The organism is Aeromonas sp. PI_26, assembly GCF_027854445.1.
Taxonomy (GTDB): domain Bacteria; phylum Pseudomonadota; class Gammaproteobacteria; order Enterobacterales; family Aeromonadaceae; genus Aeromonas; species Aeromonas veronii.
Genome location: NZ_JAJNOE010000021.1, coordinates 1 through 57,671, shown reverse-complemented (window position 1 = coordinate 57,671; position 57,671 = coordinate 1). Strand labels below are relative to the sequence as shown.

Annotated in this window: 41 protein-coding genes (1 of these 41 running past the window's edge); 28 read left to right on the top strand and 13 right to left on the bottom strand. The window is 58.6% G+C overall.

Translation table 11 applies throughout. The features are described from left to right. The 3 genes in view from glpA to glpC are tightly spaced (at most 51 nt apart) and all read left to right on the top strand, a layout consistent with a single transcriptional unit that may run on beyond the window. On the top strand, window positions 1–417 hold the 3' portion of the coding sequence (gene glpA, locus LRL22_RS18425; RefSeq protein WP_270906064.1) for an anaerobic glycerol-3-phosphate dehydrogenase subunit A. Its footprint begins 1,257 nt before the window's first position; the window shows 417 of its 1,674 coding nt (coding positions 1,258–1,674); its start codon lies off the left edge, out of view; its stop codon occupies window positions 415–417. Beyond that, window positions 407–1,672 (top strand): glycerol-3-phosphate dehydrogenase subunit GlpB, encoded by a 1,266-nt coding sequence (gene glpB / locus LRL22_RS18420; protein ID WP_270906063.1) that lies wholly within the window; start codon window positions 407–409, stop codon window positions 1,670–1,672. The genes glpA and glpB overlap by 11 nt, the downstream gene beginning before the upstream one ends. A 51-nt stretch (window positions 1,673–1,723) precedes the next feature. After that, complete coding sequence (glpC, locus tag LRL22_RS18415; RefSeq protein ID WP_270906062.1) at window positions 1,724–2,926, top strand: anaerobic glycerol-3-phosphate dehydrogenase subunit GlpC; 1,203 nt, start codon at window positions 1,724–1,726, stop codon at window positions 2,924–2,926. 99 nt (window positions 2,927–3,025) lie between these two features. Here glpC and LRL22_RS18410 read toward each other — a convergent pair whose 3' ends face one another. After that, window positions 3,026–13,735, bottom strand: coding sequence for a retention module-containing protein (locus LRL22_RS18410; RefSeq protein WP_270906061.1), 10,710 nt, complete (start codon window positions 13,733–13,735; stop codon window positions 3,026–3,028). A gap of 726 nt (window positions 13,736–14,461) precedes the next feature. On the opposite strand from LRL22_RS18410, the gene nrfA reads away from it, so the two are divergent. The 10 genes from nrfA (at window position 14,462) to LRL22_RS18360 (ending at window position 23,897) form a co-directional block, all read left to right on the top strand. After that, on the top strand, window positions 14,462–15,898 hold the full coding sequence (nrfA, locus tag LRL22_RS18405; RefSeq protein ID WP_425292798.1) for an ammonia-forming nitrite reductase cytochrome c552 subunit: 1,437 nt from the start codon (window positions 14,462–14,464) through the stop codon (window positions 15,896–15,898). 51 nt (window positions 15,899–15,949) lie between these two features. Continuing rightward, window positions 15,950–16,549 (top strand): cytochrome c nitrite reductase pentaheme subunit, encoded by a 600-nt coding sequence (gene nrfB / locus LRL22_RS18400; protein WP_270906060.1) that lies wholly within the window; start codon window positions 15,950–15,952, stop codon window positions 16,547–16,549. After that, window positions 16,546–17,238: a cytochrome c nitrite reductase Fe-S protein gene (gene nrfC / locus LRL22_RS18395; RefSeq protein WP_270906059.1), complete on the top strand. Its 693-nt coding sequence runs from the start codon at window positions 16,546–16,548 to the stop codon at window positions 17,236–17,238. The genes nrfB and nrfC overlap by 4 nt, the downstream gene beginning before the upstream one ends. 87 nt (window positions 17,239–17,325) lie before the next feature. After that, on the top strand, window positions 17,326–18,279 hold the full coding sequence (nrfD, locus tag LRL22_RS18390; RefSeq protein WP_270906058.1) for a cytochrome c nitrite reductase subunit NrfD: 954 nt from the start codon (window positions 17,326–17,328) through the stop codon (window positions 18,277–18,279). 119 nt (window positions 18,280–18,398) lie between these two features. Continuing rightward, window positions 18,399–18,842 carry a hypothetical protein gene (locus LRL22_RS18385; RefSeq protein WP_270906057.1) on the top strand — a complete coding sequence of 148 codons (444 nt, stop codon included), beginning with the start codon at window positions 18,399–18,401 and terminating at the stop codon, window positions 18,840–18,842. Window positions 18,843–18,888: 46 nt separating this feature from the next. After that, window positions 18,889–20,856, top strand: coding sequence for a heme lyase NrfEFG subunit NrfE (gene nrfE / locus LRL22_RS18380; RefSeq protein ID WP_270906056.1), 1,968 nt, complete (start codon window positions 18,889–18,891; stop codon window positions 20,854–20,856). Further along, window positions 20,853–21,467 carry a DsbE family thiol:disulfide interchange protein gene (locus tag LRL22_RS18375; RefSeq protein ID WP_270906055.1) on the top strand — a complete coding sequence of 205 codons (615 nt, stop codon included), beginning with the start codon at window positions 20,853–20,855 and terminating at the stop codon, window positions 21,465–21,467. Before nrfE ends, LRL22_RS18375 begins: the two co-directional genes overlap by 4 nt. Further along, complete coding sequence (nrfF, locus tag LRL22_RS18370) at window positions 21,464–22,669, top strand: heme lyase NrfEFG subunit NrfF (protein WP_270906054.1); 1,206 nt, start codon at window positions 21,464–21,466, stop codon at window positions 22,667–22,669. Before LRL22_RS18375 ends, nrfF begins: the two co-directional genes overlap by 4 nt. A 178-nt stretch (window positions 22,670–22,847) precedes the next feature. Next, window positions 22,848–23,390 (top strand): DUF2268 domain-containing putative Zn-dependent protease, encoded by a 543-nt coding sequence (locus LRL22_RS18365; protein ID WP_254127551.1) that lies wholly within the window; start codon window positions 22,848–22,850, stop codon window positions 23,388–23,390. Between the two features lie 54 nt (window positions 23,391–23,444). Continuing rightward, a complete protein-coding gene (locus LRL22_RS18360) occupies window positions 23,445–23,897 on the top strand; it encodes an NUDIX hydrolase (RefSeq protein WP_216950898.1) in 453 nt (150 codons plus the stop codon). A 98-nt stretch (window positions 23,898–23,995) separates the two neighbouring features. On the opposite strand, the gene phnX is transcribed toward LRL22_RS18360, so the two are convergent. Genes phnX through phnW form a run of 3 tightly spaced genes read right to left on the bottom strand, consistent with a single transcriptional unit; the run spans window position 23,996 to window position 27,406 of the window. Then, window positions 23,996–24,835, bottom strand: coding sequence for a phosphonoacetaldehyde hydrolase (gene phnX, locus LRL22_RS18355; RefSeq protein WP_270906053.1), 840 nt, complete (start codon window positions 24,833–24,835; stop codon window positions 23,996–23,998). Continuing rightward, window positions 24,828–26,267, bottom strand: coding sequence for an aspartate aminotransferase family protein (locus LRL22_RS18350; RefSeq protein WP_216950901.1), 1,440 nt, complete (start codon window positions 26,265–26,267; stop codon window positions 24,828–24,830). Before LRL22_RS18350 ends, phnX begins: the two co-directional genes overlap by 8 nt. Further along, a complete protein-coding gene (gene phnW, locus LRL22_RS18345; RefSeq protein WP_270906052.1) occupies window positions 26,264–27,406 on the bottom strand; it encodes a 2-aminoethylphosphonate--pyruvate transaminase in 1,143 nt (380 codons plus the stop codon). Before phnW ends, LRL22_RS18350 begins: the two co-directional genes overlap by 4 nt. A gap of 265 nt (window positions 27,407–27,671) precedes the next feature. Here phnW and phnR point away from each other — a divergent pair, with 265 nt between their 5' ends. From phnR to LRL22_RS18305, 8 genes are all read left to right on the top strand, one after another. Continuing rightward, window positions 27,672–28,379 carry a phosphonate utilization transcriptional regulator PhnR gene (gene phnR, locus LRL22_RS18340; RefSeq protein WP_005352498.1) on the top strand — a complete coding sequence of 236 codons (708 nt, stop codon included), beginning with the start codon at window positions 27,672–27,674 and terminating at the stop codon, window positions 28,377–28,379. A gap of 120 nt (window positions 28,380–28,499) precedes the next feature. Continuing rightward, the gene (locus LRL22_RS18335; RefSeq protein WP_043824248.1) at window positions 28,500–29,519 is read left to right on the top strand and encodes a putative 2-aminoethylphosphonate ABC transporter substrate-binding protein; all 1,020 of its coding nucleotides are present in this window, start codon (window positions 28,500–28,502) and stop codon (window positions 29,517–29,519) included. Window positions 29,520–29,791: 272 nt separating this feature from the next. Beyond that, a complete protein-coding gene (locus LRL22_RS18330) occupies window positions 29,792–30,886 on the top strand; it encodes a putative 2-aminoethylphosphonate ABC transporter ATP-binding protein (RefSeq protein WP_216950904.1) in 1,095 nt (364 codons plus the stop codon). After that, window positions 30,883–32,619 carry a putative 2-aminoethylphosphonate ABC transporter permease subunit gene (locus LRL22_RS18325; protein WP_270906051.1) on the top strand — a complete coding sequence of 579 codons (1,737 nt, stop codon included), beginning with the start codon at window positions 30,883–30,885 and terminating at the stop codon, window positions 32,617–32,619. Before LRL22_RS18330 ends, LRL22_RS18325 begins: the two co-directional genes overlap by 4 nt. An 18-nt stretch (window positions 32,620–32,637) precedes the next feature. After that, window positions 32,638–34,044: an FAD-dependent oxidoreductase gene (locus LRL22_RS18320; RefSeq protein WP_270906050.1), complete on the top strand. Its 1,407-nt coding sequence runs from the start codon at window positions 32,638–32,640 to the stop codon at window positions 34,042–34,044. A 266-nt stretch (window positions 34,045–34,310) separates the two neighbouring features. Next, window positions 34,311–34,589, top strand: coding sequence for an acetate uptake transporter (locus LRL22_RS18315; RefSeq protein WP_265784103.1), 279 nt, complete (start codon window positions 34,311–34,313; stop codon window positions 34,587–34,589). A 598-nt stretch (window positions 34,590–35,187) separates the two neighbouring features. Next, window positions 35,188–36,264, top strand: a complete 1,077-nt coding sequence (locus tag LRL22_RS18310; protein WP_270906049.1) for an AAA family ATPase — start codon at window positions 35,188–35,190, stop codon at window positions 36,262–36,264. An 11-nt stretch (window positions 36,265–36,275) separates the two neighbouring features. Next, window positions 36,276–37,265, top strand: coding sequence for a DUF4435 domain-containing protein (locus LRL22_RS18305; protein WP_270906048.1), 990 nt, complete (start codon window positions 36,276–36,278; stop codon window positions 37,263–37,265). 330 nt (window positions 37,266–37,595) lie between these two features. Here LRL22_RS18305 and LRL22_RS18300 read toward each other — a convergent pair whose 3' ends face one another. After that, window positions 37,596–38,381 (bottom strand): zinc-dependent peptidase, encoded by a 786-nt coding sequence (locus tag LRL22_RS18300; protein ID WP_270906068.1) that lies wholly within the window; start codon window positions 38,379–38,381, stop codon window positions 37,596–37,598. Between the two features lie 76 nt (window positions 38,382–38,457). Then, window positions 38,458–38,895 (bottom strand): GNAT family N-acetyltransferase, encoded by a 438-nt coding sequence (locus LRL22_RS18295; protein WP_270906047.1) that lies wholly within the window; start codon window positions 38,893–38,895, stop codon window positions 38,458–38,460. Window positions 38,896–39,244: 349 nt separating this feature from the next. Here LRL22_RS18295 and LRL22_RS18290 point away from each other — a divergent pair, with 349 nt between their 5' ends. Continuing rightward, the gene (locus tag LRL22_RS18290) at window positions 39,245–40,744 is read left to right on the top strand and encodes an alanine/glycine:cation symporter family protein (protein WP_005360093.1); all 1,500 of its coding nucleotides are present in this window, start codon (window positions 39,245–39,247) and stop codon (window positions 40,742–40,744) included. A gap of 71 nt (window positions 40,745–40,815) precedes the next feature. On the opposite strand, the gene LRL22_RS18285 is transcribed toward LRL22_RS18290, so the two are convergent. Next, window positions 40,816–41,622 carry a crotonase/enoyl-CoA hydratase family protein gene (locus tag LRL22_RS18285; RefSeq protein WP_181497357.1) on the bottom strand — a complete coding sequence of 269 codons (807 nt, stop codon included), beginning with the start codon at window positions 41,620–41,622 and terminating at the stop codon, window positions 40,816–40,818. 168 nt (window positions 41,623–41,790) lie between these two features. On the opposite strand from LRL22_RS18285, the gene LRL22_RS18280 reads away from it, so the two are divergent. From LRL22_RS18280 to LRL22_RS18260, 5 genes are all read left to right on the top strand, one after another. Continuing rightward, complete coding sequence (locus LRL22_RS18280; protein ID WP_270906046.1) at window positions 41,791–43,578, top strand: putative nucleotidyltransferase substrate binding domain-containing protein; 1,788 nt, start codon at window positions 41,791–41,793, stop codon at window positions 43,576–43,578. Between the two features lie 2 nt (window positions 43,579–43,580). After that, window positions 43,581–44,207: a 3'-5' exonuclease gene (locus LRL22_RS18275; RefSeq protein ID WP_268011762.1), complete on the top strand. Its 627-nt coding sequence runs from the start codon at window positions 43,581–43,583 to the stop codon at window positions 44,205–44,207. Between the two features lie 105 nt (window positions 44,208–44,312). After that, window positions 44,313–44,624 (top strand): DUF485 domain-containing protein, encoded by a 312-nt coding sequence (locus LRL22_RS18270; RefSeq protein ID WP_040068110.1) that lies wholly within the window; start codon window positions 44,313–44,315, stop codon window positions 44,622–44,624. Further along, window positions 44,621–46,273, top strand: a complete 1,653-nt coding sequence (locus tag LRL22_RS18265) for a cation acetate symporter (RefSeq protein WP_270906045.1) — start codon at window positions 44,621–44,623, stop codon at window positions 46,271–46,273. Before LRL22_RS18270 ends, LRL22_RS18265 begins: the two co-directional genes overlap by 4 nt. Window positions 46,274–46,440: 167 nt before the next feature. After that, window positions 46,441–48,033 (top strand): ABC-F family ATPase, encoded by a 1,593-nt coding sequence (locus LRL22_RS18260; protein WP_040068106.1) that lies wholly within the window; start codon window positions 46,441–46,443, stop codon window positions 48,031–48,033. Window positions 48,034–48,279: 246 nt separating this feature from the next. Here LRL22_RS18260 and ppiD read toward each other — a convergent pair whose 3' ends face one another. The 6 genes from ppiD to tig form a co-directional block, all read right to left on the bottom strand. Continuing rightward, window positions 48,280–50,193 (bottom strand): peptidylprolyl isomerase, encoded by a 1,914-nt coding sequence (ppiD, locus tag LRL22_RS18255; protein WP_058057477.1) that lies wholly within the window; start codon window positions 50,191–50,193, stop codon window positions 48,280–48,282. A gap of 150 nt (window positions 50,194–50,343) precedes the next feature. Further along, window positions 50,344–50,616 (bottom strand): nucleoid-associated protein HU-beta, encoded by a 273-nt coding sequence (hupB, locus tag LRL22_RS18250; RefSeq protein WP_005315375.1) that lies wholly within the window; start codon window positions 50,614–50,616, stop codon window positions 50,344–50,346. Between the two features lie 240 nt (window positions 50,617–50,856). After that, the gene (lon, locus tag LRL22_RS18245; RefSeq protein ID WP_100653595.1) at window positions 50,857–53,211 is read right to left on the bottom strand and encodes an endopeptidase La; all 2,355 of its coding nucleotides are present in this window, start codon (window positions 53,209–53,211) and stop codon (window positions 50,857–50,859) included. 141 nt (window positions 53,212–53,352) lie between these two features. Next, window positions 53,353–54,627, bottom strand: coding sequence for an ATP-dependent protease ATP-binding subunit ClpX (clpX, locus tag LRL22_RS18240; protein ID WP_005336977.1), 1,275 nt, complete (start codon window positions 54,625–54,627; stop codon window positions 53,353–53,355). 70 nt (window positions 54,628–54,697) lie between these two features. Further along, window positions 54,698–55,321 (bottom strand): ATP-dependent Clp endopeptidase proteolytic subunit ClpP, encoded by a 624-nt coding sequence (clpP, locus tag LRL22_RS18235; protein WP_005336979.1) that lies wholly within the window; start codon window positions 55,319–55,321, stop codon window positions 54,698–54,700. Window positions 55,322–55,407: 86 nt separating this feature from the next. Beyond that, entirely contained in the window at window positions 55,408–56,718 is a 1,311-nt protein-coding gene (gene tig / locus LRL22_RS18230) for a trigger factor (protein WP_005345092.1), read from the bottom strand. 441 nt (window positions 56,719–57,159) lie between these two features. On the opposite strand from tig, the gene LRL22_RS18225 reads away from it, so the two are divergent. After that, complete coding sequence (locus LRL22_RS18225; protein ID WP_005336982.1) at window positions 57,160–57,594, top strand: YccF domain-containing protein; 435 nt, start codon at window positions 57,160–57,162, stop codon at window positions 57,592–57,594. Window positions 57,595–57,671: the final 77 nt, after the last annotated feature.

Below are 57,671 nucleotides of genomic sequence, written 5' to 3'. Positions count from 1 at the left end.
AACCCCAAGGCCAACGCCCTCATCTGCGAGTGCGAAATGGTCACCGCAGGCGAAATCGAATACGCCCTGCGCGAGCTGGATGTGGACAACCTCATCGACCTGCGCCGCCGCACCCGTCTGGGGATGGGGCCCTGTCAGGGCGAGCTGTGTGCCTACCGCGCCGCCGGTCTGATGCAGGAGTATGGCAAGGCTGACGGTCGTCAGGCCTGCGTCATGCTGCGCCAGTTCCTGGAAGAGCGTTACAAGGGAACCCGCCCCGTCCTCTGGGGCGATGCCTTGCGCGAGGCCGAGTTTACCTACTGGATCTACGAAGGGCTGTTTGGCCTGGGGGAATGGACGGCGCCACAGCTGGTTGCCGATACCCCACGCGGCTCAACCAGCGAGACCACTCACAGGGAGAGCCGTCATGAAGTTTGACAATATCGTTATCGGCGGTGGCATGGCGGGACTCTCTGCAGCCCTGCGGCTGGTAGAGGCGGGCCAGAAAACCCTGCTGATGGCCTCAGGCCAGAGTGCCCTGCACTTCTCCTCCGGCTCGGTCGATCTGCTCGAAAGCGAGGGAGATCCCCGCGCCGCCCTGCCCGCCTTTATGGCTGCCCATCCGGATCACCCCTACAGCAAAGTAGGAATGCAGAATATCGAAGCGAGCCTCGCCGATCTGCAGCGCCACTGCGCCGAGCAGGGATTGCCGCTGGTTCGCCACGACACCAATCACCAGCGCCTGACTCCCATCGGTACCCTCAAGCGCACCTGGCTCTCCCCCGATACCTGTGCCTGCGTCACCGATGCGCCGCTCCCGGACGTGCTGCTGCTGGCCACCCTCGAGGGCTTTCGTGACTTTCATCCGGCACTGGCGGCAGCCAATCTGGCGACCCATCCGCGCTTTGCCCACTGCCGCATTCTGACCGGCGAAATCCGCCTGCCCCAGCTGGCGGAATTCAGCCGCAATCCCCACGAGTTTCGCTCAGCCGACATCGCGCGCCTGTGTGACAAGCACCATCTGGTGGCCGATCTGGCCCGCGAGATCAGCCGCATGGTGCAGGAGAGCGGTGTACCCGGCTGCCGCCATATCGTGCTGCCCGCCTGCCTGTCACTCGGGCTGGTTGGCCCGCGTCTGGCGGAGCTGGAGCAGCGCACCGGCTGCACCATCAAGGAAGTGGCCACCATGCCGCCGTCTCTGATAGGTATGCGGATGCAGGAGGCGCTCAAGCGCCGCTTTATGGCCCTTGGCGGCACCTTCCTCACCAGCGAGCGGGTGCTGGGCGCTCGTTACGAAGGTGACCGGGTGGTCGGCGTACATACCCAGAATGGCGATGATCAGCTGTTCGAGGCAGACAACTTCGTGCTTGCCTCCGGCAGCTTCTTCAGCCGTGGGCTGGAGTCCCGTCTGCGCGGCATTCGCGAGCCCATCTTCGATGCCGATGTGCTGAGTCTGGAAGAGCGTGATGCCTGGGCCGGTCGTCGCCTGTTCGACCACCACCCCTTCATGGGCTTCGGGGTCAAGACCGACGACAAGCTCAGAGTGCTGCGTGGCGGCAAGCCGCTCACCAACCTCTATGGCGCGGGCAGTGTCTTGGCCCATTACGACCCAATTCGTGAAGGTTCCGGCTCCGGCGTTGCCGTTGCCACCGGCTGGCAGGCTGCCAGCCATATTCTGGGCGCGGCCCAATGATTACTACGTCCCATATCCCGTGTCTTCACACCCTACGGGAGGAGAACTGACATGCTACTGGATCACGCCAACCAAACTTTCGATCAGTGCATCAAATGCACCGTCTGTACCGCCTACTGTCCGGTGGCCAAGGCCAACCCCGCCTACCCCGGCCCGAAACAGGCGGGCCCGGATGGCGAGCGGCTGCGGATCAAGAGCCCCGAGCTCTTTGACAGCGCCCTCAAGCACTGCACCAACTGCAAACGCTGTGAAGTGGCCTGCCCGAGCGGGGTGCGCATCGGCGACATCATCGCCAAGGCCAAACACCAGTACAGCGGCTTCAAGCCGGGGATCCGCGAGTTCGTGCTCTCCCACACCGATCTGATGGGCAGCATGTCTACCCTGATGGCGCCGGTGGTCAACTTCACCACCGGTCTCAAGCCGATGAAGCTGGTGCTGGACAAGGCGCTGGGGGTCTCATCCCACCGCGATCTGCCCAAATACTCCCAGGGCACCTTCCGCGGCTGGTACAAAAAGCAAAAAGAATCTCAGGCCCGCTTTGCGCGGCAGATCGCCTACTTCCACGGCTGCTACGTCAACTACAACCACCCGCAGCTTGGTAAGGAGCTGGTACAGGTGCTCAACGCCATGAACATCGGTGTGCAGTTGCTGGAGCGGGAGAAGTGCTGCGGCGTGCCGCTGATTGCCAACGGCTTCATGGACAAGGCCAAGCAACAGGCGGCCTTCAATATCAAGCAGATGGAGAACTCCCTGCTGGGCAACGAGATGCCGCTGCTGGCCACCTCCTCCACCTGTGGCTTTACCCTGCGCGATGAATATCCCCACCTGCTGGAGCAGGACAACCACAAGGTGCGGGATCGCATCTCGCTGGTGACCCGCTTCCTGTGGAACGAGTTCTACAAGGGCAACAAACCGGCGATGAAGCCGCTCAATCTGCACATCGCCTACCACACCCCCTGCCACATGGAAAAAATGGGGGGCGTCATTTATACCCTCGAATTGCTGCGCGCCATTCCCGGGGTCAAGGTGACGGTACTTGAGTCCCAGTGCTGCGGCATCGCCGGTACCTACGGCTTCAAGTCGGAGAACTATCAGACCAGCCAGACCATCGGTGAGGGGCTGTTTGATCAAATCAACCGCCTCTCCCCCGATCTGGTGATCACCGATTGCGAAACCTGCAAATGGCAGATCGAGATGAGCACCAGCTTCCACTGTGAACATCCGATCCACCTGCTGGCCCAGGCGTTGGCCTGAATCCCCTCGGCCCTTGCGGCCGCATAAAAACAATCCACGCAGAGATAAACAAAGAGCCGGCAATTGCCGGCTCTTCTTTTTTACGCTTCACGCACGCTATCAGGGGTGCTGGATGATCAGGCTATGCTGATCTTCCAGCATGCTCTGCAGGATATCGTGGGACGAGGTGCTGGTGAGATTCCAGCTGGTCAGGTCCACATCCTTCAGGGTGATCTGTTGGGTTATCTGGCCATCACCCGCGGGTGAAACCGAGAGATTAACATCGCTCAGGCCATTGCTCCCCGTGGTCACCGAGGCTGAGAGATGCTTGAGCAGATCATCGACACCATTGCCAGTTACCCCTTGCAGCATATCAGCCAGATCGATCTTGTCCCCTTGCTCCGGATGGAAGTCGGTGATGGTATCGATGGCGGGCTGCCCCTGACTCCCCTCATCCCCGTGCTGCCAAACGAAGAGATCGCTGCCAGCCCCGCCGGTGAGAATGTCGTTGCCATGCCCCCCCAGCAGACGGTCATCGCCAGAGGAGCCAAACAGCCAATCCCCCTGATCGGAACCGACCAACTCATGACCACTCTGGCCGTGCACCGTAATGGTCTCAAGGGGCGTGCTGACGGTTGAGCCGCCGACACTCGACTCGGCACTGATCCCCAGCACATGGTCACCGTCGCCAAAACCGCTGAAGTAGAGCGGAACCGAGTGATCGGCCGGGATCAGCCAGTCGCCATTGCCATCGGCATGACCGACGCTCTGACCATGCTCGTCCTGCACCTGCGCCCCATTCAGGCCGCTGATGCGGATGGAAAGCTCACCGGTTGCCGGATTGACCACGCTGGCGTTAATGCCAAGGGGGATAACGGCCCCCTGCAAGGCATGGAACGCATGCTGATCCACCGTCAGACCCGGCATATCCGGCTCGGGAGTGACAGTGATGGTCACCTGATCGGTGTCGCTCAGCGGACCACCCACACCAGTGTTGCCCTGATCGGAGGTAGTGACGGTAAGGGTATCCTCTCCCCAGAAATCTTTGGCCGGTTCATAGTGCAGGTGACTTGCCAGCAACTGGTTGAGATCAGCCAGCGACCCCACCAGGGTGATCTCGCTGGTACCCGCCCCCTGCACCATCACGGCACCGGTTGCACCCAGCAAGGTCAGTACTCCATGTTCGACCCGCAGCACCATGGAGACAGGCGCACTGCCTGCATCCACATCCTTCACGCTGACGCCAGAGAGCGACAGGGAGCCATCCTCTTTGACCGTCATGCTGCCAGGCAGCTGATTGACCGGCGCATCGTTGACCGGCTGCACCTCGATGGGCAGCACATCGGTATCGCTGAGTGCCCCGCCACTACCCGTGTTCCCCTGATCGTTGGTGACCATGGTCAGGGCGTCATTGCCGTAGAAATCACTGTTGCCCTGATAGGTGACCCCACCAGAGAGCAAGGCATTGAGATCGGTCAGCGTGCCGGTCAGCACCAGCGAACCGGTGCCGTTTCCGACCACCGTCACGCCACTGCCAGCAGGCAACGTCAGGGTGCCATGCTCCACCGACAGAGTGATCTTGATGGGGCTGTTGCCCGCATCCACATCTTTCACCTGCAAACCGTGGATGACAAAAGGCTGATCTTCCTGCGCGACCTGAGGGGTCGTTGGCAATACGTTGATTGGCGCATCGTTGACCGGGCTTACATCCACATGGATGGTACCATTGACCTCGGGGCCAAGGGCGCCGTTATCGAGGCTCTGGGCGGTGATCTTGAGATCCAGTGCACCGTTGGCATCATTGGTCACCAGCTCGACAGCCCCCAGCTTGCCGCCCTCGGTGGTGACCTGCCAGCGACCGCCACCCAGATCAACAACAGTCCCCGCCACGCCATTTGGCAAGCGGATCTCGGCGCCATCAGGAACCCCTTCGATGGTGACCCGCACCTGCTCGGGCTTGTTCTCATGCACATTACCCGCACTGCCGCCGGTTGACTGGGTATCCCGGGTCTCCAGCCCCAGCTCCAGAGTAATCACATCCCCTTCGGTACCGCTCGCCTGACCCTGAATGTCGGCGATAAGGGCATCCCCCACCGGATTGACGGTGACGGTAAAGCTGCCACTGGTTTCGAGCGGAATGGTGAGCCCCTTGTCGAGGGTAAAGGCGCTCAGCGACAGATCCACGGTGCCGCTGAAATCAGCTGGCGGGATCAGGGTCAGCTTGGAGAAATCGGTCCCCACCGGGATCTGCCAGACGCCGCCACCATTGTTGACCGCCGGAGCCGACAGGGTGAAGCCATCCGGTACCCCCTTTATCTGCAGCGCGACGATCTGCTCCGAGCCATCGTTATCGATAAGGGTTGCGCCAAATCCGGCAAGGTTGACCGTGCCATCTTCGCTCCCCGTGACGCTGTGCACCGAGAGCTGAGCCGGATCGTTGACCGGTCTCACCTCAAAGCCGACCTGGCCGCTCCAGCTGCCGCTGTCAGTCACTAGCTGGCCGCCGACCAGCGCGGTATCGACGATATCGACCTTGATGTCGAGCGGTACCTGACCGCTGAAGTGCTCTTTGGGCACAAACACCAAATCCTTGAGGGCAGCCACGTCGTTGACCACCAGGGTGTTGACCGGCTTGCCGCTGCCATCGAGGAAGTAACCATATTTCGCATCCACCGTGATGGTGACCTGTTCCACGGTTTCGAGGCCGCCGCCCGCGATGGAGGGGCTGATATCGGCCAGTTTCACCGAGAGATCGAGGTGGATCTCGCTATCTTCCAGATTGTCCGGCTGTCCGTCATGGTTGGTGTCCAGCACAGTCAGTGTCAGTTCCGGATGCTCGCCACGACCACCATTCACATCGACCACGGGGGCCACATCGACCCTAACCGTGCTGCTGTCAACCTTGATGTCACCACTGGCGGTATCGGTATTCACCACCTTCACCTCGATATTGAGCGAGCCGGCAAAGTCCTGTGGCAAGCCAAGGGTCAACCCTTCCAGGCCCGCCAGTGACGGCGGCACCTTGATGACGTATTCACCGGTCGAGATGTTGTACTCGGCCCCGCTGATGGTGACGCCCACCGGCAACCCCTTGAGGACAATGGTCACCTCGTCGCTGGCCTGATCGGCGGCGCCGATATGGATCACGCCTTTGAGCTGCTGACCAAAATCAACCCGGATATCCTCCTTACCCACCAGCACGGCGTTGTCGTCGATATCGACAGTCGCCGCCGGCGTCTTGGGCGTCACTGGCTTGTTTTCAAATTCGGCACTGGTTTCCAGGCTCACTTTGACATGGGCGCTGGCATCGCCATCATCGCCCCGGTCGATAACCATGGCATCGATGCGGATCGGTTCGACCTTGCCGACAAACCCGTCCGGCGCATGCAGCTTGAAGCTGCCGAGGTTGCCCGCCGGCACGATCCAGCTGCCGTTACCGTTGTTGATACCGCCAACCACCACGAACTGATCGCCTGCACCACCGTTCAACACCGGCAGGTTGATCACCAGATAGTCGACCTCCTCCACGCTCGAGGGATCGAGGTCGGTAAAGACGAAGCGTCCAGTCAGGTCTATATCTGCACCGCTCTGCCCCACGAGAGCTCCACCGTTCTGGGTCAGCACGCCATCGGGCTCCACCACGGCCTGGATATCGACATGCAGATTGCCATCGATCACCTTCTCGGCCACCGCGCCCGAATCCACATCATGCTGGGTCACGGTGACATGGCTCTGGATAGTGGTATCCCGATCGCTATCCTCCGGCGCCTTCACCAGCAGTTGCCCCCCGTTGAGCAGGCTGTCGAGCTGGGCGGCAGTCAGGGTGACCTTGCCACTGACCACGGTCAGCTGGCTCTCGACACTGCCGACTCGCAGCCAGATCTGGTAGCCATCCTCCACCCCGGAGAGACTCAGCGCCGTGACTTTCTCGGCGCCGTCAGTAAGGGTCGGATGCCAGTCCAGCACGGTGAACTGATCTTCCAGGCCATGACTGGTCTTGCTGTAGTCGGTGGCGTCAATCTCCGGTTCCACCTTGATATGCAGCGGCACATCGAAGCTCTTGTGGTCGCCATCGTTCTCGGTCACCACCACCTTGGCGATCAGGTTCAAATCCGCCGTGCTGTTATGGGGCGGCTGAATAAGCAGGTTGCCAAAATCGGAGACATCGACCTGATAGGTCGGCTTGCCATGGGCGTCAAGTCCGGCAAAGGTAAGAGTCAGCTCTTTGCCATTGGCATCAAAGACCCGAGCACCTTCCGGCAGCCCTTGCAGCACCACGTTGAGGCTCTCGGAAGTGTCATGCGGGGTATCGACCCACTCGCCCGAGGTGAGGGTAAAGTTGAGCGGTGCCCGCCCATCCTCGCCCACAGTGATGGCATAGCCTGTCCCCTCGGCCTCCCAGCCAGTATTGCCAAGCTCGAAGTGAGGCTGATCCACCACCCCCACCAGATCCACATGAAGGGTCTGGGAGCCCGTCTCCTTTTCGTTCACCACGGCATGGGTCTGGCCGTTGGCATCGGTCAAGGTCGCCGTGTCTTTCACCACCCCCTTGATGGTCAGATCGAAATCGACGTTGCTATTTTTCGGCGGTTGCAGCTTGAGTTCGCCAATCCGATCAAAAGGAACCTCATAGTAACCGGCTATGTTCTGTGCAACGGCGGAACCACCCAGCAACAAGGTTGCGCCGTCAGGCAGGCCACTGATGCGGACAAACATCTGTTCGGAGCCATCGAGTTTGTCACCCAGATGAGCAAGGGCGATCTTGCTGCCCAGATCGAGCAGGGTGTCTTCCTTGCCCTGAATGTCCCGCACGGTGAGCTTGGCGTCATCGGCCACCGGATTGACGTTGATCACCAGATCAATCTTGTCTCCCTGCGCCGTACCCTGACCCTGAGCGATCGGGTTCTTCTCGGTGCTGATCGGCGTCACCGACAGCTTGATGTCACCACTGAAATCCTTGCCCGGAACAACAGTCACCTTGTTGATGTCGCCAGCAGCCACCGTATAGAGGCCGTTTGCCCCCGGGGTAAGCACCTTGCCGTTCAGGGTAAGCGTCCCCTGACCCGACTCCCACTTGATCTGGTAGCTCAGTGTTTCGGAGCCATCGATGTCGGTGAGAGTGGCCTTCACATTGAGAGCGATGCCAGTGCTGTCTTCATTGGTGGTGTAGTGCTGATTTGTGCTCGCTCCATCCCAGAGTGGCTTGTCGGCAATACCTTGCACCGTGATGTCCAGATTGCCGGTGAGCACCGGGGGCTTGCTCCCCTCGGTGACGCCCACCTGCAACTGCACCGGGAAGCGCAGCGGATTGCCACCGAGGTCGTAGTTCGAGTAGTCGTGGTTAGGCACGAAGGTGACACCGGTGAGCTGGAACTTGTCGTTGGTGTTGGCCACCGCCACCATGGCCTCAGGCGGCACCTGATACCAGGTCTTGCCACCCAGGGTAATGGTGGTCAGCGCGACACCGTTGAAATAGAAGGTTCCCTGGGCATTGGCAGGTGCCTGGATAAGCAGCTGCTCCACATGCTCGCCCCGATCGAAATCCCCCACATCCAGATTCATGGTAATGGGGATCCCCTGGCCAGGATCGGTTGCTCCGGCATCCTCCTGGCCGGTGACGGCGCTCACGCTGAGCGTGCCAGCCTCGTCCCGGATGGTCAGGGTCAGGACCCCATCATCGATATCCCCGTCACCGTCCATCAGGTGGAACTCAATCTGCTGCACCAGAGTGCTGTTGCTGTGATCAATGCCCGACCTGGCAGTGAAGCTGTAGTTACCCTCGGCATTGATCACCAGAGTGCCGATGACTTGTCCTGTGCCATCTGTTACCGAGATGGTGGTATTGCCCGTTGCGGCGATGGGGTGCTCGGTGCCATTGATGGTGACCGATTTCACTACTGCATCGTCCGCCCCCTCACTGGCGGTGGCCAGCAGATCGCCGGTCACTTTCGCTCCTTCATTCAGGGTCTTGTTCGCATCCACGGCGACGGGCACATCATCCTGCACGCTCACATGACCAATCACTTCTGCGCTGAGGTCTCCATCACTGTCCCGCGCCTGTAACGGCAGCTGGATATCCAGCAGATCCTTGCCCTGAGCCCTGTGATCCAGATTGCCGATGAGCTCGAAGGTGTAGCGGCCGGAGACATCCAACGTCAGCTTGAAGATGAGCTTGCCTGCGCTGTCCTTGCCAAGATAGACACCCGGCTGGCTATCGGCGCCAATGGTGACAACCTTGCCCCCCGACGTGAGGGTGTTGAGGGCGTTGAAACGGGCCACATCCAATTGCAGAGAAGCCACCCGGTCGCTCCCGGCGGCAATCGCCACCTGACCGATGGCAACTTCTCCCCTGCCTGAGTGACTTGTGCCACTATGCTGGCCACTGCCCCCATTGAGATCCGACTCCTTGACTGTGACCCCCTCGATAGATGTGATCACGGGATTGTCAGCATCGGTGATCACCGCAGTGGTACTGCCAGTGATCACGCTGCCATCGCTGTCGGTGACTTCGACCGGCAGATTCAGCTCCAGCTTGTTGTCTGCACCATGATCCAGGTTGGTATGCACCGTCACCTGATAACCTATCTCTGCGCTGGTGTGAGCGGCGATGGTGGCAGGGACAGTGGGGATGGAGACCGTCATCACTACCAGACCGCCACTGGTCACCGCCTGGAAGGTGTGACCATCGGTGCCAACCGCTTTCCAGGTCAGGGTTTCGCCGTTATGGGTGATGGGCTTGCCGCTGGCATCCATGACCTGACCGGAGAGGGTCAGTCGCACATCAGTCACCGGATCCGAGTCGGCCTTGATGGTGATCTTGCCGCTCGCCTGCTGGTCATCAACGGCCGAGTTGGTGCCATCGAAGCGCCCTTCATTGAGGGTTACATCGGTCAGGGTCAGGGTTGGTTTCTCCCCTTCCCCAATCTGGATATTGAGGGTGCCGCTGGTGCTATCGTTGTTACCGCCCGCTTTGTCGTAGTCGTTGACGATCACCTTGATGGGCAGCTCGGTCACGGCGTTGCCGCCCTGATGAAGCCCCTGATAGAGGGTGACCTGATAGTCAAACCCGTTTTTGCCCGCCTGATCGAGGCTGCCAATCAGCTTGACCTCAAACACCTCGACCCGCTGGCCATCCACCATCACATAACCCTTGAGCAGCTGGCTACCGGGGATGGCGGAGTCCCCATCAACCAGCTCGTATTTGACGGGCTGGCCAAGTGCAGTGAGCGCAGGTTGCTGGCTGCCATCGGCAAACGCCACCTCGATCACCCGATCCGACCCAGCTTGCACATCGAAGTGACCGGTTTGACTCAAGCTGTTGCTGCCGGTGAGGTCCCCCTCATCCAGGGACACGCCTTTGCCCGGGATAAAGCTCGGCGCCTTGCCGTCCGCAATGGTGAGCGGCAGCGTGGTACCGATGCGATCGCCATCCTTGTCAGCCAGGGTGACGGCAAGCGGCAGGTTGAGGGATTCACTCCCTTTGTGATCCAGCTCGCCGCTCAGGGTGACCTTGGCGGTGACACTCCAGTTACCGTTGTTATCGACCAAGCTCAGCTCGGCGCGCAGCACCACCTGGCCACCGGCGGTTCCGACCAGCTGGCCGGTTGCGGGATCGACGGTGAAAGTGACCGGGTTACCGTGGCTGGTCAGTCCGGTCAGGGTGCTCTGGATAGCGGCGATATCAAAACCGAGGGATGCTGGATCGAGGGCATCGCTGCCGTGCGCGACCGAGAAACTCATGGTGCTGACGGCAGCCGTCTCCCCTTGCGCCATCTCGGTGATGGTGGTGCCGGTCACGGCGGAGATGGTCGGGTTGGCGCCATCACCCACCGCCACGGTAATGGTGGAGGAGACCTTGTCACCATCGCTGTCGAGCAGGGTAAAGCCTGCCTTGAGCAGGCTGTCGGCACTGCCCTGATCCAGCGGTTGATGGAGGGTAAAGCTGTATTTGCCATCGTTACCGAGGGTCAGCTCAAACACCAGCTTGCCATCTGGGGTACGTCCCTCGATACGATGATCGGCCACCGCGATGGTCACGGCCTGCTTGCCCGAGGTGAACCCTTGCAGCCCCGGCTGATTGGCATCGAAAGTGATGCTGGCCAGCGGATCGCTGCCAGCGGTGATGGTCAAATCACCGTTAAGAGTCTGCTCCTGCTGCCAGTTGCTATCTTCGGTGAGCGTGAGGGAGACAGGGTCTACCTGCGGCAAGGCACCATCGGTAATGGTGATATTGAGGGTGCCGAGGTTGCTCTTGTCGCCGTCAAAATCTGAACCCTGTACCTTCAGGCCAAGGTTGAGGCTGTTGGTCGCTTCCGGCTCGTCAAACACGCCGGTCAGGGAGACGTTGTATTTGCCATCCAGTCCGATGGTAACGATGAGGATTGCCTTGCCCTGCCAATCCTTGACGATCAGTTGGTTGTCTTTAACCTCGTAAGTCGTCGCCTTGCCCTGGCTGGTGAGCCCCGCCAACGCTGGCTGGCTCGCCTCAAAGTTGAGGGAGACCAGACGATCGCTGCCCACCGTCACTGGCAGCTGACCATCGATGCTCTGGTTGCCCCCCTCTTGCAGGGCGACCCCCTTGTCGATGCCCAATGCGGGATCACTGCCATCATTGACAGTCAACGTCAGGTTGGCACTGGTGCTGTCGCCATCGATCTCGTTGGCGCTCACCAGCAAATCGAGGGAAAGCATGTCGCTACCCTGATGATCGAGCGGGCCGGTGAGGGTGACCACCACCCGCCCAGCCAGATCGCTGCCCTGCTGCTGCGCATTCAATTCGGCACGCAGCACCTCCACCCGTTGGCCACTGCCATCCAGGTAGTAACCCACCAAGGTGCGATCATCGGCAAATTCAAAGGTCAGCGGATGACCATCGCTAGCAAGACCCGAGCCGTTGAGGGTAGTCAGGGTACTGTTCTGATTACTGAACACCAGCGAATCCACCAGCAGAGGATCGACACCGTGTTTGACTACAAAGCGGCTCTCACCCACTACGACAGCACCGTTGATAAAGGCATCTTCGGTCAGGGTAATGGGCGGGAGATCAACGTCAAAGTTGGGCGGATTGCTGTCCACCAGATTGATCACCAGCGGCGCCTTCACCAGATCGCCGTCGCTGTCGCGATATTCGAGGTTGAACGGCAGGCGCAACACGTCCTGACCGTGATCCAGGCTTTGACTCCAGACGATGCGGTAACTTCCGTCATTGTTGAGGGTCAGGGTGAAGACAGTCGCCCCACCAGCACTGGCGGTCAGGGTCTGACCGTTGATGATGTAGCCAAGAGGCGCGCCATGGCTGACGAGCCCCAGCCCTTCCAAGGCTCTCTGATCAGCGGCGAACTGGACTTGCAGATTGCCATCCTGGCCAGCACCGGTATTTAGACTGCCGGTCGCGGTGATCGGGCCACCGGCCAATCCGGCTTCGGAGAGCGTCAGGGTTTCGCTCTGACCGATCAGCGGCGCCCCATCGCTGGCGCTGTTGCCCGCCAGATCGGTGACACTGGCACGCACTTCAAAGGATTGATTGATACCGGAGAGATCAAGACCTGATACCTGCCAGCGGCCATCGGCCCCCACCTGTGCCGAGGTGGTCAACAGCGGCTGGCCATTGCTGTCGACCAGGGTGATGGTGACACTCTGACCAGCCTCCACATTGCTGGTGGAACCGCTCAGGGTGGCGCTGCTGTTGCCAAACAGGGCAGTGGTATCGAGATCATCGATGTCGATAAAGGCCTGGGTATCGACATTGATAACGAGGGTATCGCTGGCGCGGTTGCCGGCAATATCCACGGAATTGACCTGAAACTGGTACTGGCCATCGGCCAGGGTCTGCGGCAGCTGATATTGCCAGTTACCGGCGGCATCCACCGTCAGGACGGTGAGCACGCTACCGCCAAGGCTCAGGGTTACGGTGGCGCCGGGCTCCCCTTTGCCCTGCAGCAGCGGGGTATTGTCGCGGGTCAGATCATCGGTCTGGCTGGCGCCGGTGTCGCTCTCATCGGCGAGATCGAGGGTAATGGTGGTGATGGTATCAAGCAGAGTCTGTCCGGTATCGCTGGCGTTGTTGCCCGCCTGATCCTGGGTATTGGCCACAATCTGCAACGGGCCATCCACCAACTTGCCGGTCACATCGCCAAAATTGGCTTCCCACACCAGGCCGGGCAGCACCACGGTCGTCACCGTCAGTGAATTGCCCGCCTGATCGATAAGGGTCACAGTGACTGGCTGGCCTACCTCCACATCATCCACCACACCACGAATGATGACGCCAGCCGCTTCATCGGCGTTGATAATGTTGTCGCTGGTTTGGGGCTCGGTGATGGTGATGGCGGCAAAGAAATCGCGCTCTTCAGAAAACAGCAGCTCATCGCCAACAGGTTGCACCGCATGGTCGGTATCAAAACCGGCCTCGGCCAGGGTGGCATCGTTGGTACGATCGACCACCACAAAACCACCCGAGCTGGAACCTGCTACACCACCGATATTGCCCGCAGCGGCTGCGTTACCGGCGGCCGCCGCTTGAAACTGCTCTGTCGGGTCAATACCCTGACGGATCGCCTCCTGCAACGAGGCCAGTTCCGGATCGGCCGGTTGCCCATCAGCAGCAGGTGTGGCGTGCTCAGGTTGGGCGGCCATATCTTGCTCACCAGCAGGCTCACTGCCCGGCTCGGCTAGTTGAAAGTGGCCCCCTTGGGCAGTTTGCAGGCGGTCCCCCGGCTGCAATGCCATCCCCACCTTTGCTCGTATGACGGATCCATCTGCACTGATGACAAACACGGAACCCTCGAGTTGGGAGATCACCGTGGACTTTTCAATTTGCAACTCAGCCATACAACCTCCAGCAAAACCTTAACCACCAACATCAGTACCTACAGGGTACTTGTCTGTTCAATAATCATACCGCACCAGACTAAGTGGGTCTTTTCGCTATTTTCGACAATGATTGCCATAAAATGGCCATAACTTACAAGATTGTGCATCTAACAGGCCCTTTTTAATAAAAAGAGATTTGGATGAACCCAATTCCATCACCTTTATTAATAGGTCTATCAGACTTCACGTGACCATTTCTGTCGTTTGATGATAAATCCACTGCAGCCTCAATAAATGGATCATAATCCGAAGGTCAAAAGCTCACACCACAACACCGCAAATTTGCATATTCAGTCAATTATTAGCATAAGATATTGCCAGAATATGTGAACAATACGGCAGCAATCAGGATCAGCAGCAAAAAGTGCCTGTACGTAGCTGTATCGATCAAACGCCTGCCATCGAATGCTCGGCAGTTAACAAGAAGTTGAGTTTCCATAAAATTTAATCCAGATCTCATTTCAGCGATCAATCCTGTGCACCAATTGATCTGGCACAACTCTCCCTCCGATAAATCATCATTAAATTTACCTATTTGTTAGGGTAACCCTCGAGCAATCATATATTGCGCGGTTTTATTCACCCGCAAGCGAATGTCTGCCCACCCCGCCGGACGGGGGGAAGATCCACACCAAGATGGAACGGGTCAGACGAGACCAAAACATTTATCTGGGAGTGATAAACGTGGGTTCACAACACAGGCATATCAAACTGGGCCTCGCCACCCTGCTGCTGACTACCAGCCTTGGCACCAGCGGCTGGGCACTGGCTGATGACGCAACCACCAAGGGCAAGATAGAGGCGCGCAGCGAGCTGTTCGCCAAGGATCACGCCGATCAGTTCACCAGCTGGCAAGCCACCAGCGAAAGCAAGGAGCGTACCGACGCGCTGGCGGAAGATCCCAATATGGTGGTGCTGTGGGGCGGTTACCCCTTCGCCAAGGATTACAACAAGCCGCGCGGCCACTTCTATGCGCTGACCGACGTGCGGGAAACCCTGCGTACTGGCGCCCCGAAAACAGCCGAAGATGGTCCGCTGCCCATGGCCTGCTGGAGCTGCAAAGGCCCGGACGTGGCCCGCGTTATCGACGAGAAGGGTGAGGATGGCTACTTCAAAGGGATGTGGGCCAAGGGCGGGCCGGAAGTAGTCAACACCATCGGCTGCGCCGACTGCCACGACACAGCCTCGAAGGAGTTCAAGGAGGGTAAACCTGCCCTGCACCTCTCCCGTCCCTATGCCGATCGGGCCATGACCGCCATCGGCAAGCCGTTCAAGGAGCAGGGGCGCTTTGATCAGCAGTCCCAGGTGTGCGGCCAGTGCCACGTGGAGTATTACTTCAGCGGCCCCACCAAGGCAGTCAAATTCCCCTGGGACAAGGGCACCACTGTGGAGCAGATGGAGGCCTATTACGATGAAATCGGCTTTGCCGACTGGACTCATGCCCTCTCCAAAACCCCCATGCTGAAAGCCCAGCACCCCGAGTACGAAACCTGGCGCGCCGGCATTCACGGCCAGAACAACATCGCCTGTGTCGATTGTCACATGCCCAAGGTGCAGAACGAGCAGGGCAAGGTCTACACCGATCACAAGGTGGGTAACCCCTTCGATCGCTTCGAGCAGACCTGCCGCAACTGCCACACCCAGAGCAAGGAGATGCTGCAAGGGCTCGTCAAGCAGCGCAAAGAGGCGGTGATCGAGACCAAGCTGAAGGTCGAGAAGCAGCTGGTACACGCCCACTTTGAAGCCAAGGCGGCCTGGGATGCCGGCGCCACCGAGGCAGAGATGAAGGATATTCTGCAGGACATCCGTCACGCCCAGTGGCGCTGGGACTACGCCATCGCCTCCCACGGGGTGCAGATGCACGCCCCCGAAGTGGCCCTCAAGGTACTTGGCAGCGCGCTGGATAAAGCCGCTGACGCCCGCACCAAGCTGGCGCGCCTGTTGGCCAGCAAGGGGATCAGCCACGAGATCGCCATCCCCGACATCTCCACCAAGGAGAAAGCGCAAGCCGCCCTTGGCATGGATATGAAGCAGTTCAACAGCGACAAGGCCCAGTTCCTCAAGACCACGGTCCCCGCCTGGGATGCCGAGGCCAAAGCGGCCGGACGGCTGGCACAGTAACGGCGCCTGCGGGCCCGGCCAGACCAGGCCCGCAGCGGATGGAGGCTTCCTATGGGTGATTTAACGATGGATTTTTTACGACTGATGCTGATGGCAGCCATGCTGCTCACCAGCCTGCAGTGTCAGGCGGCTGAGCCGGCAGCAGCCCCTGTTCCAGCTACACATGAGGTGGAATTTTTACGCAATCCCGACAAGGCCTGCACCGACTGTCACAAGGAGCAGAGCGAAGGGATGCACGGCAAGCATGGTCAGGCGACCAATCCCAACAACCTCAAGCCGGTGACCTGCACCAACTGCCACGGCCAGCCCTCCCCCCAGCACCGGGAAGGGGTCAAGGATGTGATGCGCTTCAGCCACAGCCTGAAGGATAAAGAGAGCATCAAGCTTTATCCCATCAGCGAGCAGAATGGAGTCTGCATGAGCTGCCACGAGCCTAAAGAGCTGCGCGAGGCGCTCTGGGCCCACGACGTGCACGCGACCAAGCTCACCTGCACCAGCTGCCACCAGTTGCATCCGGCCAAGGAGCCCATGGTGGGGATCCCGGAAAAATCCCGCATCAAGCTCTGCGTCGACTGCCACAGCAAGCAGCATGAGGCCAGCAAGGCACGGCAGGAGCAGTCCAAACCGGCTACCGGCAAGGAGGCATCATGAGCTGCTCTCGCCGTGACTTTATGGCGGGCATGGGCGCAGGGGCCCTTATCATGATGACGGGGACTGCTAGTGCCAACACCCGCTCCCTTGCCCCCCCCCTCGCCCACAGCCAGACCATCGACGGGATCCGCTATGGCATGCTCCACGATGAGACGGCCTGCATCGGCTGCACCGCCTGCATGGATGCCTGCCGGGAAGTGAACAAAGTGCCGGAAGGCGTCTCGCGCCTCGAGATCATCCGTTCAGGCCCAATCGGTGAATTTCCCGACGCCGAGTACCGCTTCTTTCGCAAGTCCTGCCAGCACTGCGACAACGCCCCCTGCGTGCACGTCTGCCCCACCGGCGCCTCCCATATTCGCAAGGAGGATGGCATCGTCGATGTCGACGCGGATCTCTGCGTCGGCTGCATGTATTGCCTCGCCGCCTGCCCCTATCAGGTGCGCTTTATCAACCCGGTCACCCGAGTGGCGGACAAATGCGACTTTTGCCGCAAGACCAACCTGACGGCGGGCAAGGAGCCGGCCTGCGTGGAATCCTGCCCCACCAAGGCGCTGGTGTTCGGCAATCTGGATGACCCGGACAGCCCCATCGCCCAACGGCTGGTGAAGGAGACCACCTATCGCTACAAGCAGGCACTCGGCACCTCACCCAAGATGTACCGCGTGCCCAAAGGGGAGATAACGTCATGACCATGCAAGCGGCATTTCACTTCCCTTCCCTCGTGTGGGGATTTGTCCGATCGCCATCTACCGAAGCAACAGAAGGAGGAATGGATCATGTTGCATGACGCATTTCACTTCTCCTCGCTAGTGTGGGACTGGCCCATAGCCATCTATCTCTTTCTGCTCGGCATCTCCGCCGGGGCCAGCACCCTCTCGGTGCTGCTGCGCCGCAAGGGGGCCGGCAGCGAGAGCGGCATCATCAAGGCGACCGCCATTCTGGCGCCAGCGAGCGTGATCCTGGGCTTGTTGATCCTCATCTTCCACCTAGCCCGCCCCTGGACCTTCTGGAAGCTGATGTTCCACTACCAGTTCGACTCAGTGATGTCGATGGGGGTCATGCTGTTTCAGCTCTATATGGCGGTGCTGTTCGCCTGGCTGGCTGTAGTGTTTCGCGCCGAGATTGAGACCTTGCGTTGTCACCTGCTGCAAGAGAAGTTCGCTTTTGTGGATGAGCTGATTGGCTGGCTCGCCCGCATCGAACGGCTGCTGGCGCCGCTGTTGCTGCTGCTCGCCGTGCTGCTGGGGGCCTACACCGGCTTTCTGCTCTCGGCGCTCAAGACCTATCCGCTCTTGAACAACCCGGTGCTGCCGGTGCTGTTTCTGGTCTCCGGTATCAGCTCCGGCATCGCCTCCACCATCTTGCTGGCGGTGACGCTCTTCAAGGAGAACCATCACAGCCAGGGGGTGAGCTTTGTTCACCGCTTCGAGCGGCCGGTGCTGGCGGTGGAGGTGTTGCTGCTGGTCTGCTTCTTTACCGGCCTCTACTTCGGTGGTGGCCAGAAAGAGGTGGCGATGTGGGCGGCCATCGGCAGCGGCTTCTGGGCTCAGGTGTTCTGGGTCGGCGTGGTGGGGGTCGGCATGCTGCTGCCCCAGTTGCTGGCCCTGCTGGCTCCCGCACCGCTGCGGGCCAAAAACGGCTATCTGGTGCTGGTCTGCAGCCTGACCCTGGTGGGGATCCTGCTGCTGCGCTACTTCGTGCTTTATGCCGGCCAGATGACTGTAGTTTAAAGGTATGATCACCAGCGCCAGCCACCTTCGGGTGACTGGCGCTGGCTCGTTGATTCGCAAGTGAAATCTAAATGGGGATAACAACGTTGGAATTTCTTTATCGAGGGTTCAACTGCCATATGACAGTGACCGATGCCATGGTTCCCAAATCGCTATCGGATGATCCAGAGCAAGGCGCTGAGTTTGGTGATGACAGAGTTCAATGCGGAGACTCAGATTTCACATGCGGACTCTCTATCACCAATAGCATTCACTCACACGAATACGGTGGGAATGGTGAACCAACTGGAGGGATATCGACAACCCCGCATTTTGAAGTAGCCAAACGCTATGCCTTGGGAAATGGAAGGTTTGCCAACGGCCATGTCATCCGAATGTCCATCCCAGAATTAAAGAAAGCTGGCGTAACCATCTATCGAGTCAATGATTGCCTTGATACCCCCTCAGTCCCTTCGGATGACGAACATTGGATCTATTTCAAAGGCGAGTTTCCTCAAAGCACCATTGTGGAAACGTTCCACGTCTACTCAGAAGCGCCTTCTGGGCCTGAGTTGAAAGACTGAAATTTGTAATTAATTCAATTAATTTCTAATTGCATTTGGAGGTTGTGTGCTGGCGGAGCTCGGCTATCTCTCACTGTTGCTGGCGACCGGGCTCGCCCTGCTGCAAGGGCTGCTGCCCTGGCTGGGGCTGCGGCTCGCCTCACGGCCGCTGCTCGGCTGCGCAACACCGCTGGCCCTCCTGGTCGCGCTCCTGCTGTTGGCCGCCCTGCTGCTGCTCGCCGGCTGTTTTGGCCTCGATGACTTTACCCTGGTCTATGTGGCCCAGCACGCCAACAGTGCCCTGCCGCTGGGCTTCAAGCTGGCGGCGGTGTGGGGCGGCCATGAAGGCTCCATGCTCTTTTTCGTCTTTGCGCTGGGGCTGTGGGGCGCTCTGGTGGCCCTTTGCTCCAGGCGGGTCGATCCGCTTATTACAACCCGGGTATTGGCCATCATGGGGCTGATCGTCGGCCTGTTCGGCCTCTATACCCTGATCTTCTCCAGCCCGTTTGACCGCCAATTCCCGGGACCACTGGAGGGGCGCGACCTCAACCCCATGCTGCAGGATATCGGCCTTATCATCCACCCGCCCCTGCTCTATCTCGGTTACGTCGGCTTTGCGGTCAACTTCGCTTTCGCCATGGCGGCGCTGCACTCGGGTCGGCTCGATGGCGCCGTGGCTCACTGGAGCCGCCCCTGGGCGCTCGGCTCCTGGGTATTTCTCACCGCCGGCATCGTGCTGGGCTCATGGTGGGCCTACTACGAGCTCGGCTGGGGCGGCTGGTGGTTCTGGGATCCGGTAGAAAACGCCTCCCTCTTGCCCTGGCTGCTCGGCACTGCCCTGCTGCACGCCCTGATTGTCTGCGAGAAGCGCGGCGCCTACGGCCACGCCGTGCTGTTACTCTCCATCTTCACCTTCGCCTTGAGCCTGCTCGGCACCTTCGTGGTGCGCTCCGGGGTACTCACCTCGGTGCACGCCTTTGCGGTGGACCCCAGCCGCGGCCTCACCCTCTTGTTGCTGCTCGGTTTGCTATTGACCTGCGCCCTCACCCTGTTTGCCCTGCGCGCAGACATTCGCGCTCCCTATGCCCGCTTTGGCTTGCTGTCAAAAGAGGGGCTGCTCGGCGCCGCCATCCTGCTGCTCTGCGTGGCCTGCGCCAGCGTGCTGCTCGGCACCTTCTACCCCATGGTGTTCCAGTCGCTTCATCTGGGTTCGCTCTCGGTGGGCGCCCCCTATTTCAATACCATCTTCGTGCCGCTGGCCCTCTGCCTGATGACGCTGATGACCCAGCTGCCGCGCCTGCGCTGGCAGCAGCTTGCGGCACATTCCCGACTCAACGCGCTGTTACCGCCGCTGTTTGGCCTGCTTGGCGGCGGGCTGCTTAGCCTTGCCTATCTGGAACAGGGATCGTTTTCCGGTAGCTGGATTGGCATCCTCGCCAATATGGTGAGCCTCTGGCTGATGGCCAGTCTGTTGCTCCCGCTCTTGCAACCGACGTCGCTGCGCGAGCTCACCCTCCATCGGTTCGGCAGCCTGCTGGCTCATCTCGGGGTGGCGGTGTGCGCCCTTGGCATCGCGCAGGTGAGTCACCACAGTCAGGAGGGGGGCACTGTGTTAAGTGCCAACCAACCCTACCAGCTCGGCGCGTTCGAGTTTCGCTATGAGGGGCGCGAGCCGGTGATCGGCCCCAACTACACCGCCGAGCGCATCACGCTTAGCGTGCACAAGAACGGTAAAGAGGTGGCGCGGCTGACGCCGGAGCGGCGCCACTACAGCGTTCGCACCATGAACATGAACGAACCCGGCATCGCGTGGGGAATGTTCGGCGATCTCTACGTGGTACTGGGTGAGAAGATGGGACCAGATGCCTATGCCATGCGGCTGCACTACAAGCCGCTGGTGCGCTGGATCTGGTTCGGCGGCCTGTTGATGATGGCGGGCGGCACCCTGCGCCTGCTCGCCCGTCACCCCTTGCTCGCCTCCCGCCCCGTTGTGGTTGGCGCCTCCCATCCCCGGCTCGAACAGGAGGCGTTATGAGATCCCGCCTGCGCCTCTTTCTTCCACTGCTCCTTACCCTGAGCCTCGGCATCCTGCTCTGGCTCGGCCTTGGCAACAATCCCTACAGCCAGGATGAGGCGACGCTCGGCCGTACCCTGCCTGCGTGGCAAAGCAACAATCTGCTGGATGGGAGTCCGATCCAGACTGCCAGCCTCAAGGGCGAGCCCTTTGTCCTTAACGTCTGGGCCAGCTGGTGCGCCAACTGCCGCGCCGAGCATCCGCTGCTCAGCGAGCTCGCGGGCACCGTGCCCCTCTACGGTCTCAACTACCGGGACAAGGGGGATGCGGCCCGCGCCTGGCTTATCCAGGCGGGCAACCCCTATCGCGCCGTACTGGCCGACCCTAACGGCAAATTGGCTCTTGAGCTCGGCGTCTACGGCACGCCAGAGACCTATCTGTTTGATGCCGATGGTGCCCTGCTCGCCCGCCACACCGGCGAACTCACCAAAGGGATCTGGCAACGCCAGTTTGCCCCCCTGCTCGACAAGGCGCGAGCGGATGCGCAGATAAAGGCCGCCACAATGGCACCCGCGATTGCGCCATCTATTGCGCCGTCTATTGCAACATCAGCTCGGGAGACACAGCCATGATGTGCCGTTCTCTTGCTTGCGCCCTGCTGGCCCTCGGCATGCTGCTGAGTGCAACTGCATATTCCAGCGGGGTCGACACCTATCAGTTTCGCCACCCCGAGCTGCAAAATCGGGCGCAAGAGCTGGCCCGCGCCCTGCGCTGCCCCCAGTGCCAGAACCAGAATCTGGTGGAGTCCAACTCCCCCATCGCCCAGGATCTGCGGCTAGAGGTCTACCGCTGGGTGGACGAGGGGCAGTCAGATGAGCAGGTGATCGCCCGCATGACGGAGCGCTTCGGCGATTTCGTCCGCTACGATCCCCCCTTAAAGGCCAGCACGGCGCTGCTGTGGGGCGGTCCCCTGCTGCTGTTGGGGCTGGCGCTGTTGACCCTGTTTCGCCGCCTCACGCGCACAAAGGTACAAGCCATCCCTGTCGTTAGAGCAATGATTGAACCCATTCATCAACCTGCGGCCGATCCGCGCAGCGAATTGAATTGGCTGATCATGCATGGGGAGCAGACAGGTCTCTCCCCCGACCAACCACTCTACAGGGAGCTGAGCGCCGCCCGCCTGGCCAACGCCATCCCGGCGACTGAGCTGGCCCTGCGCGCGCAACTGGCCAACCAGCATGACAATCGCGGCCGCAATAACCGGCACGGGCGGGCCTTGTTGCTGCTTGGCATCATGGCATGCGTAGCCGTTGCAGCTGTGTATCTCAGCACCGGCCGTTATCAGGCATGGCAGGATTATGCATCCCGTCCCGATCCGCTGGCGGGGTTGAGCCCGCGGGATCTGCAGGACAAGGAGCTGGGGAGTCTGCATCAGAAGCTTCAACGCAACCCCGCCGATCTCGACAGCTGGGCGGCGCTCGGCCAGCTCTATCTCTATCGCGGCGAATATGACAACGCCCTGCTCGCCTATCAGCGTATCGCCCTGTTGGAGGGGGGAGCCAGTGCAGCGACCCAGGCCGCCCAAGCCACTGTGCTCTACTATCAGGCGGGCCAGCAGCTGACTCCCGAGGCAACCCGCCTGCTGGAGAGCGCCCTCAAGCAGGACGCGGGGGAAGTGAGCGCCCTGATGCTGCTCGCCTCCGATCACTTTCTGCATGGTCGCTACCGTCAGGCCATTGCGCTGTGGCAGCAACTGCTCGATGGCGAGCGCCCTCGCATCAATCGGGCCGCGCTGATCGAGGCGATCCAGACGGCAAGCATAATGGGCGGGTAACCCCTTGATTGAAGGAGGGTAATCGTGGTGATATGGCGCCGCGACCACGCAAGTGGCTCAGCACTCTCTTTCAATAGACAAGGATGTCTGGATGCAACTCACCCTGTTAAACGACTCGGGCAAATTCGATGGGCTCGATGACACCATTAGGCACGTTTTTGCCTAGACGGCGCACAAATTGAATACCTTGTTCGATCTCTCCCAACTGGATGTCACCTTCAGTCCTTTTGCCGAGGGGGATGCTCCCGACTCGGGTATCGGTGGCTGGGCCATCAACATGTATCGAATAGAACTCCAGCTTGATCTGGAACGGCCTGATATCAAAGAGGTGATCATCACCGAATTGCCTGCCGTGCTGGCCCACGAAGTCCACCATATCGTGCAAAAGAAGAACAAGGTGGAAGCAGAAACACTGGCCGAAAACCTGATTTTTGAAGGGCTGGCCTGCTACTTTGAGCAGAGGTTCAATGGCGGCACCCTCCCCTCGCTGTTCAAGGAGTCTCATCACCATGACTGGCAATCGCTCCTGGCAGAGATGACGCCCCATCTATCCAGCAAGCAGTTCAACTTTTTAGACTTTTTCTACTGCCGTGATAACCGGCTATTTCCCAAATATGCCGGTTACTGGGTGGGGTTCAATCTGGTGGCCAACTATCTGGCCAAAAATGGCCTGAATGAAATAGAGGTCATGGGCCTGCCCGCCGAGGCGTATTTCAATTAACACGCCTTCACACTATTCATGGCTATCACAGAGCCCAAACCCGGAGAGAAGATCATGATCCCCATTCGCTGCAAGGCCGTCTCCGGCGTTGCCCTTACCACTGTCGATGGCGAAACCAAATTGCTGGTGATGAAACGGGTCAAGGGGGGCTTCTGGTGTCATGTGGCAGGCACGGTGGAGGCGGGTGAAACCGGCTGGCAGACCATTATTCGGGAGTTTGGCGAAGAGACGGGGATCAGGGTCACCGAACTCTACAACGGCCAGTATCTGGAGCAGTTTTACGATGCCGCCTTGAATACGGTGGAGGTGGTACCGGTCTTTGTGGTCTATTGCCCGCCCAATCAGGCGGTGACCCTCAACGACGAGCACACCGAATATCGCTGGTGTTCTCTGGCCGAGGCCAAGGCGCTGGTGAGTTTCCCCGGCCAGAAGGCGCTCTACGACCATATCTGGCACCACTTTGTCGACAACGCCCCCTCTCCCCTGATGCGGGTCGATATCCGCTGACTGCGCACAACTTCCCCCTGTAGATGCAACACGCCCCCGGATGGGGGCGTGTTGCATCTAAAGCCAGCCAAGCGCTTTTGTTAGACCAAGCAGATGGCCTACGGCCGCTCGCCAGCGGCCAGACGGCGGTTGATATCGGCGATAACCGGGGCGATGTCGGCCAGGGTATCAATCACATAGTGTGCCCCCGCCGCCCGCAGTTTGGCCTCGGCCGGTGCGCGCCGGGCGGCGATCTCCGTCTCACTTATGGCGGCAAACTCGTCCCAAGTGGCACCAAATTCGTTGCCGGAGACCGACAATCCCACCGTCCACATGCCCGCGTTCAACCCTTCGCTGATACCCGGCACGGCGTCATCCACCTTGATGCAGCGATGCACCGCGCTTACTCCCAGCTCAATCACGTTGGCCAGCGCCATCCAGGGACCGGGGCGACCACCGGCTTTGAGATCGTCGGTGGCCACCCAGTGATCCGGCCGATAGCCATGATCGGCCGCAGCAGGTACCAGCGCCTCCATCACCGGACGGGGGTAACCGGAGCAGGAGCCGATTTTCATCCCCTGCACCCGCAGAGCGTCCAGCACCGGCAACACGCCGGGGATGGGGGCGGCAAAGCGGGTCACGGCGGCAATCTGCAGCGGCATAAAGGTGTGATAAAGGTGGTCCACCTCGGCGTGGCTCATGGGGTGGCCAAAGCGGGCCTGCCAACGCGCATCCACCGAGGGCAGACGGCCCAGCGCGGCGATATGATCCCACTTGCCAAGGCCCATGGGCTGGCGTGCTTCATCCAGGGTCACGGGAAAGTCATAGGCGCGGGCGAAGGCCTCGACGAAGATGGAGGTGGGGGCGAAGGAGCCGAAATCAACGACGGTGCCGGCCCAGTCGAGGATCAGCGCCTCCACGTCGGTGGTCGGGTCGATGGCAGTCTGCAAATCAGTCATGGTGATGTTCCTGTTTCGGTGAAAGTGCGATCTCGCCAAGGGCGTGATCGAGAATGGTGATGGCGCGCACCAGATCGGCGCGGGCGATATTGAGCGGTGGCGAGAGCTGGATGACGTTCCCTTGGGAGACCTTGAAGCTGAGCCCCAGCTCCAGACAGCGGTAGAGCAGGCGCTCGGCGGCCTGGCTGTTGCGGGTGCGACTCTGGTGATCGACCACCAGATCGAGCGCCCAAAGCATACCGATACCGCGCACCTGCCCGATCAGCGGGTGACGTTCGGCCAACTTGCCGAGCTCGGCCGCCATAAAACGGCCATCCTCCTGCGCTTTTGCCAGCAACCCCTCTTCGCGGATGGTACTGATGGTAGCGAGCGCCGCCGCGCAGCCGATAGGGCTCTTCTCGTGGGTGTAGTGACCGAGCGAGATGGCCGCAGCCTGATTGAAATGGTCGCGGGTAATGAGCGCGGCAAACGGCACCACCCCGCCCCCCAGCCCCTTGCCCAGACAGATGATGTCGGGCTCGATGCCGAACTCTTCGAAGCTGAACCAGTGGCCGGTGCGCCCCAGGGCGTTGGGGATCTCGTCGACAATCAGCAGCACCTTGTGGCGATCGCAGATCTCCCGCACCCGCTGCCAGTAGGCTTTCGAGGGCACCTGCACATCGGTGTTGCGGATGGGCTCGGCGATAAAGGCGCCGATCCCTCCCTCCTTCTCGATGACGTACTCCAGATAATCGGCGTAGTGCAGGTCATCACCCTCCCCGCAGTACCAGACACCGCGATAACGGGTGGGCGGCGGGATGCGCTCCACTCCGGCCATCAGCGGGCCCATACCGGCGCGAAAACAGGCCTCGCCGCCGACCGAGATGGCATCGAGGGAGGCACCGTGAAAAGCATCCCAGAGGGACACCACCTTGCTGTTGCCGGTGATGAAACGGGCGAGCTTCAGGGCAATCCCCACCACCTCGCTGCCACCGGGGGCGAACAGCACCCGGTTGAGATCGCCGGGGGCCAGTTCAGCCAGGGTGCGGGCGCAGTCGATGGCAACCTGATGGGTGTAGCGGCGGGGCGCAAACGGCAGATCGGCGAGTTGCTGCTGCACCGCGGCCACCACCCTGGGGTGACCGTGACCCAGCTGATGGACGCTGTTGCCGTGAAAATCGAGGTAACGCTTGCCCGATACGCTGGTCAACCAGCTCCCCTGCGCCCCCTCGATCAAATCCAGACAGGGGGTGGAGAGTGCCTGATGGAGGAAGTAGCGGCTATCTTCCGCCAATCCCGCCTGCACCGCCTCGCTCTGGCCCGCCCACCAGCGCGCCCGCCCCTCGCCGAGGTTGATATCCCCTTCGCTGTCGGCACGGCCGCTGCCGTGTAGCTTATGGTCATGCAAATCGCGGCCACGCAGATCACGACCCTGAGCCAGCATGCTGGTCATCGCGCGTCCCCTTGCCAGTAACAGGCGCTGGCCATGGCGGCGAGCAGCTCGCGCACCCGCTCCGGGGTCACGTCACCGATATTGCCGATACGGAAGCAATCGGCTTGGGAGACCTTGCCCGGATAGATAACAAAGCCCTGCGCCTTGAGCCGCTGGTAGAAATCGGCAAAGCGGTAGTCAGGGTGGGCCGGAGAGTAGAAGGCGGTGATGATGGGGGATTGCCACTGTTCTGGCAGCAGCGGCGCAAAGCCAAGCGCAGCCATCCCCGCCACCAGCGTACGCTGATTTTCACTGTAGCGCTGATGACGGGCTTCAATGCCCCCCTCCTCGTCCAGCTCACGCAGCGCCTGGGAAAAGGCAAGCACAGTATGGGTGGGCGAGGTAAAGCGCCACTTGCCCCCCTGCAGCTCCATGGTCTGCCACTGGGCGTGCAGGTCGAGGGAGACCGAGCGGGCGCGACCGGCGCAGGCCACCAGCGCGGCGCGGCGGGCGATGACGAAGCCAAAGCCCGGTACCCCCTGAATGCACTTGTTGGCCGAGCTGATGAGAAACTCGATGCCAAGGCGTCCCATGTCGATGGGGATACCGCCAAAGCTGCTCATGGCATCGACGATCAGGCGAATGCCGCGGCGCTGGCAGAGCGCAGCCACCTCCTCAAGGGGGTTGAGCATGCCGGTAGTGGTCTCGCAGTGCACCATGGCCAAGTGGGTGATCTCGGGGTGGCGCGCCAGCATCGCCTCGATGGCGGCGGGTTCCGGGCGGGTGGTCTCGCCGCAATCGAACTCATGGTGACGCAGGCCAAGACAGCGGGTCATCTCCCCCATGCGGGCACCGTAGGCGCCGTTGTTGATGATAAGCAGACACTCATCGCTACCTATCGCCGAGCCCAGTACGCTCTCCACCACATAACTGCCACTCCCCTGCAGCAAGACTGCGCTGTAGTCACTTTGATATTCCGGGCCAGTGGCGAGGCGCACCAGCTCGCGGCGGATGGGCTCCACCACGCCCTGGTTGTAGTCCGCATCCCAGGTGCAGCTGTCTTGCAGCATGGCGGCGCGCACCGTAGCGGTGGTCGAGAGGGGGCCTGGGGTCAGCAGCAGGTAATCGACGGCGGCGGGGGCCGCAGGAATATGGGTCATGATTTCGCTCCTATTGGTATATACCAGAATGAGCGCATTGTGGGTAACTCCCCCGCCAAGGTCAAAGGGGTGGCGCTACGTGCAACAAAAAATTCATTTTCAGCGCAGGGATCGCGATAATCTAGGAAGCCTGAACAACAGGGGCGATTCTGGTATCTACCAACGCATGTTGATGTTGCCGTGAAACGACCGGGCAGATGACCTGTCCTGTGCCCAGCCAATTGCCCAACTCATTGCACAACTTATTGCAAAACCAGGGATTTTCATGAGCAAACCGCAATATCTGCAAATCAAAGATGCCCTCGCCAACCAGATCCTGGCAGGGGGGCTGGCCCCCAACGACAAGCTTCCCTCCGAGCGGCTGCTGGGGGAACTCTATGGCACCACCCGGGTTACCATCCGCGAGGCGCTGGTGCAGCTGGAGGCGAACGGCCTTATCTATCGGGAGGATCGCCGCGGCTGGTTCGTCACACCGCCACGCTTTCGCTTGAACCCCAGACGCACCTCCAACTTTCACCAGATAGTGCGGGAGCAAGGGGGTGAGCCGCACACCGAACTACTGGAGAAAAGCCGCCAGGCGGTGCCGCCCGCGTTGATGGCGCAGTTGCAGCTCAAGCCGTTTGACAGCCTCTTTTTGCTCAAGCGACTGCGCTACGCCAACGGGCGTGCCATCTGCTACTGCGAGAACCACTGCCTGCCTGAGCGGGTGCCCGGCCTGCTGGCGCTGGATCTCAACGGCAGTCTGACCGAGATCTACCAGGCCCATTACGATCTCCACTACGCCCGCATGCAGGTGCGTTTCTTCCCCACCGCCCTGCCGGACGAGGTGGCCAAGGCGCTGGGGGCCACCGCCGGTCTGCCCGCCCTGCGCCTCGAGCGGCTCAACTTCGATCAGCACGGCCGGGTGCTCGACTTCGATCTGGAGTACTGGCGTCACGACAGTCTGGAGATCGAGGTGGATACCCAGGATTAGTCACGGATAAATCAGGAACGGCAAAACGTCACGGGGCTGTCACGGTCACGTCATAAAGATCCCCTAGCCTCTCTCTCGACCAATCTGGTTTATACCAAACCAATTTAACTGGAGAAGAGGATGAAACAGGGAACCCATCTGCTGGCCGCCGCCGTGCTGGCTGCCATGACCGCCCCGGCACTGGCCGCGACCGATCTCACCGTCTACACCGCCTTCGAACCGGAGCAGCTCAACGAGCTGAAAACCGCGTTCGAGCGCCAGCATCCGGACATCAACATCAAGTGGGTGCGTGACTCCACCGGCGTGGTCACCGCCCGCTTGCTGGCAGAAAAAGCCCAGCCCAAAGCGGATGTGGTGTGGGGACTGGCCGCCACCAGCCTGATGCAGCTCGATCAGCAGCAGATGCTCAATGCCTATGCACCGAAAGGGCTGGAGAAGCTCGACAGCCGCTTTCGCGACAGCAAGGCCGAGCCGCACTGGATCGGTCTGGACGCCTTCTTCAGCGCTATCTGCTTCAACAAGGTAGAGGCGGAAAAACAGGGGATCCCGGCCCCCACCAGCTGGGCCGACCTCACCAAGCCCATCTACAAGGGCAAGGTGATCATGCCCAACCCCAGCTCCTCCGGCACCGGTTACCTGAGCGTTGCGGGCTGGCTGCAGACCATGGGCGAACAGCAGGGCTGGCAATTTATGAACGGCCTGCACCAGAACATCGACCGTTACACCCACTCGGGCTCTGCCCCCTGCAAGCTGGCCGCCAGCGGTGAGACGGTGATCGGGATCTCCTTCGACTTCCCGGCCACCAGCCTCAAGGCCAAGGGTGCACCCATCGAGGTGGTGTTCCCGAAAGAGGGGTCAGGTTGGGATATGGAAGCTGCCGCCATCATCAAAGGCACCCCCAAGCTGGAAGCCGCCAAACAGCTGCTCGACTTTGCCGCCACCGAACAGGCCAACGCCCTCTACAACAAATCGTTCGCCGTGGTCGCCATCCCCGATGTGGCCCAACCGAGAGCGGGCTATCCGGCGGATATCAAAGGCCAGATGATCGACAACGACTTTAGCTGGGCAGCCCGCGAGCGTAACGCCATCCTGGCCCAGTGGAGCGCCAGCTTCGACGGCAAGACCGAAGCCAAACAGTAAGCGTGAAGGGCGGCGGTTTGTTAACGCCCCACACACAACCACCAATAAACTGTCAGTCGAAGGCCAACAGGTGTTGGCCTTCGCTTTTTGGTTTTAACTTCCCGAGTTTGTATTGCCTTCAATTAGCGACGCTTCGCCCATCCACACAGGGCCCAGCCACTTGCTGACGGCCCGATGTCATTTGACTGTCATCAAGCTGTCATCCCCCGATCACCTGACCGTCACACTTCACCTGCAAACTGGTATATACCAAATCAGTAGCGAGTCGAACCATGACCCAGCCCTATCTGGACATTCAACATCTCAACAAGCAGTTCGGTGCTTTTCAGGCCCTCAAGGGGATCTCTCTGACCATTGAGCCGGGGGAGTTTATCTGCTTTCTCGGCCCCTCCGGCTGCGGCAAGACCACCCTGCTCAGAGCCATCGCCGGGCTGGATCTGCCGGACAGCGGCGAGATCTGGCAAGGGGGACGCAATATCTCCCGGCTGCCGCCCCAGGAGCGCGATTTTGGCATCGTGTTTCAATCCTATGCCCTCTTCCCCAACCTGACGGTGGCCCAGAACATCGCCTTCGGCCTTGAGAATCAGGGGCTGGCGCGGGATCTCATCAAGGAGCGGGTCGATCACTGGCTGGGGCTGGTGGATCTCACTGCCCAGTCCCACAAATACCCGAGCCAGATCTCCGGCGGCCAGCAGCAACGCGTAGCGCTGGCCCGGGCGCTCGCCCTCTCCCCCGGTCTGTTGTTGCTGGACGAACCGCTCAGCGCGCTGGATGCACTGGTACGTACCCACCTTCGCAGCGAGATCCGCGCCCTGCAGCAGCGCCTTGGCATCACCACCATCATGGTGACCCACGATCAGGAAGAAGCGCTGACCATGGCTGATCGCATCGTGGTGATGGAGGGCGGCCGCATCGTACAGGTGGGCACTCCGCAGGAGATCTACCACCAGCCTGCCAGCCGTTTCGTGGCAAGCTTTGTCGGTACCATGAACTTCCTCGAGACCCTGGTGCTGAGCCCCAATCAGGTGCGTCTCAACGAACAACCGTTGCAACTCGCCAATCAGGCCGCGGCCGGCAGCAAATTGCAGGTGGCGATCCGCCCCGAGGCTATCACGCTAAGCGCGCCGAGCGAGCCGTATCTTGGTCAACATGGCGTTGAAGCAACCATCGATCAGGTGGAGTTTCTCGGCGCCGCCCAGCGCCTAATCTGCACCGCCGACACCTACCTGGGCCCGCAGCAAATTTTGGTGGAGCGCCCGACCCACGAGCTACCCCGCCACGAACAGGGTGGCTGGCGCAGCGGCATGCGCTGCTCGCTGCACTGGCCCGCCGGGGCAATGCAGCTGTTCGAAGGAGATCGCCCATGACAGCCCCCTTCGCGACCTCCTCCCTGCTGCCACCAGTGACAGCCCGCCAAGACTCTCGCTGGCAGCGGCTCTGTCGCGGCTGGAGCCGGGATCAGCTGCTGCAACTGATCCTGCTGGTGCTCGGCATTGCCCTGCTCACCGGCGGTCTGCTGCTGCCGCTGCTCACCATGCTGCAAAAGAGTCTGCAGGATGAGAACGGCCTCTGGGTGGGCCTTGCCAACTTCAGCGCCTACTTCGACTCCCCTCATCTGGGGCACACCATCGGCAACACCCTCTGGCTCGGGGTGCTGATCACCGCGCTGGTGGTGACCATCGCCTTTGGCTACGCCTACGCCCTCACCCGCACCTGTATGCCGGGCAAGAGCCTGTTTCGCCTCATCGGTTTGATCCCGCTGTTGATGCCCTCCCTGTTGCCCGCCATCAGTCTGGTCTACTGGTTTGGCAATCAGGGGATCGCCAAGGGGCTGCTCGGCGGCGAGAGCATCTACGGCCCCATCGGCATCGTCATTGGTCTGGGCTTCTGGTGCTTCCCCCACGCCCTGATGATCCTTATCACTGCGCTCGGCCAGAGCGATGCCCGCCTCTATGAAGCCTCCCGGATGCTGGGCAGCAGCGGCTGGCGCACCTTTGTCACCGTCACCCTGCCGACCGCCCGTTATGGCCTGCTCAGCGCCGCCATCGCGGTCTTCACCCTCACCATCTGCGACTTCGGGGTGGCCAAGGTGATTGGCGGCCAGTACAGCGTGCTGGCTACCGACATCTACCGGCAGGTGATCGGGATGCAGAACTTCTCCCTCGGCGCCGTTGCCAGCGTCACCCTGCTGCTGCCGGCACTGTTGAGCTTTGCGCTGGAGCACAGAGTGCGCAGCAAGATGCAGGAGCAGAGCAGCATCAAGGCGGTGCCCTATCAACCCAAACCCCATCGGCTGCGGGATCTGCTGGCGCTCGGTTGGTGCACGCTCTGGGCCCTGCTGTTTCTGGCGCTGGTGGGGATGGCCGTTTACGGCTCCCTGGTTCAGTTCTGGCCCTATAACCTCGGGCTGACGCTGGATCACTACGCCTTTGACAGCAATAGCGTCTACGGCTGGCAGCCCTTTACCAACACCTTGCAGCTGGGCCTCTATACCGCGCTTATCGGCACCGTGCTGGTGATGGTGCTGGCCTGGGCGCAGGAGAAGGGGCGCCATTTCGCGCCGCTGCGCCAGCTGCTACATCTGCTTGCCATGCTGTCGCTGGCGGTACCCGGCATGGTGCTGGGGCTGGGTTACATCTTCTTTTTCAACGGCAATCCTCTCTTTGGCGGCCTATACGGCACCCTGCCGTTGATGGTGCTCTCCTGCGTCATTCACTACTACACCGTGGGTCATATGACGGCGCTGACCAGCCTCAAGCAGTTGCCCAAGGAGCTGGAGCTGGTGGCCATTTCTCTGCGCATTCCGCTCTGGAAGGCGTTCTGGCGAGTCACCCTGCCCGCCTCCCTGCCCGCACTGCTGGAGATCTTTATCTATCTGTTCGTCAACGCCATGACCACCACCTCGGCGGTGATTTTCCTCTATTCGAGCGACAGCGTGCTCGCCTCCATCGCCGTGCTGAATATGGAGGATTCCGGCGATACCGCCGCGGCCGCCGCCATGGCCACCCTGATCCTGCTGGCCGCCGCCACCGTCAAGCTGCTCCAGCTCTTTTTGAGCCGCGCCCTGCTGGATCGCACCCAGCGCTGGCGCCACCAATAACCTTATCGAGGAGTCATCATGTCCACTCTCCCCTTCTGGCTGGCCGAAGCGCTCGCCGCCGAACAACCCGCGCCGCCCACGCCCCTAGTCGGCAACCACGAGGCCGATGTCTGCATCGTCGGTGGCGGTTTTACCGGGCTATGGAGCGCCATCGCCCTTAAACAGACCGAGCCTGCCTTACGCATCATGGTGCTGGAAAAAGATCGCTGCGGCAGCGGCGCCTCCGGGCGCAACGGCGGCTGCCTGCTCACCTGGTCGGCCAAATACCTGACCTTAAAACGCCTGTTTGGCGAGCAGCAGGCTGCCTGGCTGGTACAAAGATCCGAGCAGGCGGTACACGAGATCGCCCGCTTCTGCGAAACGCACAACATAGAGGCAGAGCTGAGGGTCGAGGGCACCTGCTACACCGCCACCAGCGAGGCCCAGCGCGGCCTGATGGAGCCGGTATTGCGGGAGCTACAGCGAGCCGACCTTAACCAGTGGCAGGCGATTGCGGAGGGTGAACTGGCGAGCCAGAGCGGCTCCCACGTTCATCTGGAGGGGCTCTACAGCCCCCACGCGGGCTCGGTGCAACCGGCGCTCTTGGTGCGCGGCCTGCTGCGGGTAGCGCGGGAACTGGGGGTCGAGGTTTATGAGCACTCTCCCATGCAGCGCCTTGAGGCGGGCCAGCCAGCACGGGTGCAAACGCCGCAGGGTGAGGTGCGCGCCCGCAAAGTGGTGCTGGCCCTCAACAGCGCCATGGTGGCGCACTTTCGCGAGTTTCGCCGCAGTATCGTGCTGGTCTCCTCCGATATGGTGATCACCGACCCCGCGCCGGATGCACTGGCCGCCCAGCAGCTTGCGCACGGCCGCTCCGTGGTGGATGGCCGCACCTTTGTGCATTACTACCGCTCCACCCCGCAAGGACGGCTGATGCTGGGCAAGGGGGGCAACACCTTCGCCTTTGCCAACCGCCATCTAGCCGAGTTCGATGCGCCGAGCCGCTATCTTGCCCCCCTCACCCGCACCCTGCGCCGCTTCTTTCCGGCGCTTAAAGAGGTGCCCATCGCCGCCAGCTGGTGCGGCGCCTCCGACCGCTCGGTGGATGGCCTTCCCTTCTTCGGCCACTGGCGAGGGCAGCCCAATATCGTCTATGGCCTCGGTTACTCCGGCAACGGGGTGGCGCAAAGCTGGATCGGCGGCCAAATCCTGGCGGCTTTGGTGCGCGATGAAGTGCGGGAGGAGGACAAGCCGTGGCGCGACTGCGCCCTGGTAAGCGGCCCGCGCGGCTACTTCCCGCCAGAGCCATTCCGCTGGTTGGGGGCCATGGCGGTACGCAATGCCATACGGCGCAAGGAGCGGGCGGAAGATGAGAACCGTCCGGTGGCCTGGTATGACAAACAGCTGGCCAAACTTGCCGATGCGGCGGGCAAGGCGGATAAATAGCCCGGCGATAGAGGGCAACAATTTCTCATACTGTTTCGCCCCACACCCTATTTCTTGAAACTGCCGACCCGAGGGTCGGCATTTTTACAGGTGAAATCTGAGGGGGCATTATCGCCAAGCGTGATCAGCTGATTGATCCCAGCGGCGGCAGGATGGAGATAGCGTGATTTGTAGGATGGCGCAGAGCGTAGCGAAGCCCAACAGGCGAGCATGATTACGCCAACCAGGGCGGAATAAACAAGGATGTGGCTAAGCCATAAGACTGATTGACAAGCATATTTCACGGTAAACGTTGGGCTTCACTTCGTTCAGCACCAACCTACCTTTTTAGCCCAACATACGAGATGTTCTTCCTGCTGGCCGCCCGTGACTTCACCGGCAGCACCCTGATCGGCACCATCGCCGGTTTCGAAGGCATCATCTGTGGCGCCAGCGCCATCTACCTGGCCATGGCCACCGTGATCAACGAGCAGTTCGGCCGCACCGTGATGCCGATCGGCGATCACAAGAAAGCCGCCGCCGTACAGCTGAAAGCCGCAGCCTGATGGGCAAGCCACTCAGATTGTGAAAAAGGCACCCTCGGGTGCCTTTTTGCTATTTCGCAAAGCGGATCTACCTGCGCACACACGCTCCCTTTTCCGCCGCACAGCCGGATGTCCTCTGCCTTGGATATTGCCGCCCCCTCGTTATCCTCTCCCCTTTATTGACCTCTTTTAGCCACTTCAGAACGACCATAACAATGCATTAACTACAAGCTCAGGAAACAGGTGAGCCGGTTTGTGGGCCTTTGTGGACTTTGCTGCAGGCAAGATCGCGTTGACCGTCGCAAAGTGGCGGAGACGCCCGCAGCGGGCACGGTGGAGGGGATGCACAAGGTGACCTCAAGCAACGTCTACTGCACTTCTTGGAGCTCTGTTAATAACTGTACGAGCCTAACATTGTCAAATGCTGAAATCATAAAAAATAATAGACAGCCTGATTATTACATTAGGGGCACACTAATTAGTGTTACAGACATCTTAATTATCACCAGCTGTTTATATGAAATGAGACCAATAGCTAAAACGGCCTTAACCCCAACAAGCTATACATGATGCCATCTATGTAGTATGATTTTATTAATTTTTGTCTGAGGAGTTGACAATGGAGAAGCTACCTCCCCCCTTCCTCGAAAGGGTAATAGTAAAAGATTTATTTGGCTTCAAACAAATAGATTGGAAAATTAATAACCAAGTGAGTGTCCTTGTTGGAAAGAATGGCTCAGGGAAAAGTACAATTTTAAGAGTTATCGACTGTATTTTAAACGGAAAAGATAAAAACCTAGACATCAAAAAAATAGCTTACGCGAAGGTCGAGCTTTCTGATGGCCGTTCATGTGAAATATTAAAAAACAGAATCAATGAGACTGAACTCGCAAACCTGAGAAAAATGATGTCTGGCTTGGCAGTCAGACTTGAAGCAATTGATGCCGAAAAAGAAAAGAAAGATCTTATAAAGAATGCAATTGAATTTATCAATAATGCAAACCTTCAAACTCTAAACTCGCTGCCTCTAGAGAAAGAGCTGGAACCATTAATTGAAGTGCATTCACCGGAAGAAATAAAGAAAACTTTAAATGTAGAGTATGTCTCCACGTTTGACATGATGATCATGTCAAAGCAAGAATATGATAGTGTTAGTGACGACGTGTATACACAATTGGATTTTGAAATTAAAAAAGAAATCACCACACTAACCAAAAAACTACTGTCATTAAGTCACAAATCTGCTACAGAACTAGCTGATGGTACAAAAGCATTTAATAGACAAAGGGTGAAAGACGTATTTAGCACTAACTTTGAAATCGTTAATAAGTTTAGTCTTTGTGTTAACAATTTTTTCTCCGATAATGACAAATCATTCAAAATAAATAATGATGGTAGTTTCTTAATTTCTCAGTTTGAAAAACCAATTAATCTTACATCACTGTCTTCTGGTGAAAAACAACTGTTGTTAATTTTGATAAAAATTGTCAACTGCGCAGATAAAGACACTATATTCATTTTGGATGAACCAGAGATATCTCTACATCTTAAATGGCAAGAGATGCTCATTTCTGAGATTCAAAAATTAAATGACCGATGCCAGCTTGTAATCGCCACACATTCACCGGCAGTTGTTATGCAAGGATGGATGGATTGTCTTGTTGACGTACAAGAAATAACAACATTATCAAAGTGAGCGGACTACAAATGTCTGATACCAAAAATTACTTTACTAATAGGAACTATGTTAAGGCCTATGCAACTATGGAATCTGCAGAAAAGGATGCAAGTGGATTCGTATATATAGAAAGTGAGGCCGATAAAGAGTTCTGGGACTCAATATTAACGAAGTGTGCAAAAGGAAAGTATTTCTTTAAATTTAAAGGGAAGCAAGAAGGGAAAAGCGAGCCTAGAGGAAAAAGCATTCTTGAGGATCTTTATACTACGGCGAATGAAGCCGCTTTAGTCGCTATTGATAGTGATTTTGACTATATATCTCCAAACAGGAGTGATATAGCAAAGAAAATAAACTCAAATAAGTATGTATTACAAACTTTTGCTTATGCCATCGAAAACATAAAACTTGATCATATTAGAGTCGATAAGTGTTTAGGTAAAATCTGTTTTTTTGAACCTAATCACTATACATTAACAACGTTTATGAAAACCTACTCATCTATAATATATGAGGTGCTGCTAAAGTATTTTTATTTGATGAATGTCGGTGCAGAACTACCTTTTCCTGAGGATGAACTACATCAAATGTTAATACCCAGCGATATAGTTAACTGCTACGCAAACAATGACTTTTCCTCTGTAAAAAATCTCGTATCAGAGATTGACTTACTACTTTCCCCATTAATAGTTGATGCTCAATCCTTCACTGTATTTTGTGAGTTATCACATTACAGAGGGATGAATTCAGAGAATTGTTATAAATTTATAAAAGGGCATGATGTAGAGGATAAAATGGTCATCCCCATTGTAAATTATATAAGACAAGATTTAATTGCTAGAGAGTCAGTTCGCATAAAAAAATCTTTTGAAGCAAAAGATATTGAGACTAGGATAAGAGAAGTTAGAGGCCACTTTAAAGAGAAGTGTAACTTTCACACTCTAATCAACTGTGTTCCTCATACTGAAGATGACACCATATACAATAAGATATGTGACCACGTCAGAAGTATAAACATATGATTTTTATCATACAGCGTCAGACTAATTACTCTCTGACGCTGTAATTTTCCGTTATACTTTTATTCATCAAATGGTAATTTAATAATTCATATTCATACACTACCATCTAGTTTCTTCTAAAAGCAAAGCAAAAAAATATTTTTAATATATAAAACAAAAAGATACTGTTCGAGCCACAGCACGAAATCCGCACTCATCCGCTCCCACCTGTCGGCCTCGTGTAACAAGTTTTTTGCCAAAATCAGAGTACAGCAAAACCATATGCCCAGAGTCCACCAACTCTGGGCATATGGCTAAAAAAAACGATATTAATGGTGTTTTTTCACTGTTTTACAGTGGGTGATTTGTATTGATAGCCCGGGATCCTGCAACACCCTCCCCCGCCAGCAAGCGGGTCACGGGGAAACGCAGTGCGGGATCCTGGCTAAAGAACTGGCTCAGTTGCCGGTATACCGCGGGATAGACCTGCTGCAGCCGCAGCGGATCGGTAAAGAAACACTCGCAGCTGACGGCAAAAAATTCGGCAGGATGTTCGGCCGCATAGGGATCGATGGCGGTTACCTCGTCCCGATCAAGCTGCTGGCAGAGCGCATCGAAGGCGCTCTGAAAGGCCTGTTGCCACAGCTGGCTGCTCATCGGCCCAGGCAACGGCGGCGCGCCGTCCGCCTCACCGCCCAGCATGTCGAGCTTGTGAGCCAGCTCGTGGATCACCAGATTAAAGCCGTCCCAGTCACCATCCTGCTGCAGTTCGCTCCAGGCCAGCACCAGCGGCCCTTGCGGCCAGGATTCACCAGCGTTCTCCTCTTCAAACTCGCTCACCAGCCCGAACTCATCCTGCACCTCCTGACGCCGGGTGACGGGTTCGGGAATGATGATGATTTCGTGAAAGCCGCGATACCAGTCGATACCGAGATGAAGAATGGGCAACGCCGCCTGTAGCGCCAGCACCGCCTGTTGGCGTGGGCTGAGCTCGACCCCGATCAGGGTCAGGGTCTTGCGCTTGAGCAGCTGTTGCCCCAAGCCGATAAGCGTTGTCTGCTCGGTGTCGCTGAGCCCTTGCAAGATGGGCACTGCCGCCAGCGCCTGACGCCACAGCGCCAACTCATCCTCACTCATGGGCGTTTGCGGGCGACCACCCAGCCATTTGAACCATCCCAGCACGCCTACTCCTTCTTTTGATGCAAACAACAGGTCACAACAGTTTGACGAACCGTTTCGGCCGCTCCTGATAATCCTGCGCCAGATAAAAACGGTGGGCCGCCTCGCGCTTGAGGCTGCTGGATAGCTCCAGCTGGGCGCAACCTGCGGCCCGCGCCATCGCTTCTGCTCCTTTGAGCAAGGCTGCGCCCACTCCCGCCCCTCTTGCCCCTTCATCGACAACCAGCGCCGAGATCAGGCCCCAAGCTGGTGCAACATGCAGCGGTGCCAGCTTGTGCCACACCAGCACGCCGACCACCTTGTCGGCCAGGGATGCGAGCAGCACAACGCTCGCGGGATCCGGCGCCAACAGGCGCGCCGTCACGTCAGCGCCTTCGGCAGGATACCCCAATTGGGTGAACAGGTGGGCGATGGAACTCCCGTCGTCGACCTCAGTGGGACGGATCGTCAACGTCTCAGGATCATTTTTCATTGTTGGCCTCATGTTTGCTTTCCATTGTGTTACGCCCGTCACATTGTCCGGCGCAGATCAACAAGGAGGATCTCATCTTTACTCATAGAAAACGCTGCCTGCCATTATCCCCCCACCCTTGTCAATTCACAAATTTGCAACAAGACAACATTTTTAGCTGGGAAGAATGGATGCAACTCGATATGTTACCTCCCATGCATGGCGCGGGTTTGCGCCCTGCCAAACCACTCGGAGCCACCCTCGTTTGCTTACCTCAGACTGTTAACAAATGAGCCCCTAACAGTGACAGAGAGCGAGGCCAAGATCTCGCCAAGACAGCGCCACAAACACAACAAAGGAGTTGTTGTACATGAATGAAATCGTCAATGCCATCAATGGTGTAATCTGGAGCCCTGCGCTCATCTACCTGTGTCTGGGGGTCGGTCTTTACTTCTCCCTGCGCACCCGTTTTTTGCAACTGCGTCATATCAAAGAGATGGTGCGCCTGATGTTTGATGGCAAGAGCACAGATGCCGGTGTCTCCTCCTTCCAGGCACTGGCCATGACCCTGGCCGGTCGTGTGGGTACCGGTAACATCGCCGGTGTGGCCACCGCCATCACCTTCGGTGGTCCGGGCGCCCTGTTCTGGATGTGGATGGTCGCCTTCCTCGGCGCCAGCTCTGCTTTCGTGGAGTCCACCCTGGGTCAGGTTTACAAAGAGAAGATCAACGGTGAATACCGCGGCGGCCCGGCCTTCTACATCGAGAAAGGGCTTGGCATGAAGTGGTACGCCTGGACCTTCGCCATTGCTACCGTCTTCGCCTGCGGCGTACTGCTGCCGGGCGTGCAGGCCAACTCCATCGGCTCCAGCCTGCAGACCGCCTTTAATATCGATCCGAACGTCACCGCCGCCGGTCTGGCGCTGCTGCTCGGCTTTATTATCTTCGGTGGCGTCAAGCGTATCGCCAGCTTCGCCAGTACCGTGGTGCCCTTTATGGCGCTGGGCTACATCATCGTGGCTTGCGTCATCATCGCCCTCAATATCGGCCAGCTGCCGGGCGTGATCCTGCTGATCTGGAAGAGCGCCTTCGGTCTGGATGCCGGTTTCGGTGCCATTCTGGGTCTGGCCATCATGTGGGGCGTGAAGCGCGGGGTCTACTCCAACGAAGCGGGTCAGGGTACCGGGCCGCACGCCTCTTCTGCTGCGGCAGTGAGTCACCCGGCCAAGCAGGGTCTGGTGCAGGCGTTCTCCGTCTATATCGACACCCTGTTCGTCTGCTCCGCCACCGGCTTTATGCTGCTGATCACCGGCCTCTATAACGTACAAGGGCCGGACGGCGCCGCCATCTACACGGGTATTGCCGGTATCGCAGCAGGCCCGGGCTATGTGCAGACCGCTATGGAGAGCATGATGCCGGGCTTTGGCAGCATTTTCGTGGCCATCGCGCTGTTCTTCTTCGCGTTCACCACCATCGTTGCCTACTACTACATCGCCGAAACCAACATCGCCTACATCAACCGCAAGATTAATCGCCCCTGGCTCACCTTCTTGCTGAAGATTGCGCTGATGGCTGCCACTGTCTACGGCACCGTCAAGACGGCGGATCTGGCATGGGGCATGGGTGATATCGGAGTCGGCCTAATGGCATGGCTAAACATCATCGCCATCCTGCTGCTGCAAAAGACCGCCTTCACCTGTCTGAAGGATTATGAAGCGCAGCAAGCACAAGGTATTGACCCCGTATTCCACCCGGAGAAGCTCGGCATCAAGAACGCCGATTACTGGGTGGGCAAACGCTCCGAAGAGAACCTGGAGCGGGAGAAATCGGGCCATCAGTTCGAGCCGGATCAGGATCGCAAGACCTCCTGAACCAGAACGACATAAGACATCAATAAAAAATGGCAGCCTCGGCTGCCATTTCTTTTTCCTGTCACCTCATCTCAGAGCGGATTGCGGCGCGGCCCGAAGGGCAGCCGCCAGCGAAACAGGCTGTTAAGGGTGGCCCGCCACTGATTGGGTCGCCCCAGGATCTGCTTCTGCAACCGAGTCTCCTCTTTGAGCATCGCCTCATCGCTGCGGGCCCAGGCCTGGCTGTAGAGCTGCTTGATCCCCGCCAGTGCATCCGGCGACTTGGTGATAAGGGTGCGGGCAAACTCTCGCGCCTCCACCAGCGGATCGGCGCAGACCCGGCTCACCAGCCCGAGGGATTTGGCCTCGACGGCATCCAGCTCGCGCCCGCTCATGGCCAGCTCCATGGCGGTATCCACTCCCATCAAGTTGCGCATGGTGACGCTGCCACTCATGTCGGGAATGATCCCCCACTTGATCTCCATCACCGAGAAGCGGCAATCGGGGGTACTGAAGCGAAAATCGGCGCCGAGCGCAATCTGCAAGCCACCGCCAAAACAGACTCCCTGGGTCACCGCAATCACCGGCACCGGCAGCTGGTGCCAACCATAGGCAACCCGCTGGGCCAAATTGGTCGCTTCGTCCGCTTCACGCTTGAGAATATCGAGCGCCGCTACCGGCTGTCTCAGCATGGATTTCACATCCAGCCCGGCGCAGAAAGCCCGCCCCTCGCCATGCAGGATCACCGCCCGCAGCCCCTTGTGCCGGGCGAGCTGTGTCAATGTCTCATCGATGGCACTGAACATGGCGCGGTCCAGCGCATTGAGTTTGTCCCCCCGCGTCAGCATCACTTCGGCAATCCCGTCGTGGATCTCGCACTTGACCCTTGGTTTTTCCATCTCCCTTGTCCTCTCCTTGATTCCTGAAACTGACTCACTGGTCATACCACCACGTTATCAGAGTGTGAACAGGCGGTACAGCTGAGACTAAAGTCGGCTGGTCGCCTCCCCCTCCCTTTGTCACACTGGGAGCTGCATGAGTGCCGCAAGCCAGCAGAGGACGCTGTCATGTCAACCCTGTTCAATTTTGCCAGACCACCGTTCGACCGACTGGGCGAGGAGGCGCGCGAACGGCTCTCCCGTCACCTCTCGCTCTGCTATTTTCGGGCCGGGGAGCTCCTGCTAAAAGAGGGGGACGAGCCTCCCGGCCTCTATCTCATCATCAAGGGGGCGGTGGAAGAGTCTGCCCCTCACCACCAGTTTGGTGATTACGGGGTCGATGACCTGTTCGATGTGCGCGCCCAGTTTGACGGCCGCTGCCGCCACCGCTTCACCGCGCTAGAAGATAGCCTCTGTCAGCTCATCCCTCGCCACACCTTTCTGGCGCTCTGTGAGCAGGACTCGCAGTTTGCCAGCTACTTCACCGCCAATCTGGCCGAGCGCCAACGCCAGCAGGAGCAACGCGAACAACTGGGGCAGAAGAATCTGGCGGAGTTTATCCTGACCCGCATCGAACCGGGCCACCTGCAGGCACCGCTTATCGTCGACAGCAAGCTGTCACTGCTCGCGGCGACCGAAGCCATGGTGAGCAAAGGGACCGATTGCCTGCTCTACCCGGCCCACGACGGCTCCCTCACGCTGGCGACCCGCAAGACCTTGCTCCACGCCCTGACCCTCAAGGGATTGCCGCTGACGGCCCCCCTCTCGGTGCTGACCCCCACGCCGCTGATTGGTCTGCCGCTGGAGAGCTATCTGTTTGATGCCCTGCTGCTGATGACCCGCCATCGCATCAAGCGACTGGTGGTGTGGCGTGGCAACGAAGTGGCGGGCATCTTGCAACTGACTCAGGTGCTGGGGCTCTTCTCGACCCACTCCCACGTACTGACCCTGCGCATTGCCCGCGCCGACAGCCTGCCGGCACTGGAGGCGGTGGCCCGCGAGCAGCAGCAATTGACCCGCTCGCTGTTTGCACAGGGGATCCACACCGCCTTTTTGATGAAGCTCATCGCCACCATCAACGAACAGCTGATCGCCAAAGCCTTTGCGCTGGTGATCCCCCCCGAGGTGCAGGATAAGGTCTGCCTGCTGATGCTGGGCTCGGAGGGGCGCGGCGAACAGATCCTCAAAACCGATCAGGACAACGCCCTGATCCTGCCAGAGGGGCTGGCATGGCCCACCCAGGCAGCCGATCTGGCCGAATTCAGCGCCCTGCTGGAGCGCCTCGGCTACCCGCTGTGCCCCGGGCAGGTGATGGTGAACAATCCGGCCTGGGTAAAAACAGGCAGCGAGTGGCAAAGCGCCATTGCCAGCGCCTGCACCACGGCAAAAGAGGATGAGCTACTCTGGCTCGCCACCCTGGCCGATGCTCACCCCATCGCGGGGGATCGACAGCTCCATCTGCCGGTTGCCAGAGCGCTGCGCGAGCAGTTGGCGGACAGACGGGACCTGCTGGCGGAGATGGTGCGACCGGCAGTGGCCTTTCATGCCCCCCTCACCCTGTTTGGCCGGCTGGAGCAGCCACCGGAAGGGCTGGATCTGAAGCGGGGCGGCTTGTTCCCGCTGGTGCACGGTATCCGCATGCTGGCCATTGAGGCAGGCATTCTGGAGACCTCGACCCTGGGACGCATCGATGCGCTGGTGGCCGCCGAGCGGCTCAGTACCGACTATGGCAGCAATCTGGCAGAGGCGTTTCGGCTCTTTATCCGGCTGAGGCTGCGCAGCCAGCTCAAGGGGGGCAATAGTCGGGTGCAGACAAGCGAGCTTAGCCACAGTGAGCGGGATCTGCTGCGCCAGGCGCTACATCAGGTGAAGAAGTTCCAGCAGTGGCTCACATTGCACTTTCGTCTGAGACAATAGCCATGTTGAGCCGCGTTCGACGCTACTGGTATGGCCGCACGTTCCGCACGGGCGAGTTCGCGCCGCTCTTTGCCACCCCACCGGAAGATGAACGGATCGCCCTCGATTTCGAGACCACCAGTCTCGATCCCGAGCAGGCCGAGATCGTCTCCATCGGGGCGGTGCGCATTCAGGGTAACCGGCTGCTGACCGGCGAGGCCCTAGCCATCAAGGTACAGCCACCGGCCAGCCTGACCAGCCAATCTGTGGTGATCCACGGTCTGCGCCATCAGGATCTGCAACAGGGGATGGAGCTGGAAGCCGCGCTGCGCCTGCTGCTTCACTTTATCGGCCCCCGTGAACTGGTGGGCTATCACATCGCCTACGACCTGCGCATTCTCAATCTCGCCTGCCAGAAATTGTGGGGATTGACCCTGCCCCAGCGAGGGATCGAGGTGAGCCAGCTCTATCACGACCACCTCTATCGCCGCTATCCCGATGCGGCCATTGACCTCCACTTGAGTGCCATCTGTAGCCACCTTGAACTGCCATCCCTGCCCGCCCACGATGCCCTTGCCGATGCCACCACGGCCGCGCTCATCTACCTGCGCCTGACCTGCGGCTCGCCGCTCACTTATCCCAAAGTCTAATTGTCGAGAAATAACATTTAATTCACATTTTGCTTACATGAGCAGATTACCTGCTCGTCGGGGTTACCCCATCCACCGCTGACACTCATGTCATGGAGAACTGCAATGGAACAGCAAAGCTATCTGAGGATCCAGCAAGATCCCAACTTCCAGGAGCTGGTCGCCAAGCGCCAGCGTTTTGCCTGGGCCCTCTCGGCTCTGATGCTGGGACTCTACCTGGCGTTTATTCTGCTCATCGCCTTTGCCCCCGGTTGGCTGGGCACCCCCTTGAGCGAAGGGTCGACCATTACTCGCGGCATTCCTGTCGGGGTAGGATTGATCCTCTCCTCCTTCGTGTTGACCGGCGTCTATGTCTTTCGCGCCAACGGCGAGTTTGATGAACTGAACCAGAAGATCCTCAAAGGGGTGCAATCATGAAAGGCAAGTTGCTGCTGTTGACCTCACTGGCCTCCTCTCCCCTGCTGGCGGCCGATGCAATCTCTGGCGCCGTGGAGCGTCAGCCCCTTAATGTCGCCGCCATCGTGATGTTTCTGGTGTTTGTGGCCGCTACCCTGTTCATCACCTACTGGGCCTCCAAGCGCAACCGCTCGGCTTCCGACTACTATGCGGCCGGTGGCCGTATCACCGGCTTCCAGAACGGTCTGGCCATCGCCGGTGACTATATGTCCGCCGCCTCCTTCCTCGGGATCTCCGCGCTGGTCTACACCTCCGGCTACGATGGCCTGATTTACTCCATAGGTTTTCTGGTGGGCTGGCCCATCATTCTGTTCCTGATCGCCGAACGGCTGCGCAACCTCGGCAAATATACCTTTGCCGATGTCGCCTCCTATCGTCTCAAGCAGACTGAAGTGCGTACCCTCTCCGCCTGTGGTTCGCTGGTGGTGGTCGCCCTCTATCTGATCGCCCAGATGGTCGGTGCCGGCAAACTGATCGAGCTGCTGTTTGGCCTGCAATACCATGTGGCCGTGGTGCTGGTCGGTATCCTGATGGTGCTCTACGTGCTGTTTGGCGGCATGCTGGCCACAACCTGGGTGCAGATCATCAAGGCAGTGATGCTGCTCTCCGGTGCTAGCTTTATGGCCATCATGGTGATGAAGTCAGTCAACTTCGACATCGGCGCCCTGTTTAGCGAAGCGGTCAAAGTGCACGAGAAAGGCTCCGCCATCATGAGCCCGGGCGGGCTGGTCTCCGACCCCATCTCCGCCATCTCGCTCGGTCTGGCATTGATGTTCGGTACCGCCGGCCTGCCCCACATCCTGATGCGCTTCTTCACTGTGAGCGATGCCAAAGAGGCGCGTAAATCGGTGTTCTACGCCACTGGCTTTATCGGTTACTTCTACATTCTCACCTTCATCATCGGTTTTGGCGCCATCCTGCTGGTCAGCACCAATCCGGCCTTCAAGGATGCCACCGGCGCCCTGCTGGGCGGCACCAACATGGCAGCCGTCCACCTGGCTGATGCAGTGGGTGGAAGTCTGTTCCTCGGCTTCATCTCTGCCGTGGCATTTGCCACCATTCTGGCGGTAGTCGCCGGATTGACCCTGGCCGGTGCCTCTGCGGTCTCCCATGACCTCTATGCCAGCGTGTTGAAGAAGGGCAAGGCTAACGAGACCGATGAACTGCGTGTCTCCAAGATGACGACTCTGGTGCTGGGCGTAGTTGCCATTGGTCTGGGGATCCTGTTCGAGAAGCAGAACATCGCCTTCATGGTGGGTCTGGCTTTCTCAATCGCCGCCAGCTGCAACTTCCCGGTGCTGTTCCTCTCCATGTTCTGGTCACGCCTGACCACCCGTGGCGCCGTCTACGGTGGCTGGCTGGGACTGGCGAGCGCAGTAACCCTGATGGTCCTGGGCCCGACCGTGTGGGTGAAAGTGCTGGGCCATGCCCAGGCCATCTTCCCCTACGAATACCCGGCCCTCTTCTCCATGGGTTTGGCCTTCATCGGGATCTGGTTCTTCTCCATCACCGACAGCTCCCAGAACGCCGCCGACGAGCATGCCAAGTTCCTGCCGCAGTTCGTTCGCTCCCAAACCGGGCTGGGGGCCTCTGGCGCTACCTCCCACTAACAGTTCAAATTCATCCTTCCAAGCCGGCTTCGCGCCGGCTTTTTTTATTGCCCATCAATCGGCTGCATGCCCCGCTTGCCCCGATCAAGATCACACTTCTCGCTAAAACTTTCGGGGGATCTGTGCCATAATGCGCGCCATTTGACAGACCAATCGGGACACATACCTTGTTAAGCAGCAACAATATCACCATGCAGTTCGGCGCCAAGCCGCTGTTTGAGAACATCAACGTCAAGTTTGGCGGCGGCAACCGCTATGGCCTTATCGGCGCCAACGGCTGTGGCAAGTCCACCTTTATGAAGATCCTCGGTGGTGATCTGGAGCCCACTGGCGGTAATGTGAGCCTGGACGTCAACGAGCGCATCGGTAAGCTGCGTCAGGATCAGTTCGCCTACGAAGATATGCGCGTACTGGACGTAGTCATGATGGGCCACACCGAGTTGTGGGCAGCCATCGCCGAGCGCGATGCCATCTACGCCAACCTCGAAGCCACCGACGAAGACTATATGAAGGCCGCCGAGCTGGAAGGTCTGGTCGCCGAATATGACGGCTACACCGCCGAAGCGCGCGCAGGCGAGCTGCTGCTGGGTGTCGGCATTCCGCTCGAGCAGCACAACGGCCCGATGAGCGAAGTGGCCCCTGGCTGGAAACTGCGGGTGCTGCTGGCACAGGCCCTCTTCTCCAACCCTGACATCCTGCTGCTGGACGAGCCGACCAACAACCTGGATATCAACACCATTCGCTGGCTGGAGCAGGTGCTCAACGAACGTGAAAGCACCATGATCATCATCTCTCACGACCGTCACTTCCTGAACTCCGTCTGTACCCACATGGCGGATCTGGACTACGGCGAGCTGCGCGTCTATCCGGGCAACTACGACGACTACATGCTGGCCGCCACCCAGGCGCGCGAGCGTCTGCTGGCCGACAACGCCAAGAAGAAGGCCCAGATCGCCGATCTGCAATCCTTCGTCTCCCGTTTCAGCGCCAACGCCTCCAAGTCCCGTCAGGCGACCTCCCGTCTCAAGCAGATCGACAAGATCAAGATTGAGGACGTCAAGGTCTCCAGCCGCCAGAACCCCTTCATCCGCTTCGAGCAGGACAAAAAGCTCTATCGCAACATCCTGGAAGTGGAAGGTGTATCCAAGGGTTATGGCGACGGTCCCCTGTTCAAGGGCCTCAACATGATGATGGAAGTGGGCGAGAAGGTCGCCATTCTGGGTACCAACGGTATCGGTAAATCCACTCTGATCAAGACCCTTGTCGGCGCACTGGCTCCGGATACCGGCACCATCAAGTGGTCCGAGAACGCCCAGATCGGTTACTACGCTCAGGATCACGCCGAAGACTTCGACACTGATCTCAACGTGTTCGACTGGATGGCCCAGTGGAAACAGGAGAACGAAGACGAGCAGGCTGTACGCTCCATACTGGGCCGTCTGCTCTTCTCTCAGGACGACATCAAGAAGCCGGTCAAGGTGCTCTCCGGTGGTGAACAGGGTCGCATGCTGTTCGGCAAGCTGATGATGCAGCGCCCCAACATCCTGATCATGGATGAGCCAACCAACCACCTGGACATGGAATCCATCGAATCCTTGAACATGGCACTGGAGCTCTACCAGGGGACCCTGATCTTCGTCTCCCACGACCGCGAGTTCGTCTCCTCCCTGGCGACCCGTATCCTGGAACTGACCGAAGATGGTATCCGCGACTTCGGCGGCACCTACGAGGATTACCTGCGCACCCAGGGCGTGGTATAACCCCACTCCTGCGTAAGTTCGCAATGAAAAACCGGCACACACGTGCCGGTTTTTTTATATTCCGTATTTAGACGATTGAGATGGCGGCGTATAGCAGTGATGTGACTACACGCCACAGAGCAGAGAGCAGAGAGCAGAGAGCAGAGAGCAGAGAGCAGAGAGCAGAGCTTGAGTATCCCCCCTCTAGCTCACAGATAAAAAACGGCTCCATCAAGGAGCCGTTTTCAATGGATTGCGCAGTGCCGATTACTCGACGGTCGCTTCCACACTGGTGAAGTACTCGATCTTGGCCGCTTTGCGCAACTCGTCGATCAGAGACTTGTAATCAACCTGGGCTTTGCCCTGACCCAGCTGAGCTTGCAGCATGGCGGCCATACCGGATGCGGCGGCAGGGACGTTGACCTTGTCCAGCGCAACCACAACGCGGTCACCATTGGTCTCGGCAACCAGAGCCACGCTCGGCTTGCCATCGATCGGATGGGGCAGTGTGAACGCCTGGGCAATCAGGTTCTGATCCAGCTCGCGATCGAAGCGGGCAACCCCTTTGTGGGTCTCCACTTTCAGACCGAGTGCAGTCAGATCGGCGGTGATACTCTCACCGACCTTCAGCTTGTCCAGCAGGCCCTGGGCCTTGCCACGTGCCACTTCGCTAGCCTTGTCATGCTTGATGGCGGCAATCACCTGCTCTTTCACCTCGGCCAGCGGCTTGACCGCTTTGGGCTTGTGACCAGTGATGTGCAGCACCAGCGCCTTGCCGTCAGCCAGCTCGATCACGTCGGAGTTGGTATTGTCATCGCGCAGCTGTTCGGAGAACGCCACGGAGAGCACCTTGGGATCGTTCAGCGGAGCCGGAGCAGTCGCCTGGGTGAAGAAATCGGAAGATTGAACCTTCATCCCCATGGCATCAGCGGTCAGATCCAGCGAATCCGGGTTTTCGAAGCTGTTGTCAGCCATCTTCTGCTGCTCGGCGAAGAACTTCTCCTTGGCCTTGTCAGCTTGCAGACGAGTGATGGTCTCTTCTTTCACATCGGCAAACGGCTTGGTCTGGGCTGCTTCAACCCCCAGCAGCTTGATGATGTGGAAACCGAACGGGCTCTTCACCACGCCGGAGAGATCGCCAGCCTTGTTCAGGGCGAACGCGGCTTTCTCGAAGGCCGGATCCATCACCCCTTTCTCGAACCAGTCCAGCTCGCCGCCTTTTTTGGCAGAGAAGGTATCGGAAGAGTCAGCCTTGGCCAGCGCAGCGAAATCATCACCCGCCTTGGCTTTGGCAAGCACGGCTTCTGCTTTCTGCTCGGCCGCTTTCTCATCCTTGCCAAACGGGATCAGGATGTGAGCCACATGGCGACGCTCGGCACGCTGGAACAGATCCTGGTGCTGATCGTAGTAATCCTGGGCATCCTGCTCGGTGACCTTGATATCCTTGGCGAGGTTGGCGGCGTCCAGCAGCAGATAGTCGACCTTGACCTGCTCGTCGTTCATGAAACGGGCGCCATTGGTCTTGTAGTACTGCTCCAGCTCGTTGTCGGAGACCTGAACATCAGCCATGTAGTTGGCGGCAGCCAGACGTACCAGACGCAGATCGCGAGTCTGGTTGTAAAGCTTGTCGAGCTGCTCCGCTTCACCCTTGAGGGAGAATTCGGTGCCCAGCAGAGCGCTCATCAACTGTTGACGCACCATGTCCTGACGCAGGGAGTCACGGAACATTTCAGGAGTCATGCCGGCACGACGGATCAGCTGCAGATAGCGATCATTGTTGAACTTGCCGTTCTCGGCAAACTCCGGCATGGCCACGATGGCTTGCTTGATCTGTTCGTCACTGATGCGCAGACCCAGTTCACGGGCCTTGCTGTCCAGCAGCGCCTGATCGATCAGGCGATCCAGTACGCCACGGCGGAACTGTTTCATGTAATCGGGGTTCGCGGCCAACTGGCTGAATGCCTCTCCCATCTGGGATTCCATGCGGGCGCGCTCGTTACGGTAGGCATTTTCCAGTGCCGCAGCACTGATCTCGGTGCCATTGACGGTGGCGGGGGCGGTACGGGCCGGGCCGTTCAGGTAACTACCTACACCAGCCAAGGCAAAGGAGAGGATGATCAGGCCCAAGATAACCTTGGCTACCTTGCCCTGCGCCCCTTCGCGTAGTTTATCCAACATCATGTTTGTACTTATGCTCCCGAACTCGATGGGCGTAAACAATAAAAAGGCGCACCGATTGCGATGCGCCTTGGTCAATCAGTATGAGAGAAGACTCTCTAACTTGTCTGGTCTGCGACCAAGGACGGTAGCCGACGGATATCAGCGACCGACTTAGTTAACAGCGTCTTTCAGGGCCTTACCGGCTTTGAAGGCAGGAACTTTACCAGCAGCGATTTCGATGGTCGCGCCAGTCTGCGGGTTACGGCCTGAACGGGCAGCACGCTCGCGTACAGCGAAAGTACCAAAACCAACCAGAGCAACCTGGTCACCCTCTTTCAGCGCTTCACCAACAGCATCAATGAAGGCATCCAACGCACGGCCAGCGGCAGCTTTGGAGATATCGGCACCGTCTGCAATCTTGTCAATCAGTTGAGATTTATTCACTCTTATATTCCCCTTTTATCAAACACCGCTGCGGCGCTGATTTCCCTGGCCACAACAAGTGGAGGTTTTATAGCAAGCCTCCTGATCAGTTGCAAGTGACAATCTGGCGCAAACCCGCGCCACACAACGCATTGCGACTCATCACGAGTACCCGATCGGTGGTCAAGGCTACTTCCGTTATCGGGCGCATGCAAGCCTTAACCACCCGCCGAATGCGCCAAATTTGCGGCGCATCAACATTTACACGACAGAAACGCGCTCAAACCCCTGTGGATTGTCCTGCAACGCCAGTTCCAGCACCTCGTCAATCCAGCGAACCGGATAAATTTCAAGGTCTTGTTTGACGTTTGCCGGGATCTCCTCAAGGTCACGCTCGTTCTCTTTCGGAATAAGCACTCGCTTGATGCCGCCACGGTGGGCTGCCAGCAACTTCTCCTTGAGACCACCGATGGGCAGCACTTCGCCGCGCAAGGTGATCTCCCCTGTCATCGCCACATCAGCACGAACCGGATTACCGGTCAAGCTGGAGACCAGGGCGGTACACATGGCGATACCGGCGCTCGGACCATCTTTCGGGGTTGCCCCTTCCGGTACGTGCACATGGATATCGCGCTTCTCGTAGAAGTCGGCATTGATGCGCAGCTTCTCGGCACGGGCTCGTACGACCGTCATGGCCGCCTGGATGGACTCCTGCATTACGTCGCCGAGAGAACCGGTATAAGTGAGCTTGCCCTTGCCCGGCATGTTGGTGGTCTCGATGGTGAGCAGGTCGCCCCCCACTTCGGTCCACGCCAGACCACACACCTGACCCACCTGGTTCTGGTCGGTGGCCTTGCCGTAATCGAAACGCTGCACCCCGAGGAACTCCTTGAGGTTCTCCTGATTGACCTGAACATGCTTGATGCTCTTGTCCAGCAGGATACGCTTGACCGCCTTGCGACAAATCTTGGAGATCTCGCGCTCCAAACTCCGCACCCCCGCCTCGCGGGTGTAGTAGCGGATCACTCCGACCAGGGCAGAATCTTCGATGGTGATCTCGGACTCTTTCAGGCCGTTGCGCTGGATCTGCTTGGCAACCAGATGCTGCTTGGCAATGTTGAGCTTCTCATCTTCGGTGTAACCGGAGAGGCGGATCACTTCCATCCGGTCCAGCAAGGGACCCGGGATGTTCATGGAGTTGGAGGTAGCCACGAACATGACGTCCGACAGGTCATAATCCACTTCCAGATAGTGATCGTTGAAGCTGTTGTTCTGTTCCGGATCCAGCACTTCCAGCAAGGCGGATGCGGGATCGCCGCGCATGTCCGAGCTCATCTTGTCGATCTCGTCGAGCAGGAACAGCGGGTTCTTCACACCGACTTTCGCCATCTTCTGAATGAGCTTGCCAGGCATGGAACCGATATAGGTACGGCGGTGACCGCGGATCTCCGCTTCGTCACGCACCCCACCGAGGGCCATCCGCACATATTTGCGGCCTGTCGCCTTGGCGATGGATTGGCCCAGCGAGGTCTTGCCCACACCGGGAGGCCCAACCAGACAGAGGATGGGGCCCTTGAGCTTGTTCACCCGTGCCTGTACCGCCAGATATTCGAGGATGCGATCCTTGACCTTCTCAAGGCCATAGTGATCGGCATCCAGCACCTCTTGCGCCTTGCCAAGGTCTTTCTTGACCTTGGATCGCGCCTTCCAGGGCACCTGTACCATCCAGTCCACATAGCTGCGAACCACGGTAGCCTCGGCGGACATGGGAGACATCATCTTCAGCTTGGCAAGCTCGGCCTGGGCCTTTTCACGGGCATCTTCCGGCATGCCAGCCTCTTCAATCTTGCGATTGAGGGCTTCAAACTCATCCGGGCTATCTTCCAGCTCACCCAGCTCTTTCTGGATGGCCTTCATCTGCTCGTTGAGGTAATACTCGCGCTGGCTCTTTTCCATCTGCTTCTTGACGCGAGTACGGATGCGCTTCTCGACCTGCAGCAGGTCAATTTCCGACTCCATCATCGCCATCAGGAATTCGATGCGCTCGGAAACCGAGACGATCTCCAGCACCTTCTGCTTGTCTTCCAGCTTGAGCGGCATGTGGGCCGCCATGGTGTCAGCCAGACGCGCAGCATCGTCGATCGCCGATATCGAGGTCAGTACCTCGGGCGGGATCTTCTTGTTGAGCTTGATATAGCCTTCAAACTGGCCGATGGCGGAGCGAACCAGTACTTCCTGATCCTTCTCCTCAATAGCTTGGGAGGGGATGTACTGAGCCTCGCAGACAAAGAAATCCTTGTCGTCGATCATCCGCACCAGGCGGGCACGCTGCCCACCCTCTACCAGCACCTTGACGGTGCCGTCCGGCAGCTTGAGCATCTGCAGAATATTGGCCACTGTCCCGACGGTGAAGATCTCCTCCACAGTCGGCTCATCGGTTGACGCATCCTTCTGGGCCACCAGCAGAACTTTCTTGTCCTGCTCCATGGCCGCTTCCAGACAGCGAATGGATTTTTCCCGCCCCACAAAGAGTGGAATGACCATGTGGGGATAAACCACCACGTCACGAAGAGGCAGGACGGGAATCTCGATGCGTTCTGAACGCTCTAGGTTCATATATGTCCTCTCGGCTTGTTATACCGTTGGCAAAGCGCTTGGCTGAGTATATGGGGGCGCTGAGATGAGATTCAATCGCCGAAACCGTAAAAAGCATGAAAGGGGCAAAAAGCCCCTTCCATTTGATTAAAAATCAGACATTTACTCTGATGCAGCAGCCTGGGTTTCGGGATTTTCGTAGATCATCAAGGGCGCAGAGTCCCCTTTGATCACGGTCTCGTCGATCACCACCTTGCTGACCCCTTCCAGAGAAGGCAGGTCATACATGGTATCCAGCAGCACGGCTTCCACGATGGAACGCAGACCACGAGCACCGGTTTTACGCTCCATCGCCTTGCGAGCAATGGCGTTGAGTGCGTCGTCACGGAACTCCAGCTCGACCCCTTCCAGGTCGAACAACGCAGCGTACTGTTTGGTCAGCGCGTTTTTCGGCTCTTTCAGGATCTGGATAAGCGCAGACTCATCCAGCTCGGTCAGGGTCGCGACCACCGGCAGACGGCCGATGAACTCGGGGATCAGACCATACTTGATCAGATCTTCCGGCTCTACCTTGGCGAAGGTCTCGCTCAGAGTAGCCTTGGCATCCTTGGATTTCACCTCGGCGCCAAAACCGATACCGGTTCCCTTCACGGAACGCTGCTCGATCACCTTGTCCAGACCGGCAAAGGCACCGCCACAGATGAAGAGGATCTTGGAGGTATCAACCTGCAAGAACTCCTGCTGCGGGTGCTTGCGACCGCCTTGCGGTGGTACGGAAGCAATGGTCCCTTCGATCAGCTTGAGCAGTGCCTGCTGTACCCCTTCCCCGGACACGTCGCGGGTGATGGAGGGGTTGTCCGACTTGCGGGAGATCTTGTCGATCTCGTCGATGTAGACGATGCCACGCTGGGCCTTCTCTACGTCGTAGTCGCACTTTTGCAGCAGCTTCTGGATGATGTTCTCCACATCCTCGCCCACATAACCGGCTTCGGTCAGGGTGGTCGCATCGGCCATGGTAAACGGCACATCCAGCAGACGAGCCAGGGTCTCGGCCAGCAGGGTTTTACCGCTACCGGTCGGGCCAATCAACAGGATGTTGGATTTGCCGAGCTCAACACCACTGTTTTCGCCGCTGTTGCGCAGACGCTTGTAGTGGTTGTAGACGGCTACAGCCAACACCTTCTTGGCGTACTCCTGCCCGATCACATAGTCATCGAGATGAGCGCGGATCTGATGAGGGGTCGGCAGCTCGTTACCATCGCGCTTGGGCGAGATCTCGCGGATCTCTTCGCGGATGATGTCGTTGCACAGCTCGACACACTCATCACATATGTAGACGGAAGGGCCAGCGATCAGCTTGCGCACTTCATGCTGGCTTTTGCCGCAAAAAGAGCAGTAGAGCAGCTTATCACCCTCACCCTTGCGTTTTTCTGTCATTCAGCAACCTCGTTTTATCAATAGAGGATGGATCGGCCTGTTGAGTTTACAACAGACCGGGACACCCTGCTCAGCTACGCTGGCTCAGGACACCGTCTACCAAGCCATAGGCCACAGCCTGCTCGGCGGACATGAAGTTGTCACGATCGGTGTCACGCTCGATAGTAGCCATGTCCTGACCGGTGTGGAACGCCAGGCGCTCGTTCAGGGTATTTTTAATCTTCAGGATCTCCTGGGCGTGGATCTGGATATCAGATGCCTGCCCCTGGAAGCCACCCAGCGGCTGGTGGATCATCACACGGGCGTTAGGCAGGCAGAAACGCTTGCCCTTGGCGCCACCAGCCAGCAGGAAGGCACCCATGGAACAGGCCTGCCCCATGCAGACGGTGCTGACATCCGGCTTGATGAACTGCATGGTGTCGTAGATGGACATGCCCGCAGTCACCGAACCACCCGGCGAGTTGATGTAGATATAGATGTCCTTGTCCGGATTCTCGGACTCGAGGAACAGCAGTTGGGCAACCACCAGATTGGCCATGTGATCTTCAACCTGACCGGTCAGGAAGATCACCCGCTCTTTCAGCAGACGGGAGTAAATATCGTAGGAACGTTCACCCTTGGCAGTCTGTTCGACCACGATGGGGACCAGCGCATTGCTGGGAGAATCGGTCATATCGTTATAGTTCTTGTACATAAGGCATTGTCCCTAAAATAAAATGGCCCGAGTGGAGATCACACGAGCCATTATACTTAACAGTCTTGACCTTAAGTCAAATGTTCTTAGGCAGCGGCGCCAGACTTGTTGATCACTTCGTCAAAGGCAACTTCTTTTTCGGTCACTTGCGCTTTGGACAGGATCAGGTCGATGGCTTGATCTTCTACTGCCAGGTTACGAACGCCGTTCAGCATCTGTTCGTTCTTCTGGTAGTACTCGATCACTTCCTTCGGATCTTCGTAGGCAGTCGCCATGGACTCGATGATGCTGTTTACACGGGCATCGTCAGCCTTGATCTCGTTGGTGCGGATCACGTCCCCCAGCAGCAGGCCTACACGTACACGACGCTCGGCTTGAGCCTGGAACAGTTCAGCCGGCAGCTCGGGAGCGTTGCCGCCCTGGAAACCACCGAAGCGCTGCAGAGCCTGCTGACGCAGTGCGTCGATCTCTTGAGCAACAGCTGCTTTCGGCAGGTCGATTTGGTTGGCTTCAACCAGACCGTTCAGAACCTGCTCTTTCACGCTGTTTTTCAGGGCTTGAGCCAGTTCGCGTTCCATGTTCTTGCGCACTTCGGCTTTCAGCTCTTCAACAGAACCGCTTTCGATACCGAAACGCTTCACGAACTCTTCGGTCAGCTCAGGCAGGATCTGCTCTTCAACCTTGATCAGCTTGGAAGCGAACTTGGCTTCTTTGCCTTTCAGGTTTTCAGCGTGGTAGTCAGCCGGGAAGGTCACTTCGATGGTGAACTCGTCGCCCGCTTTCTTGCCCAGGATGGCGTCTTCGAAGCCCGGGATCATACGGCCAGCGCCCAGGACCAGGTTGAAGCCTTCAGCTTTGCCGCCGTCGAACTCTTCACCGTCGATGGAACCGACGAAGTCCATGGTCACACGCATGCCATTGGCAGCAGCAACATCGGCATCAGCCCAAGTAGCGTGCTGCTTGCGCAGGGTGTCGATCATGTTGGCCAGATCTTCATCCTTCACGGTCGCAACCGGCTTCTCGACCTTGATGGTCTCAAGACCTGCAACTTCGAACTCCGGATACACTTCGAAAGTGGCGGTGAATTCAAAATCCTGACCTTCTTTGATCTCTTTCGGATCCATGGTCGGGGCACCGGCCGGGCTCAGTTTGTTTTCGATAATGGCTTTGATGAAGTTGCTCTGCATCATTTCATCAGCAACGCGGGCGTGAGCCATGGCGCCGAACATCTTCTTGATGATGGCAACCGGAGCCTTGCCAGGACGGAAACCGTCGATGCGACGAGTTTTGGCCAGGCCATTCAATTCTTTACGCACAGCGGCGTCTACGGTAGCGGCCGGTACAGTGATGGTAAGACGGCGTTCCAGACCCTGGGTTGTCTCTACAGAAACTTGCATTCTTCTACCTCGTTCAACTCAGCACTGTGTGCTGACCCTTTATTGCCCCTGGGCAAAGCCCGGAGTCTTCCTGTTTATAAAGACAACGATATGTCTTTGTGATGAGAAAATATGACGCGGCATTATAGCGGCGCACTTTGGTCGAGTCGAGCCACACATCCCCCACATTGAGCGGCGTGCAAGCACAATTCGTGCAAAACTGCCCTTTATATGGGGAGAGAGGTGCCCGACTTCAACTATCCGATGGCAATAATTTTGCGTTTGTTCACCTTTTTTCATCCGAACGCCGCTTTATTGCCCATCTTTCACCGAAAAACAGCCCACCGTTGCGGGCGGCGACTCAATTTTTCCAGCCAAATGGCGATTGGGCCAATCAACCATTGCGTCCCTACCCCTCCCTCGTTATGGTGGCAACCAAATTGATGATCTGGAGTCACTCACATGGCCTTTTTCCGCTTCTTGTTCAATCTGCTCTGGTTTGTACTGGGAGGTGTCTTTATGGGCCTGGCCTGGTGGCTGGCCGGTCTTGTCTGCTTTATCTCGCTGGTCGGCATCCCCTGGGGACGTGCCTGCTTCGTGATCGGCACCTTTACCTTCTTCCCGTTTGGCAAGCAGGCCGTTAATCGCAAGACCATGACTGGCCAGAGCGATATCGGCACCGGCACTCTGGGGCTGATTGGCAACATCCTCTGGTTTGTGCTGATCGGTGTCTGGCTGGCCATCGGCCACATCGCTTCCGCGCTGGCCTGCTTCGTGACCATTATCGGTATCCCGTTCGGTATCCAGCACCTCAAGCTGGCACTCATCAGTCTGGCGCCCATCGGCCAGATGATTGTGACCAATCAGGAGGCGGAATCGGGCCGCTATATCCGCTAAACACGGGAAATGCGCGGGCAGACGCTGCCCTGCAACGAAAAAAAGGGCAGACTAGGGTCTGCCCTTTTTTATTCTCT

Bases quoted from the DNA above. Each gene is read 5' to 3' on its own strand.
- glpB (WP_270906063.1), top strand. From the start codon at position 407: ATGAAGTTTGACAATATCGTTATCGGCGGTGGCATGGCGGGACTCTCT.
- glpC (WP_270906062.1), top strand. From the start codon at position 1,724: ATGCTACTGGATCACGCCAACCAAACTTTCGATCAGTGCATCAAATGC.
- LRL22_RS18410 (WP_270906061.1), bottom strand. From the start codon at position 13,735: ATGGCTGAGTTGCAAATTGAAAAGTCCACGGTGATCTCCCAACTCGAG.
- nrfB (WP_270906060.1), top strand. From the start codon at position 15,950: ATGGGTGATTTAACGATGGATTTTTTACGACTGATGCTGATGGCAGCC.
- nrfC (WP_270906059.1), top strand. From the start codon at position 16,546: ATGAGCTGCTCTCGCCGTGACTTTATGGCGGGCATGGGCGCAGGGGCC.
- nrfD (WP_270906058.1), top strand. From the start codon at position 17,326: ATGTTGCATGACGCATTTCACTTCTCCTCGCTAGTGTGGGACTGGCCC.
- LRL22_RS18385 (WP_270906057.1), top strand. From the start codon at position 18,399: ATGACAGTGACCGATGCCATGGTTCCCAAATCGCTATCGGATGATCCA.
- LRL22_RS18375 (WP_270906055.1), top strand. From the start codon at position 20,853: ATGAGATCCCGCCTGCGCCTCTTTCTTCCACTGCTCCTTACCCTGAGC.
- nrfF (WP_270906054.1), top strand. From the start codon at position 21,464: ATGATGTGCCGTTCTCTTGCTTGCGCCCTGCTGGCCCTCGGCATGCTG.
- LRL22_RS18360 (WP_216950898.1), top strand. From the start codon at position 23,445: ATGATCCCCATTCGCTGCAAGGCCGTCTCCGGCGTTGCCCTTACCACT.
- phnX (WP_270906053.1), bottom strand. From the start codon at position 24,835: ATGACTGATTTGCAGACTGCCATCGACCCGACCACCGACGTGGAGGCG.
- LRL22_RS18350 (WP_216950901.1), bottom strand. From the start codon at position 26,267: ATGACCAGCATGCTGGCTCAGGGTCGTGATCTGCGTGGCCGCGATTTG.
- phnW (WP_270906052.1), bottom strand. From the start codon at position 27,406: ATGACCCATATTCCTGCGGCCCCCGCCGCCGTCGATTACCTGCTGCTG.
- phnR (WP_005352498.1), top strand. From the start codon at position 27,672: ATGAGCAAACCGCAATATCTGCAAATCAAAGATGCCCTCGCCAACCAG.
- LRL22_RS18335 (WP_043824248.1), top strand. From the start codon at position 28,500: ATGAAACAGGGAACCCATCTGCTGGCCGCCGCCGTGCTGGCTGCCATG.
- LRL22_RS18330 (WP_216950904.1), top strand. From the start codon at position 29,792: ATGACCCAGCCCTATCTGGACATTCAACATCTCAACAAGCAGTTCGGT.
- LRL22_RS18325 (WP_270906051.1), top strand. From the start codon at position 30,883: ATGACAGCCCCCTTCGCGACCTCCTCCCTGCTGCCACCAGTGACAGCC.
- LRL22_RS18320 (WP_270906050.1), top strand. From the start codon at position 32,638: ATGTCCACTCTCCCCTTCTGGCTGGCCGAAGCGCTCGCCGCCGAACAA.
- LRL22_RS18310 (WP_270906049.1), top strand. From the start codon at position 35,188: ATGGAGAAGCTACCTCCCCCCTTCCTCGAAAGGGTAATAGTAAAAGAT.
- LRL22_RS18305 (WP_270906048.1), top strand. From the start codon at position 36,276: ATGTCTGATACCAAAAATTACTTTACTAATAGGAACTATGTTAAGGCC.
- LRL22_RS18300 (WP_270906068.1), bottom strand. From the start codon at position 38,381: ATGAGTGAGGATGAGTTGGCGCTGTGGCGTCAGGCGCTGGCGGCAGTG.
- LRL22_RS18295 (WP_270906047.1), bottom strand. From the start codon at position 38,895: ATGAAAAATGATCCTGAGACGTTGACGATCCGTCCCACTGAGGTCGAC.
- LRL22_RS18290 (WP_005360093.1), top strand. From the start codon at position 39,245: ATGAATGAAATCGTCAATGCCATCAATGGTGTAATCTGGAGCCCTGCG.
- LRL22_RS18285 (WP_181497357.1), bottom strand. From the start codon at position 41,622: ATGGAAAAACCAAGGGTCAAGTGCGAGATCCACGACGGGATTGCCGAA.
- LRL22_RS18280 (WP_270906046.1), top strand. From the start codon at position 41,791: ATGTCAACCCTGTTCAATTTTGCCAGACCACCGTTCGACCGACTGGGC.
- LRL22_RS18275 (WP_268011762.1), top strand. From the start codon at position 43,581: ATGTTGAGCCGCGTTCGACGCTACTGGTATGGCCGCACGTTCCGCACG.
- LRL22_RS18270 (WP_040068110.1), top strand. From the start codon at position 44,313: ATGGAACAGCAAAGCTATCTGAGGATCCAGCAAGATCCCAACTTCCAG.
- LRL22_RS18265 (WP_270906045.1), top strand. From the start codon at position 44,621: ATGAAAGGCAAGTTGCTGCTGTTGACCTCACTGGCCTCCTCTCCCCTG.
- ppiD (WP_058057477.1), bottom strand. From the start codon at position 50,193: ATGATGTTGGATAAACTACGCGAAGGGGCGCAGGGCAAGGTAGCCAAG.
- lon (WP_100653595.1), bottom strand. From the start codon at position 53,211: ATGAACCTAGAGCGTTCAGAACGCATCGAGATTCCCGTCCTGCCTCTT.
- clpX (WP_005336977.1), bottom strand. From the start codon at position 54,627: ATGACAGAAAAACGCAAGGGTGAGGGTGATAAGCTGCTCTACTGCTCT.
- clpP (WP_005336979.1), bottom strand. From the start codon at position 55,321: ATGTACAAGAACTATAACGATATGACCGATTCTCCCAGCAATGCGCTG.
- tig (WP_005345092.1), bottom strand. From the start codon at position 56,718: ATGCAAGTTTCTGTAGAGACAACCCAGGGTCTGGAACGCCGTCTTACC.
- LRL22_RS18225 (WP_005336982.1), top strand. From the start codon at position 57,160: ATGGCCTTTTTCCGCTTCTTGTTCAATCTGCTCTGGTTTGTACTGGGA.